The 48,565-nt window shown below is 52.7% G+C and carries 42 protein-coding genes; 25 read left to right on the plus strand and 17 right to left on the minus strand.

Annotated features, from left to right (window positions below):
- Positions 1 to 415 precede the first annotated feature (415 nt).
- On the plus strand, positions 416 to 622 hold the full coding sequence (locus ACNRUY_RS12255; RefSeq protein WP_488111924.1) for a type II toxin-antitoxin system VapB family antitoxin: 207 nt from the start codon (positions 416 to 418) through the stop codon (positions 620 to 622).
- A complete protein-coding gene (gene vapC, locus ACNRUY_RS12260; RefSeq protein ID WP_488111925.1) occupies positions 619 to 1,026 on the plus strand; it encodes a type II toxin-antitoxin system VapC family toxin in 408 nt (135 codons plus the stop codon). The genes ACNRUY_RS12255 and vapC overlap by 4 nt, the downstream gene beginning before the upstream one ends.
- Positions 1,027 to 1,189: 163 nt before the next feature.
- On the opposite strand, the gene ACNRUY_RS12265 is transcribed toward vapC, so the two are convergent.
- The 3 genes from ACNRUY_RS12265 to ACNRUY_RS12275 all read right to left on the minus strand — a co-directional run bounded on the left by ACNRUY_RS12265 (position 1,190) and on the right by ACNRUY_RS12275 (position 2,347).
- Complete coding sequence (locus ACNRUY_RS12265) at positions 1,190 to 1,606, minus strand: type II toxin-antitoxin system VapC family toxin (protein ID WP_488111926.1); 417 nt, start codon at positions 1,604 to 1,606, stop codon at positions 1,190 to 1,192.
- Positions 1,603 to 1,827 (minus strand): FitA-like ribbon-helix-helix domain-containing protein, encoded by a 225-nt coding sequence (locus ACNRUY_RS12270; protein WP_488111927.1) that lies wholly within the window; start codon positions 1,825 to 1,827, stop codon positions 1,603 to 1,605. Before ACNRUY_RS12270 ends, ACNRUY_RS12265 begins: the two co-directional genes overlap by 4 nt.
- 283 nt (positions 1,828 to 2,110) lie before the next feature.
- Positions 2,111 to 2,347 (minus strand): type II toxin-antitoxin system Phd/YefM family antitoxin, encoded by a 237-nt coding sequence (locus ACNRUY_RS12275; RefSeq protein WP_488111928.1) that lies wholly within the window; start codon positions 2,345 to 2,347, stop codon positions 2,111 to 2,113.
- A gap of 71 nt (positions 2,348 to 2,418) precedes the next feature.
- Here ACNRUY_RS12275 and ACNRUY_RS12280 point away from each other — a divergent pair, with 71 nt between their 5' ends.
- The 5 genes from ACNRUY_RS12280 (at position 2,419) to ACNRUY_RS12300 (ending at position 10,031) form a co-directional block, all read left to right on the plus strand.
- Entirely contained in the window at positions 2,419 to 3,600 is a 1,182-nt protein-coding gene (locus tag ACNRUY_RS12280) for a glycosyltransferase (protein WP_488111929.1), read from the plus strand.
- Positions 3,601 to 3,965: 365 nt separating this feature from the next.
- A complete protein-coding gene (locus ACNRUY_RS12285; protein WP_488111930.1) occupies positions 3,966 to 6,113 on the plus strand; it encodes a capsule polysaccharide biogenesis protein in 2,148 nt (715 codons plus the stop codon).
- Positions 6,110 to 7,426, plus strand: coding sequence for a capsule polysaccharide biogenesis protein (locus ACNRUY_RS12290; protein WP_488111931.1), 1,317 nt, complete (start codon positions 6,110 to 6,112; stop codon positions 7,424 to 7,426). The genes ACNRUY_RS12285 and ACNRUY_RS12290 overlap by 4 nt, the downstream gene beginning before the upstream one ends.
- A gap of 170 nt (positions 7,427 to 7,596) precedes the next feature.
- Positions 7,597 to 8,193 carry an acyloxyacyl hydrolase gene (locus ACNRUY_RS12295; protein WP_488111932.1) on the plus strand — a complete coding sequence of 199 codons (597 nt, stop codon included), beginning with the start codon at positions 7,597 to 7,599 and terminating at the stop codon, positions 8,191 to 8,193.
- A gap of 254 nt (positions 8,194 to 8,447) precedes the next feature.
- A complete protein-coding gene (locus tag ACNRUY_RS12300) occupies positions 8,448 to 10,031 on the plus strand; it encodes a peptide chain release factor 3 (protein ID WP_488111933.1) in 1,584 nt (527 codons plus the stop codon).
- A gap of 20 nt (positions 10,032 to 10,051) precedes the next feature.
- On the opposite strand, the gene ACNRUY_RS12305 is transcribed toward ACNRUY_RS12300, so the two are convergent.
- Complete coding sequence (locus tag ACNRUY_RS12305) at positions 10,052 to 11,008, minus strand: hypothetical protein (RefSeq protein ID WP_488111934.1); 957 nt, start codon at positions 11,006 to 11,008, stop codon at positions 10,052 to 10,054.
- Positions 11,009 to 11,330: 322 nt separating this feature from the next.
- Here ACNRUY_RS12305 and ACNRUY_RS12310 point away from each other — a divergent pair, with 322 nt between their 5' ends.
- A complete protein-coding gene (locus ACNRUY_RS12310) occupies positions 11,331 to 12,518 on the plus strand; it encodes a CD0519/CD1768 family membrane protein (RefSeq protein WP_488111935.1) in 1,188 nt (395 codons plus the stop codon).
- A 264-nt stretch (positions 12,519 to 12,782) separates the two neighbouring features.
- Here the strand turns inward: ACNRUY_RS12310 and ACNRUY_RS12315 are convergent, their stop codons facing one another.
- The 4 genes from ACNRUY_RS12315 to ACNRUY_RS12330 all read right to left on the minus strand — a co-directional run bounded on the left by ACNRUY_RS12315 (position 12,783) and on the right by ACNRUY_RS12330 (position 19,010).
- Positions 12,783 to 13,415 carry a TetR family transcriptional regulator gene (locus tag ACNRUY_RS12315; RefSeq protein ID WP_488111936.1) on the minus strand — a complete coding sequence of 211 codons (633 nt, stop codon included), beginning with the start codon at positions 13,413 to 13,415 and terminating at the stop codon, positions 12,783 to 12,785.
- Positions 13,416 to 13,610: 195 nt separating this feature from the next.
- Entirely contained in the window at positions 13,611 to 16,859 is a 3,249-nt protein-coding gene (locus ACNRUY_RS12320) for an efflux RND transporter permease subunit (protein ID WP_488111937.1), read from the minus strand.
- Positions 16,856 to 18,187 (minus strand): efflux RND transporter periplasmic adaptor subunit, encoded by a 1,332-nt coding sequence (locus tag ACNRUY_RS12325; protein WP_488111938.1) that lies wholly within the window; start codon positions 18,185 to 18,187, stop codon positions 16,856 to 16,858. Before ACNRUY_RS12325 ends, ACNRUY_RS12320 begins: the two co-directional genes overlap by 4 nt.
- 337 nt (positions 18,188 to 18,524) lie before the next feature.
- Positions 18,525 to 19,010 (minus strand): FKBP-type peptidyl-prolyl cis-trans isomerase, encoded by a 486-nt coding sequence (locus tag ACNRUY_RS12330; RefSeq protein WP_488111939.1) that lies wholly within the window; start codon positions 19,008 to 19,010, stop codon positions 18,525 to 18,527.
- 202 nt (positions 19,011 to 19,212) lie between these two features.
- On the opposite strand from ACNRUY_RS12330, the gene ACNRUY_RS12335 reads away from it, so the two are divergent.
- A complete protein-coding gene (locus tag ACNRUY_RS12335; protein ID WP_488111940.1) occupies positions 19,213 to 19,800 on the plus strand; it encodes a DNA-3-methyladenine glycosylase I in 588 nt (195 codons plus the stop codon).
- On the opposite strand, the gene ybaK is transcribed toward ACNRUY_RS12335, so the two are convergent.
- The 3 genes from ybaK to ACNRUY_RS12350 all read right to left on the minus strand — a co-directional run bounded on the left by ybaK (position 19,790) and on the right by ACNRUY_RS12350 (position 21,086).
- Positions 19,790 to 20,257, minus strand: coding sequence for a Cys-tRNA(Pro) deacylase (gene ybaK, locus ACNRUY_RS12340; RefSeq protein ID WP_488111941.1), 468 nt, complete (start codon positions 20,255 to 20,257; stop codon positions 19,790 to 19,792). The genes ACNRUY_RS12335 and ybaK overlap by 11 nt on opposite strands.
- Positions 20,258 to 20,323: 66 nt before the next feature.
- Positions 20,324 to 20,755, minus strand: coding sequence for an alternative ribosome rescue aminoacyl-tRNA hydrolase ArfB (gene arfB, locus ACNRUY_RS12345; protein ID WP_488111942.1), 432 nt, complete (start codon positions 20,753 to 20,755; stop codon positions 20,324 to 20,326).
- A complete protein-coding gene (locus tag ACNRUY_RS12350) occupies positions 20,739 to 21,086 on the minus strand; it encodes a DUF2288 domain-containing protein (RefSeq protein WP_488111943.1) in 348 nt (115 codons plus the stop codon). Before ACNRUY_RS12350 ends, arfB begins: the two co-directional genes overlap by 17 nt.
- A gap of 209 nt (positions 21,087 to 21,295) precedes the next feature.
- On the opposite strand from ACNRUY_RS12350, the gene ACNRUY_RS12355 reads away from it, so the two are divergent.
- Entirely contained in the window at positions 21,296 to 21,712 is a 417-nt protein-coding gene (locus ACNRUY_RS12355) for a nitrous oxide-stimulated promoter family protein (RefSeq protein WP_488111944.1), read from the plus strand.
- A 9-nt stretch (positions 21,713 to 21,721) separates the two neighbouring features.
- On the opposite strand, the gene ACNRUY_RS12360 is transcribed toward ACNRUY_RS12355, so the two are convergent.
- Positions 21,722 to 22,444, minus strand: a complete 723-nt coding sequence (locus ACNRUY_RS12360) for an SDR family oxidoreductase (RefSeq protein WP_488111945.1) — start codon at positions 22,442 to 22,444, stop codon at positions 21,722 to 21,724.
- A gap of 150 nt (positions 22,445 to 22,594) precedes the next feature.
- Here ACNRUY_RS12360 and ACNRUY_RS12365 point away from each other — a divergent pair, with 150 nt between their 5' ends.
- From ACNRUY_RS12365 to ACNRUY_RS12410, 10 genes are all read left to right on the plus strand, one after another.
- The gene (locus tag ACNRUY_RS12365; protein ID WP_488111946.1) at positions 22,595 to 23,437 is read left to right on the plus strand and encodes a LysR family transcriptional regulator; all 843 of its coding nucleotides are present in this window, start codon (positions 22,595 to 22,597) and stop codon (positions 23,435 to 23,437) included.
- A gap of 315 nt (positions 23,438 to 23,752) precedes the next feature.
- Complete coding sequence (gene rsxA / locus ACNRUY_RS12370) at positions 23,753 to 24,337, plus strand: electron transport complex subunit RsxA (protein WP_488111947.1); 585 nt, start codon at positions 23,753 to 23,755, stop codon at positions 24,335 to 24,337.
- Between the two features lie 21 nt (positions 24,338 to 24,358).
- A complete protein-coding gene (gene rsxB / locus ACNRUY_RS12375; protein ID WP_488111948.1) occupies positions 24,359 to 24,940 on the plus strand; it encodes an electron transport complex subunit RsxB in 582 nt (193 codons plus the stop codon).
- Positions 24,937 to 27,342, plus strand: coding sequence for an electron transport complex subunit RsxC (gene rsxC / locus ACNRUY_RS12380; RefSeq protein WP_488111949.1), 2,406 nt, complete (start codon positions 24,937 to 24,939; stop codon positions 27,340 to 27,342). The genes rsxB and rsxC overlap by 4 nt, the downstream gene beginning before the upstream one ends.
- 42 nt (positions 27,343 to 27,384) lie before the next feature.
- Positions 27,385 to 28,449, plus strand: a complete 1,065-nt coding sequence (gene rsxD / locus ACNRUY_RS12385; protein WP_488111965.1) for an electron transport complex subunit RsxD — start codon at positions 27,385 to 27,387, stop codon at positions 28,447 to 28,449.
- 3 nt (positions 28,450 to 28,452) lie between these two features.
- On the plus strand, positions 28,453 to 29,232 hold the full coding sequence (rsxG, locus tag ACNRUY_RS12390) for an electron transport complex subunit RsxG (RefSeq protein WP_488111950.1): 780 nt from the start codon (positions 28,453 to 28,455) through the stop codon (positions 29,230 to 29,232).
- Entirely contained in the window at positions 29,232 to 29,978 is a 747-nt protein-coding gene (locus tag ACNRUY_RS12395) for an electron transport complex subunit E (protein WP_488111951.1), read from the plus strand. Before rsxG ends, ACNRUY_RS12395 begins: the two co-directional genes overlap by 1 nt.
- 9 nt (positions 29,979 to 29,987) lie before the next feature.
- Entirely contained in the window at positions 29,988 to 30,605 is a 618-nt protein-coding gene (locus ACNRUY_RS12400) for a TetR family transcriptional regulator (RefSeq protein WP_488111952.1), read from the plus strand.
- 136 nt (positions 30,606 to 30,741) lie between these two features.
- Positions 30,742 to 32,940, plus strand: coding sequence for a molybdopterin-dependent oxidoreductase (locus ACNRUY_RS12405; protein WP_488111953.1), 2,199 nt, complete (start codon positions 30,742 to 30,744; stop codon positions 32,938 to 32,940).
- 40 nt (positions 32,941 to 32,980) lie between these two features.
- Positions 32,981 to 34,450, plus strand: coding sequence for a PQQ-binding-like beta-propeller repeat protein (locus ACNRUY_RS12410; protein ID WP_488111954.1), 1,470 nt, complete (start codon positions 32,981 to 32,983; stop codon positions 34,448 to 34,450).
- Positions 34,451 to 34,500: 50 nt separating this feature from the next.
- Here the strand turns inward: ACNRUY_RS12410 and trpB are convergent, their stop codons facing one another.
- The gene (gene trpB, locus ACNRUY_RS12415) at positions 34,501 to 35,706 is read right to left on the minus strand and encodes a tryptophan synthase subunit beta (protein ID WP_488111955.1); all 1,206 of its coding nucleotides are present in this window, start codon (positions 35,704 to 35,706) and stop codon (positions 34,501 to 34,503) included.
- Positions 35,707 to 36,041: 335 nt separating this feature from the next.
- Between trpB and ACNRUY_RS12420 the strand changes: the two genes are divergently transcribed.
- Positions 36,042 to 36,860, plus strand: coding sequence for a DUF3943 domain-containing protein (locus ACNRUY_RS12420; RefSeq protein WP_488111956.1), 819 nt, complete (start codon positions 36,042 to 36,044; stop codon positions 36,858 to 36,860).
- Between the two features lie 249 nt (positions 36,861 to 37,109).
- Complete coding sequence (locus ACNRUY_RS12425) at positions 37,110 to 38,852, plus strand: sensor domain-containing diguanylate cyclase (RefSeq protein WP_488111957.1); 1,743 nt, start codon at positions 37,110 to 37,112, stop codon at positions 38,850 to 38,852.
- A gap of 59 nt (positions 38,853 to 38,911) precedes the next feature.
- Here ACNRUY_RS12425 and ACNRUY_RS12430 read toward each other — a convergent pair whose 3' ends face one another.
- From ACNRUY_RS12430 to ACNRUY_RS12445, 4 genes are all read right to left on the minus strand, one after another.
- Positions 38,912 to 40,060 carry a M20 metallopeptidase family protein gene (locus ACNRUY_RS12430; RefSeq protein WP_488111958.1) on the minus strand — a complete coding sequence of 383 codons (1,149 nt, stop codon included), beginning with the start codon at positions 40,058 to 40,060 and terminating at the stop codon, positions 38,912 to 38,914.
- Positions 40,061 to 40,072: 12 nt separating this feature from the next.
- Entirely contained in the window at positions 40,073 to 40,531 is a 459-nt protein-coding gene (locus tag ACNRUY_RS12435; RefSeq protein WP_488111959.1) for a hypothetical protein, read from the minus strand.
- An 11-nt stretch (positions 40,532 to 40,542) separates the two neighbouring features.
- Positions 40,543 to 41,412: a DUF3100 domain-containing protein gene (locus tag ACNRUY_RS12440; RefSeq protein ID WP_488111960.1), complete on the minus strand. Its 870-nt coding sequence runs from the start codon at positions 41,410 to 41,412 to the stop codon at positions 40,543 to 40,545.
- Between the two features lie 294 nt (positions 41,413 to 41,706).
- Positions 41,707 to 42,606, minus strand: coding sequence for a LysR family transcriptional regulator (locus ACNRUY_RS12445; RefSeq protein ID WP_488111961.1), 900 nt, complete (start codon positions 42,604 to 42,606; stop codon positions 41,707 to 41,709).
- A gap of 259 nt (positions 42,607 to 42,865) precedes the next feature.
- Between ACNRUY_RS12445 and ACNRUY_RS12450 the strand changes: the two genes are divergently transcribed.
- The 3 genes from ACNRUY_RS12450 to ACNRUY_RS12460 all read left to right on the plus strand — a co-directional run bounded on the left by ACNRUY_RS12450 (position 42,866) and on the right by ACNRUY_RS12460 (position 48,446).
- A complete protein-coding gene (locus tag ACNRUY_RS12450) occupies positions 42,866 to 44,884 on the plus strand; it encodes a hypothetical protein (RefSeq protein ID WP_488111962.1) in 2,019 nt (672 codons plus the stop codon).
- A gap of 250 nt (positions 44,885 to 45,134) precedes the next feature.
- Positions 45,135 to 45,767 (plus strand): endonuclease III, encoded by a 633-nt coding sequence (gene nth / locus ACNRUY_RS12455; protein WP_488111963.1) that lies wholly within the window; start codon positions 45,135 to 45,137, stop codon positions 45,765 to 45,767.
- Positions 45,768 to 46,265: 498 nt separating this feature from the next.
- On the plus strand, positions 46,266 to 48,446 hold the full coding sequence (locus tag ACNRUY_RS12460) for a collagen-like triple helix repeat-containing protein (protein WP_488111964.1): 2,181 nt from the start codon (positions 46,266 to 46,268) through the stop codon (positions 48,444 to 48,446).
- The last annotated feature ends 119 nt before the right edge of the window (positions 48,447 to 48,565 follow it).

A 48,565-nucleotide genomic window follows, 5' to 3' on the forward strand; every position in this document is an offset into this window, starting at 1 on the left:
GATTAGTATGAATCATAAGGGTTACCTTTTTACGATTTAGATTTCAGTGATTTCACCCTCTATCTAAATCGGTAACCCTTCCCTTTTTTGAAGAGGGAATTGTCAGATCAGATCTGAACTAATGCAGTTGATTATTTCCCCATGGGTATTTTGAAAACCCGCACTACTTCATGCTCCTTCACAACCCCGGCTACTTTTTAGAACTCCGGGGTCATATATGGTCCGCCCTACTGACCCCGTCCTATGGGTTGCGGCATCCGCAGTTGAATGGCGGGTTTCGGGAGTACTTGGTGGGGTTGGATCTGGCAGCTGGAATTTGAAGCCGCACGGTCAGGCCACGCCTGGTGTTCACTTTGCTTTATTGTTACCACACGCTATTATTGATACACCATATAAATAAATAAAGGTGTATATAATGGCTTCACTGGTTCGCACAAACGTGGTTATCGATCAGGATCTGGTTAGCGAAGCTCTTGAATTATCCGGGTTAGGCACTCGTAAGGCGCTGATCCAACATGCTCTGGAGGAGTTGGTTCGCCGAAAAAAACAGCAGCAACTTCTCGAGCTTGAGGGTAAGGTTGCCTGGGAAGGTGATCTTGATCAAAGCCGTACTCTGCGATGACAGACTGCCTTGTGGATTCCAGTGTCTGGATTGATTTTCTTAACGGTCAGACCAACGCTCAAGTAGAGCAGCTTCGTGAGCTCTTGTTACTGGGGAGTGTCGCTACAACACCTGTGATTGTTATGGAAGTGTTGCAAGGCATCAAAAGTGATAAGGTTTGCCAGGATGTCCGTAAGAAAATGGATTGTCTGGCTAACTATTGCATTGAAGAGGAGCATTACATTTCAGCTGCTATGCTGTATCGAACATTACGAAAGAAAGGCGTTACGATTAGAAAAAGCGTTGACTGCCTGATCGCGGCAGTTTGCATTCACTATCACCTTCCCGTTCTTCATAATGACCGTGATTTCAGCCAAATAGCCGTACACTCCGGTTTGCTTGTCTTCCCACCCGATGTGAATTAGGAACCCAGGTGGTAACACCAGGGTCAGTTCTTGCACTTGCATTGTGCAAACTACAAATAATTAGAAGGAAATATTTGGGTCGTTTTCACCGATTGGTTAAAGGGGGTTAACAGCTTGGACGATTTTACTGCAGGGTTTAAACGCTTTAACTTTTCTGAACCCTTCAACGTTTTAACAGCCTTCCAGGCTCAATCGCAATATCTGGAAATTTGCTCAACAGTTTTTTATCCCAAGTGATCAGTGGGCAGTTTAAGGTTTCTGCCAATACCACAAACAGCGCATCATAGGCCGGATGTTTTGCATACGTGGCGACTTCCAGGGCTTTGAACCATAATCGCTCACTGCTGGTTACCGACGTTATGAGAGCTTCAGCTCTTTCGGTTGCCTGTAATGCCTGGTGCAGACTTAACTGTTGATGGGTTACCCATTGCCAGGCCACATTACAGAACTCAGCCCGGAACAGGTCAGGGACATGGATGTGTTCTGTTTTTTCCAATACAGCCAGGGCTTGCTGTCGGTGTACCGGCTCATTAAACAGTGCATAGGCAAAGACCATGGTATCAATAACGGCGTTTGTCATGGTCTACCTTCCTGTCTCCATGTGTCCATGTCTTTGGCTGAGGTTTCTGGCAGCTCTTTCCAGCTCTCTTTTATGGCTTTGATCAAGCCAGACTTTTGCTGATAGCGCGCTTCAAGCAATTCCCGTACTTCCTGCTCCATGGAGCGGTTACCTGCTTTGGCACTGGCCTTCAGCCGCTCGATCAACTCTTCTGGCAAGTTGCGGATAGTCAGTGTTGCCATGGTTACTATCTCCTTAAAATTAGGTGACCTATTATCGATGCTAGCACATTGCTAGCAAATAGGGTATTTATACGTTGAGGTTTAACCGCCGCTACGGGCGGGTTGGTCATCTTTTACAGGGTCGGTACAATCAGTGAATAAGGTTGAGCGTTTACACAGAATTATTTACAGGGTCTTCTAAACAGCCGCTTCTGCAACAATGTATTGAAGTTCCTTCGTCCATCGACACAGAGCAATACAGCGACAGTAATGGATTTATCACCCACTTCCAGCTCCTCATGGATCAGATAAATGATACGGAAAGGTTTTCTGACCAACTACCGGTATTCAGTGCCAGTAGCTTCAAGAGAGCGATGTTTTCCTGTAAGGTTTCGCAGCTATGGATATCCTGGATAACGGCTTTGGCTTCACCATTCAGGGTGATAATCAGGAGCTCCCGGTTCTTTTGAAGCGGGCTAGGCATTTCGGCGGAGTTTGCCTTAAGGTAACGGATGGGCTTGACTTGTTCTGAAAGTTTCATGGCCACCCCTTTCACAAAGGACTTAATTAAGGCTGAAAAGAGTCTAGCTTTTTTATCGCTTAACCCACCCAATGCATCAGGTCAAAACCTTCAATCCTTTCAATCCCGTTATGAGCATAGGCCTTTCCGTTATCATACCTTTCCGGGCACGGCCCGGTGATTCCGGCTGCCTTACTCGCCTGGATGCGGCCATTGGCTGCTTTACTGGTCAGCCTCATATTGAGGTCATCGTTTTCGATACAGGCCGGAAATCTGCCCGTCCGAAGCTAGCCAGCAGTCAGCAGAAAAACCTCCGCTATTGTCATGAGCCACAACCAGGCGTGTTTGCCCCCGGCCGGGTTCGAAATGCTGCGGTGATACAGGCAAGAGGGAAATATATCTTCCTGTTTGACGCGGATTTATTGATCAGTGCAGAGGTCATCCATCAGCTGCCCCACCTCATAAGCAAGCTGGAAACCGAGGGGCTTCAAGCGTTTCTAATGCTCCCTTGTCTCTATCTGTCACAACGATATTCATCCATTTTCGCAAGGGACTTTTCAGAGCCACACAGGCAACCAATGCTCTATCAGCAGGTGCTGGATTCCTATCTGCGAGGGAGAATATCGGAAGTGGATGGAATAGCCCTGGCATCGAGCTGCCTGATCATTCGTCGAGACTGGTTTATCGCTCTTGGCGGATTCAGGGATGCTTTTTCAGGCCATGGCTGTGAGGATTTTGACCTGATTCATCGACTGGCTGCTTTCTACCCTGTTGGCAAGAAGCCGGATGATTATCACCTGGATATCAAACACCAGTTTCCTGCCCAATATCAGGGCTTTCGCCGTTATTACAGTTATTACGCCCTGCCCCATCTACTGGAGGGCCATTTTCTTCTGCATCAGTGGCACCCAAGACCCTTGAACCGCGCTTACCACCGTAAACGTCAGGACAATGAAGCCCTGTTTGCCAGGGTGCTGTCGAGCCCTTCTATTGACCTCCCTCCCTCCCTGGACAGAGCTACTCCTGAAGAAGCTGTAGCTCCATATTTGCAGGCCTTTTCTTTCAACTCAAACAATGCCCTCCCCCCCTTTGATGATTTCATTCACCAACTTATGGCAGAACATGGTTATGATAAAAATGAGTATCCGGGGCTGTTCCACTGGGCAGAAGGAGTAGTAAGACCTTCAAGGGGGCTGCGGCGCAAGCTGCGAAAACTTATTCTGAATCCGGTTCAGTTTTTTCGGGATATGAGACGTAACAACAGATATTTATGAGAGTGAAATAACACGCTCAAAATTAGTTGGCATATCGACCTCTTTGCACATCGTGTTACACAGCTTCAGTTTGGAGCAATGACTCTCTGTTCGCCAATGATTATTCGAAGAAGCAGCCGGTTACAGAAAGCTCTTCTGGTCTTTTTAATCCCTCCCGTTCAGCAACAACTCGACAGGGTTTCAGCCTTCTATCAAAACGGATAACCAGTTCCCATTCGTGGATTTCCCTGATCGATTTTCTCATTATCCCCCTGTATAAAATGGAATACTCTCATGCGCAAGGTAAGCACCTCCTTACCTGTCAGTATTGACGGGGTCAACATCCCCACTCATTTACTAGAAAACCACAGAAGGGTGTTGATGGTTTGTCCGGATTGTTAACGGTTTCCAGGGGTATTGCCCAGTCTCCTGAACTCACTCAACTGCTGCAAGGCAGTCCGGTCAAATACCATGGACTCACGGCCGGATTTTCTCAGCAGAAAAACATCAAGGCAGTGCTCGGTTGGGGCAAAAAAACCAACACCCAAAAAGCAGAGCGCCTTGCAACCCGTCTGCAGCGCCCACTCTGGCGCCTGGAAGACGGCTTTATCAGTTATCTGGGGCACCCGGCATTAGGGGATCGTCGTTTTTCCCTAATCGTCGATAAAACCGGCATTTATTACGACGCAACCACCCCATCAGACCTTGAAAATCTACTGAATCAACCGGACTGGTTGACGCCTGAGCTGGAAAAGCGCGCCGGGGCATTAATTGCCAGAATCCGCGAGCACCGCATCAGTAAATACAACCATGAGCCCCTGGGTTCCTCCCCCCAGCTGATGGAAAGCAAGAACCTTAACAAAGTGCTCGTGGTTGACCAGACCTTTGGGGACTGTTCCGTCACCTTTGGCATGGCTGACAAGAACCGTTTTGGCCAGATGCTCCGGGCAGCTCTGGAAGAAAATCCGGAGTCTGAAATCTGGATTAAAGTACACCCTGATGTGGTTCTGGGCCGGAAAAAGGGCTATTTCGACCACCTTGTATGTAGTCTGAGCCACAACCAGAACCCACTAACTGCTGGGCAAGAGTTCTCTGAAAAAGACAGAAGCCGTATACGAATACTGTCGGACCCGATCAATGCCCAGTCCCTGTTTCACTGCTTCCAGTCCGTGTATGTGGTCACCTCCCAGCTGGGGTTTGAAGCGCTGCTCCATCAATGTCCGGTGGTCTGCTTTGGTGTCCCCTTCTACAGCGGCTGGGGGCTGACCGATGACCGAGCCTCCTGCCAACGCCGCCAGCAGCAACACACTATTGAGCGCCTTTTCGCCGCTGCCTGTCTGAAATACACCCGCTACATTGATCCGGAAACCGGTGCTCCCTGCCAGTTGGAAGCCCTTGTTGAACTTATTGCACTTCAGCGCCAGTACCAGCACCCGGAAGTGAATACCCTCTACGCAGTGGGGTTCAGCCTCTGGAAGCGGGCCTTTATCCGGCAATTTGTTGGGGGAATGGCACGGCAACTGGTGTTTGTTCGTCACCCAAAAAGCCTGAAGAAACGGTTGCCCAGAACGGCTGGCTCAAAAGGCCTGCTGATCTGGGGACGCAAACGGATGCCAGAAGGCATCGACAACCAGACAACACCGGTATGGCGGATGGAGGACGGTTTTATCCGCTCCTGTGGACTGGGAGCCGATCTACGCCGCCCCGCTTCTCTGGTGCTGGATAATCGGGGCATCTATTACGATTCCACCTGCACCAGTGGACTGGAGCATGCTCTGGAACACCTCCCCGTTAACGAAACGCAGACCCAACGTGGAGCCGGGCTGATCCAGGCTTTGCTTCGACAGCGCATCAGTAAATACAATTTAGGCGGTCAGTCCGACCCGGTGTTTGCCGGTGCGACCAGAAACCAGCGCCGCATACTGGTTCCTGGACAGGTGGATTCAGACGCCTCTCTTCGTTACGGAAGCCCGGTCATACAGAGCAATCTTGAGCTTCTCCGCCAAGTTCGACATTACATTAACGAGCATGATATTGATGCTTATGTCGTCTACAAACCCCATCCGGATGTCGTACAAGCCGGTCGTCAGGGGCATATCCCAGAAGCCGAGGTGCTTCAATACGCCGATCGCCAGGTCACCAGCGCGGACATTTTTGACTGCATCGCCCAGAGTGATGACGTCCATGTGATGAGCTCCCAGGCAGGCTTTGAAGCCCTTCTGCAACAGAAACAGGTTCATTGCTGGGGCCTGCCCTTTTATGCAGGCTGGGGCCTCACCCATGATCATTGCAACAGCTCACGCCGCACCCGGAAGCGCTCTCTGGAGGCACTGGTATTTATCGCCCTTTGCCATTACCCGCGCTACGTTCACTGGCAGACCAGACGTTTCACCACACCGGAACGGGTTATTAACGAGTTGGCCAGACAACGGACCCATCCCAAAACCTCTCCCATAAAAAGAGGCCGGGTCAACAGCTGGTTCGGCAGAAAAGTCCGAAAAGCCCGCTTTCTGCTGGAGGTACTCACTCAATGATGACCCATGCGCCCTCGAATACCACTGCAGATGCCGGAGATGCTGCAAAAACGGTGCTCTTTTTGCAGGGTCCCCTAGGGCCTTTTTTCCGGGAGCTGGCCAGGGAGTTCAGTGACTCAGGCTACACCACCCATAAGATCAACTTTAACGGGGGGGACCAGTGGTACGCAGGGGCTGATCACTGTGTTGACTTTCGGGGGGCTTTGACCGACTGGCCCGGCTATCTGGAACATTACCTGATCCGGCACAGAATCCATACGGTCTTTCTGATGGGGGACTGTCGGCACTATCACCGCATTGCCCGACCCGTCTGCGAAAAGCTCGGGGTGGCATTTATGGTGTTTGAAGAGGGGTACCTGAGGCCCAACACCATCACCCTGGAAGTCGGCGGTGTGAATGCACTGACCTCTCTGGATCTATCCAGCGCAGCACTGGCAGCAGCGCCTGCTGAACGGCTTTATTCCCCAGAAATCATGCCGCCCACCATGAAGCAACGGATCCTCTTCGCCTCCCTGTATTACTGGGCGGCCTTTTTCCAGCGCAAACGGTTTTCCCAATATCTTCATCACCGAAACTTCTCCCCGATCATAGAAGGTGCCCAGTGGCTTCGGGGAGCGGCCAGAAAGCAATTGTGCAAGTATCAGGACCGCCGGGTTCAGCAACGGCTGACAACCCAGCTCAGTGGACAGTTTTTCCTGGTACCCCTGCAAGTGCATGACGACTCCCAGATGCTCTACCACAGTGATTACGATTCCGTGGAAGCGGTGATCAAAGAGTACATCCGCTCATTTGCCAACCACTCAAAACCCGGGGATGCACTGGTGTTCAAGCACCACCCCATGGATCGGGGGTATACCCACTACCGGGATTTTATCAACCAGATCGCTGCCCAGTCCGGGCTGGAAGGGCGGGTGCTTTACTGCCATGACGTCCCCCTTCCTGAGCTTTACAAGCACGCTAAAGGGGTGGCTACGGTCAACAGCACGGTGGGGTTATCGGCACTGCTGCATTCACTCCCGGTCAAAGTCACCGGACGGGCCTTTTACGATATTCCCCGGCTCACTTCCCAGTGCTCTCTTGACCAGTTCTGGCAACACCCGGAATCGGTTCACTCCGGGCTCTTTGATCGCCTTCACAACCTGCTGTTCCGGGAGAGCCAGATTAATGGCAGTTTTTTTGCAAAACTGCCCCTGAGCTGCCGGAATGCACGGCTTTTTTATGAAGCATTGCTTGTAAATTCCCAGAGGTCAGGAACACCAGTATCTGCGAGTCAATCACCTCATTCAGGGAACCCGGATAAACAGGCAGCCTGAAGGGCTGCTTTGTCTGTTTGAGGCAAGAGACCAGGCTGAATGTCCACAACCCTCCACAAAAAATGTCTTTTTTCCTCCCATTGCCAGAAAACTCCTCAATACTGAAAAGGTATCGCATGAGCCAAGCCGTACCGCGATTTCCTTGAATCAATCAGTAAGGAGCTTGAACAATGGAGAAGGGATTTCTCCGCGGTATGGCTTTCGCGTTTGCGCTGTCCCCCGCCTCTTCCTTTGCCCTGGACCTGAAACCCGATGGGGCCTCTTTTGGCTATGGCCAATACCTTCACAGTAAAGCCAGACTGGACGATTACCGGGCCAGCCTGCGCTGGAGCTGGAATCACAACTGGCTGAAGCCCAACAACACCTGGGCATTAACCGGTTATTCAGACCTTGCGGTGAATTACTGGACCAGCCGCCTGGGCGCTGAAGACAACCCGAGCCCTGATGGCGCCGGGCACATTACAGCCGTGAGTTTCGCCCCGGTGTTCAGGCTGGAGCATCTAACCAACAACACCCTGGGAGTGTTTCTGGATGCCGGCATTGGCCTGAGTTATCAGTCGAAAAAAGACATTGAGAAGAAAAACAAATCCCCCATCAATATGGGGGGCAATACCCAGTTTGAAGTTCGAACCCTGATGGGCACCCGGTTTGGCCTCAGAAAGCAGTATGAAGTCTCTGCGGGCTGGTTTCATTACTCCAACGCCAACCTCCACTCCCAGAATGAGGCCCTGGATTTTATTGTGATCCAGATGGGCTACTGGTGGTAATGCACCGTTTTTAATAGCCTTTCTCCCGTGTTGCCAGAGTGACTGGTAACACGGGTTATCAACCCGCCATCCGTGACATTCCCCGAAGAGCCTGAAGAAACACCGGACAAAACCCCAGATCAACTTGCAGTTGAGCCGGTGATTTGGATAATTCACTGCACTCAAACGTCAAATCATTTTGTACACATCCTTTTTGTGTATTCATTGCATGAAACTGGTGGCCAAAATAGACGCGTAACCATTCGGAAACCAACATGTCCACCTCAATAACAACAGAAGTCGGGAAAAGGCGCACTTTCGCCATCATCTCGCACCCTGATGCCGGTAAGACCACCATTACCGAAAAGCTCCTGCTACTCGGGGGTGCCATTCAGCTGGCCGGTACCGTCAAAGGCCGTAAAAGCGGCCGTATGGCCACATCCGACTGGATGAAAATGGAGCAGGAGCGGGGTATTTCCATTACCACCTCGGTCATGCAGTTCCCCTACCGGGAACGTACCGTCAATCTGCTGGACACCCCCGGGCACGAAGACTTCTCGGAAGACACCTACCGCACCCTGACCGCGGTGGACAGCTGCCTCATGGTCATCGACGGAGCAAAAGGGGTCGAGGACCGCACCATCAAACTGATGGAAGTGTGCCGACTCCGGGATACGCCCATCTTCACCTTTGTCAACAAAATGGACCGTGAGGTCCGGGATCAGATTGAGGTGCTGGATGAAATTGAAGACATCCTGAAAATCCAGTGCGCTCCGATCACCTGGCCCATTGGCATGGGCAAGAACTTCAAGGGTGTCTACAACCTCTACACCGACACCATCCATGTCTTCACTCCCGGGCAGGCCAGCGTTATCCCGGACGATATCCAGATCAAGGGCCTGGACTCGGATGAAGCACGGGAACTGCTGGGCGACCTCCACGAAGACCTGTCGGAAGAAATAGAGCTGGTTCGCGGCGCCAGCCATGAGTTTGACCTGGAAGCCTACCAGGCAGGCCGAATGACCCCGGTCTTCTTTGGCACCGCCCTGGCCAACTTCGGGGTTCGGGAAATGCTGGATGACTTTGTCCAGTGGGCACCCTCCCCTCTCCCCCGAAAGACCGATGAAAGAAGCGTCGCTGCGGATGAAGACAAATTTTCAGGTTTTGTGTTCAAGATCCAGGCCAATATGGATCCCAAGCACCGCGACCGGATCGCCTTCCTTCGTATCTGCTCCGGAAAATACACCCGCAATATGAAGATGAAGCATGTCCGTATCGGCAAGGATGTAAAGATTGCCGACGCAGTGACCTTCCTGGCCGGTGACCGGTCCCATGTGGATGAAGCCATCTCCGGAGACATTATCGGCCTCCATAACCACGGTACTATTCAGATCGGCGATACCTTCACCCAGGGCGAAATCGTCAAGTTTATGGGCATTCCCCACTTTGCCCCGGAACTGTTCCGCCGGGTCCGCTTGAAAGACCCACTCAAGCTGAAGCAGCTGCAGAAGGGCCTGCAACAGCTGTCAGAAGAAGGGGCCACCCAGCTGTTCATGCCATTGAACAACAACGACCTGATTCTCGGTGCGGTGGGTGTCCTTCAGTTTGATGTGGTTATGCGACGGCTGAAAGATGAATACAAGGTTGAGGCCATGTACGAACCCGTCAACGTCAATACCGCCCGCTGGGTTGACTGCGATGATGATCGTAAGCTGGATGAGTTTCGACGCAAATGTGCCGACAACCTGGCAATAGACGGCGGTGGTTATCTGACCTACCTGGCACCTACCCGGGTAAACCTCTCCCTGGCAGAAGAGCGCCACCCGGATATTGAATTCCGTACCACCCGGGAGCATTAAGCTCCCCTCAGCAGAGAGTTTCAATCCATGGAAAGCTTTTCCAGATTGATACTCTCTGAAAAACCACTATCAAAACGATCCTCATCACTCTCTGAAGTTTCGATTTTGACATCAGGCTGAACCAACTCCCTTTCAATTCTAAGAACCACAGTCGGTAACGCCTCCAAGGTTTTATCCCCCTGTTTATGACGTATGGCCCAACGGCCCATGGAGTCCCCGGGAATAGAAGCAATGTCCAGGCGGGTCATTGGAACTTTAAAGAAGGGCTTAACACTTGCTCCATACAGAGACATAACCAGTCTTTCCTGGTCTCCAAGCCCAGTTTTTTGATGATTCATTCTTCCTGCAAACAGGCTCCATTGTCCATTGTAAGGACGAATTAAAATTTCAATATTGTAATCTTCCAGCTGAAACCAATAATAAAATCGACCACCCAAAGGTGCTCTTGCTGTTGGCCAGTAAAATGTGGCTCCATCCAGCTTCAGAGGATAGGAAGTGCCTCTCTGATGCATCACAATATTACCAACAACACGGGTATTTATAGACGTATGCCGCTCCTGCAACAGTTGACTTTTTTCCATATCAGTCATCTGAAGTGTTCGTTGCCCGAATAACCTTCCCTCAAACCACTGGGGTTCATCATCAACCAGAATAAAGGCATCCTCAGGCGCTTCCCGATCATAACTGACAGGCCGCTCGGGTGGGTCGGAATCACCGTCCCCCCCCTCTTCTACAATCATCCAGCCACGCACTTCTCCAGCCCCATCCCTAAAGTGAGCCGTTGCCTCACTACTTGCTTCCCCGCCTTTTACTGACTCATTCTGATCACCATTTCCATCCGGCTCGTTACCTCCACCCCACTGTATTAACAAGGCCTTATGAAAAGGCAACAGAAAACTGCCTACAGCTGAGTCGTCTCGTAGAAAGATAAGCAATGGAACCACAGGAATGAGAATTCCCGCCTTGTAAAGCCCCATAGCCCCCTCTTCTGTCCCATGAATTAAATGTAAATTTGGAAAGACGGGCCCTGGAAAAGAAAACAGAAAAGCCATTAATGGGATCAATAGCGCTTTACATCGAATGTATTCCATGAACGAAAGTCCTAAAAAAAGCCTCTAATTTGAATTTTATACTCGGCAGTTATTCAAAATAATTCTGAGTATAGACATTCGGCTTTGAGCTGTATTTCAAGGTTTATTCCCCTCCGGCTGTTCCGGTTTTTTTCACTGATTTATACCAATACCGCATAACCGGAAAATATTGTCTAATCTATAGATTCTGCCCCCGCCCGGAGTTTCCATGAGTGAAGTTGTCTCTACCAAGGCCACCAGTACTGCTAATGTTCGCCAGGTAATCGAACCCCTGGTGCTGCTGTCCGTCAGCGGCCTCCTGTTTGGTTATATTGGCCATACCATGGGAGTAACCAACCTGTTCAACACTCTCTTTAACACGGCTCATCAGCTTCTTCTGAACACAGTGCTGTTTCTGATGGGTATTACGGTGCTGGCGGGAGCGGTCGGTCGTCTGTTGATGGAGTTCCATGTCATCTCCCTGCTGGAGAAGCTGCTGGTGCCAATGATGCGCCCCATCTTCAACCTTCCCGGGCGCGCCGCCATGGCAGCCATGATGACGTTTTTCTCCGATAACCCGGCCATCATTGGACTGGCCAGAGACCATCGCTACAACCGGTCATTCAAACCCTACGAGATCATTTCCCTGACCAATTTTGGCACGGCCTTTGGCATGGGGCTTATCGTCATTACCTTTATGGCTACCCTGGAGACCGGTAAAAGCGGCCAGACGTTTTTTGCACCTGCCATGATCGGTTTTCTCGGAGCCGCCATTGGAGGGATTATCTCTACCCGTTTGATGCAACGCCTGATTCGTAATGACCCACGAATTCATAAACTGGATCTTGAGGAAAATCACAGCGACCTGCTGGACGAACACTTTACTTCCGACCCGGTCTGGCTGAGATTTCTGAACGCCCTGCTGGATGGCGGTAAAAGCGGGGTAAAAATGGGCGTGGCGATTATCCCCGGCGTTCTGATCATCAGTACCTTTGTCATGCTCCTGACCTTTGGCGCCCCTCAGGGGGGGTACACCGGAGCAGCCTTTGAAGGGGTTGCCCTCCTTCCCTGGCTGGCTGCTCACCTGTCCTGGCTTTTTGAGTTCCTGTTCGGGTTCAAGCATCCTGAACTGGTGGCATTTCCCATCACTTCACTGGGGGCTGTGGGTGCGGCTATGTCGCTGGTGCCTAACTTTATCAGCCAGGGCATTATCAGTGGCAGTGATATTGCCGTATTCACGGCCATGGGCATGTGTTGGAGTGGCTATCTGAGTACCCATACTGCTATGCTGGACTCCCTTGGTTACCGACAACTCACGTCCAAAGCCATTCTGGCCCATACCGTGGGTGGTATCTGTGCCGGCGTCGCCGCCCGTTATCTCTATCTTCTTCTGGCCCCCATGGTAGGGCTGGGATAAATGTCCTTGTTGCGCTTCGCAGCAGCAACCTGCGTAAGCTGGTAGCCTGAATGCTTCCGAAAAATCCCCCGACGCCTATCAGGTTACGCCTTCAAAAGGCTTTTTCCCTACCCCACAGGGAGAAGGCTTTAAAAGCTTGCTCCGCCTAACCCCCTCTCCCTCTGGGAGAGGGCCGGGGTGAGGGAAAACGATCAAGATCAGCGACCGAAGTCTTCTGTATAACCATGGAAATATCTCTCCCATAGCCGATTACCTAAAGATTAATTAACACAGGCCTGAACCAATCTGGTGCGGTTTCGCCCGAAGGCCATCAAAAATCACTTCTGCAATTCTGTCCCCCTCCAGCTCAAGGTCAACGGTTTCTCCTACACAAAGCCATCGTTCTATCACCCCCTGATAATAACCACTGGCGACCAGTGAAGCGGCTTCTGCAGAGATGTCCTCTCTTAACAGCCCCCGTTTTTTTGCCCTTTTCATCAGGAGCGTCACCTGCCGTCGGCTTTGCAGACAAAACTCATTCCAACGCTCAATCATCTGCAGGTCAAAGGCCGCCTGCTGACTGATGCGGCAGATCTGTTGAAACTGAAGGTTGGTGGCCACTTCCTTCAATACCCGCTTTCCCAGCTCACTGAGCACCCTCAGAGGATCTTGTTCATCCGCTTCAAGCTGGGCAGCAAAATACTGGTCCAGTGGGTCAAACACTTTTTCCCAGAGGGCTTCCAGCATCTGGGCCTTATCTTTGAAATGCCAGTAGATCGCCCCCCGGGTCACTCCCGCAGCAGATGCCACCTGGGCCAGGGTCACATTGGCTATTCCCTTTTCACTGAACAGAGCCAACGCTGTTTCCAATAGCTGGATCCGGGTTTTTTCAGCGTCTTCTTTCGTTCTTCGAACCATAATTTCCCTCACCCCGGCCCTCTCCCAGAGGGAGAGGGGGTTAGGCAGTGCATACTTTTAAAGCCCTTTCCCTCTGAGAGAGGGGGTTAGGCGGTGCAAACTTTTAAAGCTCTCTCCCTCTGAGAGAGGGGGTTAGGCGGTGCAAACTTTTAAAGCTCTCTCCCTCTGAGAGAGGGGGTTAGGCGGTGCAAACTTTTAAAGCCCTCCCCCTCTGGAAGAGGGAGTTTGGCAGTGCAAACTTTTAAAGCCCTCTCTCTCTGGGAGAGGGTCTGGGTGAGGGCTAAGCTCGGCAGTACAGTCATTCTCTGAAAAACGTGTTTCAGGCGTCAGAAGTAAATAAAGGGCAGGCACCACCACCATGGCAAACAGAGTAGAAGCAACCAGCCCAAAGATGATGGCCATACACAGGGGATACCATTGGGGGTCACTGCTAGCCAGGGGAATCAACCCCAAAACTGTGGTCAGGCTGGTACTGATCACCGGACGAAGGCGGTCAGCCGCTCCCCTGGCCGCTGCTTCAGCAACCGACATCCCACTGTGTCGATGCTGGTTCATGGTTTCAATCAGAACAATCCCGTTATTCACAGCTATGCCAGCCAGGGAAACCACACCCATCAGCCCAATAAACGACATGGGTATATTCACGAGAAAATAGCCGATAAAGGTACCGGTCAATGCCAGGGGTACCACCAGAAGAATAATCAGGGGCTGACGCATGGAGTTGAACACCAGCGTCAGCAGAACAAAGATCATGCCCATGGCCAGCATCAGAGCGCCCCCCATGCTGCCATAACTCTCATCCGTGGACTCCATCTCACCCGCCAGCCGGTAGTCATAGCCAGCAGGCCAGGACTGTTTCATTTTTTCCAGGTGGGGAATCATGGCCTTCATGATAGTTGTTGCCGTCTCGCCTTCAGAACGGGCCTGCACCGTCACCGCTCTCTGCCCATTGGTATGCACAAACACCTGGGGAGCAGCCATCAGCTGGTAATCAGCCAAATCCAGAAAAGGCACTCCCCGGCCATCCTCTGTAATCACCCGCATTAGCTGCATTTCTGCCAGGTGCCTTGGACTGCCAAGATCTCCGGCGCGGCTTGGCCACTCCATACTGATGCGAATGTCCGGGTCATCCTGAATGCCCGCCACCTTGAAACGCCCGAAGTCGTCTTCTTCCATGGCCATACGCACCTGCTGAGCGACACTTTGCTCGGATAATCCATGAAAACTCAGCCGCTCCGGAAGAAAATGAAAACGGATCTCCCGGTGGGCCGCCCCCAGGTTATCCCGGACGCCCTGAACACCGGGTATCTGCGACAACTGTCTTCGGACATCCGCTGAAATATCCCTCAGCACATCATAGTCTGCCCCCACCAATTCAATCTGAACCGGCGCGGCATTATAGGGGTTGCCTCCCACATGGGTGAGAAACATTTCAAGGCCCGCCTCGTTTTTCAGCGCCTGATCAAGCCCGGCACGAATGTCGTCCAGGTAATCAAAAGAGAAGCGGTCCCGGTCTTTCCGGGGAACCAGTATCAGGGTAAACCCCACCTGATTGGTGGCCTTTGCCGGTAACAGGGACTCATTCAGAGAACTGGTGGTCACCGGGCTCTTTTCCCCCACATAGGCGATGGTTTTCTCAACCCAGGGCTGCTTTCGCAAATATTCCCCGGCCAGGTCCGCCACCCTCTGGGATTGGTCCAGGGTGGCATCTGGCCCCAACTGTATTGCCACCCCGATTTTGCGGTCATCACTTTCTGAAAACATCATGACTGGCAGTTTTCCTGCCGCCACCAGGCTCAGTGCAAACAGGCCGAAGGCTCCTGCTACCCAGCAGCCCGCAACGAGGCGACTCTTCAGGACAGCACCTGACAGCCAGTTACTGAGCCGTACACGATACTTCCTGCTCAGTCGATCAATCATCAGTTCCCTGGTACGACCGGAGTCCTTCTCAAGAAGATATCTTGAAAGGGGGATACAAATGACAAAAGCGACAACAATACTGACCAGCAGGCTGATGGTAATAGTCAGTGGCAATATACGAATAAATTTACCCGGAATACCTCCCACCATCATCAAAGGTACCATGGCCAGGATAGTGGTCAGTTGTCCGGCAGTGGCCGGCAGAATAAACGTCTTCACGGTATCAAGGGCTGCTTCTGAGAAAGACTTTTTTCGTACGTACAGTCCTTCATGCATGCCCTCCATTACCAGAATAAAGACATCCACCAGCAAACCCAGAGCCAGCACCATGCCCACCATAATGGTTGAATTGAGGGTATAACCAAGAATGGCCATTCCGGCCAGGGTTGCCAGCAGGGTCACGGGCAGGGCGATCCCGGCAATCAGGGCCTCCCGCCAGGTCAGCAGAAACATCAAAACCGCAAAAACGATGATCACGGCCTGAATCATTGAGCCGGAAATCTCTTCAAAGGCCAGCTCAATCAGTTCACCGTCGTCGGTTACCCGGGTCAGGGTCAGTCCCTGAGGCCAGATGCTGTCTCCGGTCACTTCCGCCACTAACTGTTCCGTCGCAGCAATAACAGCAAAGCTGTCTTCACCGGGTCGTTTAGTCACATCCAGAGTGATACCCCGGGTAAACGGGGCGTTATCCAGACTGAAATAATTCCGGCTTTTTTCCCGGTCCAGCCTCAGGCTGACATCGGCGATTTCCTGCAGTCGAACAGGCCGGTTATCCCCCAGCCGGGTAATGGGCAATTGCCTGACCTTTTGCACACTGTCAAACCGCCCCGCAAGATACAGGGTAAAGGTGCTTTCACTGCTCTCAAACTCCCCCCAGGCCATATCTTCGTTGGCGGCCTGCACCCGATCCCGGACCTGTAACGGAGAAATGCCAAGCTCCCTTAATTTATGGGATTTAAGTCGTATATGCAGGCTCTTTTCCCGGAGCCCCCCAAGGTTTACTTTCTTGACCGTGGAAATGGCTTCAAAACGGGACTCCAGTCGTTTGGCCACATCCGTCAGCACCAGATCATCCACATCGCCGTGCAAAACCCAGCTGATTACCGGCATATCGGCAACCGACATCTCTTCGATTTCCGGTTTTTCAATCCCGCTGCCCACCGGAAACTCACTTTCCGCTTTATCCACTTTCGCCCTGAGCCGCTGAAGAGCGTCCGCAACCGGCATATCGGCATCAAACTCAACCGCCACCACTGAATAAGAATGGTAAGAACCACTACTGAACGTCTTCAGCCCTTTGACACTGCGGATTTCATCCTCAAGGGGTTTGGTGACCTCTTTTTCCACCTGCTCCGGAGCCGCCCCGGGCCAGGAGACCGTCACCAGCGCCTTGGGAATTTCCAGATCCGGATAGTTTTCCCGAACCATCGAGTTATAGGACAGAACCCCGGACAGCAGAAATAGCCCCAGTAACAACCGGGCAAACAGGGTTTCCAAAAACAATTTGCGGTTTAACCACTTCATTGCCCGCCCCCTGCCTGACTGCTTTCATTTTGAACCGCGAGTTTCTGGCCCACTAACTCAACCTGGCTGCCCCCGGTCAGCAGGTGCTGGCCTTTAACCACGACCCGATCGCCCTCAGAAAGCCCCTGGATAACTTCAATATTCAGTAACCCCTGCAAACCCAGCGTCAGCCACCGCTGCTGGACACGGTCATCACTGCCCACCACAAAAACAAAGGGCCTGCCATCTCTGAACGACAAAGCCTGCCAGGGCAGAGTCAATGCCTGCTCCCTGCGCTCTGTTGCTATCCAGGCCCGAACAAACATTCCATCCTGAATAGCGCGGGCATCCCCGGAAGTTCTAACCTTCACCAGCCTTGAACGACGCTGGAGACTTAATGCCGGGCTGACAGACCATACCTGCCCTTTAACAATACCGGGATGATCAAAATCAGAACCCACTGCGTCATAAAGCACCCGGTCATCCTGGGCCAGAAAAACCCACTGCCCCTCCCGGATCGAACCCGCTTCGGCTTCGGAGACTTCCAGCTTTATTTCGTAACGGCTGTCGTCAACCACCACAATGGCACTGGTGGCCTCACGTTCTTTACTGGAGCTGATACCGGCAGGAGGGTAGTAATAGTTATCCTGCAGGACATTCATGGCGGTGATCACTCCGTCAAAAGGCGCAAACAGGCTGGTTTTCTCCAGATTGACCGTGGCCCGGTTCAAATCCGCAGCAACGCCTTTTTCTTCCGAAATGGCCGCCTGCAGGCTGCTTTGGGCCGCCTCAACCCCCACCCGGGCATTGAGCATGGCGGTGCGATAGCGGTCAAACTCATCTCGTGATACCACGCCCTTGCTATAAATCGCCTCAATTCGGGCAAAATCCTGCTCTGCCTGTTTCTGGTCATTCAGGGCCATGTTGACCCCGGCTTCCGCTTCTTTTTTTCTCTCCCTGGCCGACTGCAGCCGGGCTTCCAGGGCCAGAACCTCTGCGGTATTTTCCCGGTTATCCATTCTGGCCAGCATCTGTCCGAGACGCACATCATCGTTGGGTCCAAACACCCGGGCCCCTTCCCGTAACATTGAGCCATCCGCAAGACTGCCAATGTGAACCACTTTTCCCGGCTGCTCAAAATTCAGATAGGCTTTTTGCAGCGCCTCAACCGTTCCTTCAGCAAAGGCCCAGGCTGACAACGATCCAGGCTGAACCTGGAGGGTTTCCACTCGAACGGGGGATATTTCATGAACAACAGGGGCGCCCTCTCCCGGGCCATTAAGCCGGTAACCGGCCAGTGCCAGAATGGCCAGCACCCCGAAAGCTACAACTATTTTTCTGGTTTTCATGGGCTTCTACTTATTGGAATGGCAAATCATTTTGACTGCAGTTTACATACATACATGAATGCTTGTAAATATCCTGTATTCGTAAACTCGTTCATTTCGTTTAAACCGCGCCAACTTAGAAAGTGCATATTTGTCACGTTGGAGCTTTGCGCGGTCTATATCCAGAAACAGCAAGCTGTTTCTGGCCGCATCCCTGCGATTGTTTCGAACAAGTTCGAAACGAGAAGCAAAAGGTGCATTTTCAAATGAGTTCAGGCTGAGCCATGCTCTTCTCAAACAGTAAAAACCAAAAAAGCCGACGGGCGTCGGCTTTTTTAATCAGAAAGGAGGCTGCAACTCAGTGCACATGTCCACCCGGTCCATGAACATGACCGTGATCCAGCTCTTCCTTGGTGGCTTCCCGGACTTCAACCACTTCAACATTAAAATGAAGTGTTTCACCGGCCAGGGCATGGTTGGCATCAATTACCACCTGGTCCTGCTCATCATCAATGGCAACCACCGTTACCACCCTTGGGCCAATGGCAGTATCCGCATGAAACTGGTTGCCCACTTCCACTGGGTGGTCACCAAACTGTTCACGGGGTACCGGCTGGACCAGGTTCTCATCGTATTCGCCATAGGCTTCTGCGGGCTCAACAGTCACATCCAGCTTGTCACCGGCTGCTTTGCCTTCCAGCGCTTTTTCGAGCCCCTCGACAATGTTGTGCTCACCGTGAAGATAAGCCATGGGAGACTCGCCCTCCGAGCTGTCGAGAATTTCGCCCCCCTCGTTTTTCAGGGTGTAATGAAACAGCGCCACTCTCTCTTTGGCTATCTTCATTCGCGTTACGCCTTTAATGGATTGAAAGTGTATCTTAACCGGCAATGGCAGTAGTGGCCAGAATTCAAAGCTCTCAATTGAAGATCAGCAGCGGCATCAGGAAACATCGCTTTTCAGCAGGCAAGCCTGGTATATTCATTCCATCAGACAGCCATTCTGAAACACCTGACCACCCATTAAAGGATGACGGAGTACCCCTGTTTTGACCGACCCACGATGCCACTGGTGCCATGGCGATGACCTCTATATCCAGTACCATGACGAAGAGTGGGGGGTTCCCTGCCATGATGACCGGAAGCTTTTCGAGTTTCTGATCCTGGAAGGCGCCCAGGCCGGGCTCAGCTGGATCACCATCCTCCGGCGAAGGGAAGGGTATCGACAGGCATTTCACCAGTTTGATGTCCATACAGTGGCCCAGATGAATGAGCAGGATGTTGAGCGCCTGTTGCAGGACTCATCCATCATTCGCAACCGCCTCAAAATCCAGAGTGCCATAAAAAACGCCCAGGCCTTTATCCGGGTTCAGGAGGCATTTGGCAGCTTCAGTGATTATCTCTGGTCATTTGTCGAGGGCAGCCCCATCATCAATCATCATCAGAACATGGCCGATGTCCCGGCCACCACTGAAGTGTCAGACCGGATGAGCCGGGATATGAAAAAGCGGGGATTCAGCTTTGTGGGCAGCACCATCTGTTATGCCTATATGCAGGCAATGGGGCTGGTCAATGATCACCTGGTCACTTGCCCTTCTTATGCCGCCCACACATCAGGCAGTTCGTTCAACGGGTAATTCCAGCAAAGACACCGGACGTCAGCCTCAACAACTGGTCAGGTGCCAGCTCTATTTCCAGCCCTCTGCGCCCGGCACTGACAAAAACAGAGTCAAAAGATTCCGCAGAGCGGTCCACAACCGTTAGCAGCCGCTTTTTCTGACCAAGAGGGCTGACCCCACCCAGCACATAGCCGGTGCTTCGCTCCACTTCAGCGGGTTCTGCCATGGCGGCTTTTTTGGCTTTGCAGGCACTGGCAATGGCTTTCAGATCCAGTTTTGCGGCAACGGGAACCACCGCTACCGCCAGCTGTTTGCAATCAAGTGTGACCACCAGGGTTTTAAACACCTGATGAGGATTCTGCCCCATTTTCTCAACCGCCTCCTCACCATAGGAGGTACTGTTTGGATCATGCTGATACTGGTGCACCTGGTGGATAATTTTCGCTTTTTTGAGGGCATTAATGGCGGGGGTCATCTCATCACTCTCTGCTTTATTCCTGCGTTAAGACCTTTTTTTCGCTATGGGCATTTCAACCCAGATTCAGTCACTGACCCGGCCACGCAGGTTCTTAACCTGCCCCCGCTGCTTTTTCCGGTCAACACGCTTCTTCTGAGAGGAGCGTGTTGGGCGGGTGGGACGGCGCTTTTTCTGTACCGCACCAGCCAGACGAATCACATCCACCAGACGCTGCAGGGCATCCTCCCGGTTTTTTTCCTGGGTGCGAAACTGCTGGGCCTTGATCACAATCACGCCATCGCGGGTAATGCGTGAATCACTCAGTCGTAACAGCCGCTCTTTGTAAAACAGAGGCAATGACGAGGCCTGAATATCAAAACGAAGGTGCACTGCAGACGACACTTTATTGACATTCTGCCCTCCGGCCCCCTGGGCACGGATAAAACTCAGCTCAACTTCATCCAGAGAAAGCCTAACATTATTCGATATTTGAACAGAGTTACGGTGTTCTTCCACTCACTTCATCCCTGGCAGCCTGTACCAACACCCAGGGCTGCACCACCGTCGCCCACAAAACGGCACTGGTTTCATACCAGTGGCCAGCCTGCCGGTCGGTCACCTTCCCCAGCAGCTCCTGGTCAAGCCACTTCCCGACTTGTTCACGGTTATCTACAGACATCTGATAACCCACTTCTATCAAGTCCAGGGAAGGATCAACCCGGTAAACCACACCCCGGGCAAAATGTTTCTGAAGATCAGCCCAGGCTATTCTGGCGGTCTCCTGGTTCAACTTCTCTTTTTCAATCACTGCTGTTTCTGCAGTTTTCTGAAGGGTTGTCTGGCTCATGGTTGAGTCACTGCGTTTGTTACCGGAGTCCATCATAAAATCGGCGAACGCCCATCATACAGCATTTCTCTGGCAGTCTGTTGGGCTTATGTTTTCGATCACCCGGTGAGCACCTGAAAGATTCAGAAGACCATTTGGCGTTCCCGACAGATTATGTGAACATAAGTACCTCTGAAAGCGGTGAGAATTCAGACAATGGGATTGCAGTTATGCCCTTGACCCTTAAAGGCCACCCTAGGCTTGAGCGGGAATACCGGACAGTGTCCGCAATGATCCTGCTTTATTGCCAGCACCACCACAAGCACCCCACGCTCTGCAATGAGTGCCTGTCGCTTCAGGCTTTCTGCAAAAGACGACTGGAAAGGTGTATCTACGGAGCGGAAAAACCGACTTGCGCTCAGTGTCCTGTACACTGCTACAAGCCGGAACCGAGGGAGAAAATTCGCACTATTATGCGTTGGGCAGGCCCCAGACTCCTTCTGAAGCACCCGGTGCTGACGATACGGCACTTGCTGGATGACCGTCGTCCAGCGCCGGAATTACCTAAAGCCAGAAAAACATCAGCTCACCCTAAGTCACATAAGCCACGCCCTGATCCGTCAAACCAGAAAGTAAGCACAAACTGACCTTTACGATCAGGCAGGCTGCCTGGTTGCGGTGACAACCAGCTCACGAATGCAGACATTCTGGGGCTGCTGATACACAAACGAAATACAGTTGGCTATATCCTGGGGCACAATGACACCGCCCATGGAGTCCTTCCAACTTTCATAGCCTTCAACAATATCTTTTGAGGTAGTGTGCCCCAGCAATTCCGTTTCAACGGCACCGGGAGCAATCGTAATAACCCTGACACTGTCGTCAGCCAGCTCTTCCCGAAGGGTTTCTGACAGACCGTGCACCGCATACTTGGTTCCACAATAAGCCACATGACTGGGAAAGCCTTTCTTGCCCGCTACAGAACTGATGTTAATGATGGTGCCCCCCTTTCGGGCTTTCATCTGGGCTGCAACGGCATGAACACCGTTTAAAACGCCCTTGATGTTCACATCAATCATGTTGTCCCATTCCTTTGGATCCTGCTCGTGGGCAAAGCCAAGTTGCATTAAACCGGCATTATTCACCAGGCAGTCTACTGGTCCGTATTGTTCTTCGGCTTCGTGAATGGCGGCTTTCAGGGCTTCCCTGTCCGTAACGTCCACTTTCCGGCAAAGAGCATTGGGCAGAGCCATCGCTTCCAGTCGCTCAATGCGCCTGGCCAGCAGCAGTAATGCATGGCCCTGCTCACTCAGAGTACGGGCAATGGCTTCACCAATTCCGGAACTGGCACCGGTAATCACGACGAGAGGTTTGGTCATTATCAGAGTCTCCTGTAAACTTCGGCACCGTTATTCATCAATTTCTCAGTGGCGCCCCCAACCAGGCCGCTATGTTCCTTCAGGAACACTCTCCCATAAAATACCTTTTATTTTGATGATCCATAAGTACAGGTTATTACAGGGCATTCAGTGGATATCCGGCTACTAAAGCAATTTGTCGCGGTGTACGAAGAGCAGAATATTTCCCACGCCGCTGAGCGGAGCTTTGTCTCCCAGCCCGCCCTCTCCAATGCCATACGCCAGCTGGAGGAAGAGCTTGGGTGTCTGCTGTTCAACCGGAGCAAACGGGGGGTAATCCCAACCACCGAGGCAGAACAGCTCTACCCTGTTGCCCTGCAGATGGTGGAAAAGCTGGACAGTATCCCAAAACTGTTTATGGAGAAAAAACGCAGGGAGTCTGTGTCCATCGCCGTCATGCCTGAACTTCCCTACAGAGCCATGGGCCGGGTACTCTCTCAGATTCAGGAGGTGATTGGGGAAAACACACTGCAGCTGAGCAAACTGGAAGAACCTTGCGATGCCAGGCTGGTTCTTGATTTCATGAAAAGCGACGATGAGCTTTTCCTCCCCCTGTTCCGGGAGAATTATGTTTTCTGCCTGCATCAGGATCACCGACTGGCTCAGAAGCCAGAAGTGAAACTGGAAGACCTTAATCATCAGCCTTTTATCATCTGCCCTCCCTGCGAGGCTCACCACAGAACCCTCGGCATGCTGGCCCGGAAAAACCTTTCGGTGAACATTGTCGCCCGGGCGGAATCCAAGCAACAGGTCGCCATGCTATTGCTGGCCAACTGCGGGGTCTCTTTTCTACCGGAAGAAATGGCCAGAGAGTGGCCGGAACTGGTGATCCGTCCTTTTTCAGAAGGGGTGGTGGATCACCGGACGGTGGGCCTGGCCTGGTCCAGCAAGCGCCCTCCGGCACCTCTGTTAAATCGGGTAATTGAACACTTTCAAAGGCTGGTGACGCCTTAGTTTTTCAGTGTATTGGACTCCTCAGTTCTGATAACACTCACGGTATTGCCCATAACACTGAATGCATCCTTCTTCCAGTAGCGCTATAATCCTCTGCCTTCTGACAGCGGCCCCCTCACGAAGGCCTCATGGCTGACACCTCAGGGCATGGGTTTATATATATTCGATTTGAATCTTTGGAAAAGATTTAACTGCTTTCCACAGGAATATATACTTGACGCCCTCTGTCAGGTATCCGGGATTTCAGGCCGTTTCACTTTCAGATGACCCATGTGCCCCCGGCCGGGCAGCAAGTCGCATGCAGCAGGAAAACCAATGAGCGAACTGATACTGATTCTGGTCAGCGCCATACTGGTCAACAACTTTGTTCTGGTCCAGTTTCTTGGGCTCTGTCCTTTTATGGGAGTCTCCAACAAGCTGGAATCCGCCATGGGTATGTCCCTGGCCACCACCTTTGTGCTGACCCTGGCCTCGATCTGCAGCTACCTAACCTACCAATACATTCTGCTGCCTTTAAACCTGGAGTTTCTGAAAACCCTTTCGTTCATCCTGGTGATCGCCGTGGTGGTGCAATTCACCGAGATGGTGGTCCGTAAAGTCAGCCCCCTGCTTCATAAGGTGCTGGGGGTTTTTCTGCCATTAATCACCAGTAACTGCGCGGTGCTGGGGGTTGCCCTGCTCAACACCAACCGGATGGACAGCTCCCTGGTGGACTCAGCCACCTATGGCTTTGGTGCCGCTGCGGGCTTTTCCCTGGTACTGGTGCTGTTTTCTGCCATGCGCGAGCGGATTGCTGCTGCCGATGTGCCCACCCCTTTTCGTGGCGCAGCCATCGGCATGATCAGTGCGGGCCTGATGTCCCTGGCCTTCATGGGCTTCACCGGCCTGATCAAGTTGTAAAGGAGACCCTGTTTTCAAACTATGGACATCGTTCTTTACGCCATTGGTGCCCTGCTGGCCCTGGCCCTGATTTTCGGCGCTATTCTCGGGTTTGCCGCCATCCGCTTTAAAGTGGAAGGCAACCCCATTGTCGACCAGATTAATGACATCCTGCCCCAGACCCAGTGTGGTCAGTGTGGACACCCTGGCTGTCGCCCTTACGCGGAAGCCATAGCCAACGGAGAAGCCATCAATAAGTGCCCCCCCGGGGGTCAGGCCACCATTAACAGCCTGGCGGCTCTGCTGGACGTTGAACCGGAACCTCTGGACGCTGAGCACGGGGAAGAATCCATTACCAAAGTGGCCTTCATCCGTGAGGCCGAATGCATTGGCTGCACCAAATGCATTCAGGCCTGCCCCGTGGACGCGATTCTTGGGGCCGCCAAGCAGATGCACACGGTTATTGCCGATGAGTGCACCGGCTGCGACCTCTGCGTTGAACCCTGCCCGGTGGACTGCATTGAGATGCGCCCCGTAGAAACCACCCTCCGAACCTGGAGCTGGGAGTTGCCAGCACCGGCCACGGGCATTATTGCCACTGACCGTAGAGGGCAGGCCGCATGAGCCAAATGAACAGCCTGTCACCTGTCAGCAATAGCCAGCGGCTTACCCCGTCAGACGCTTCATCCCATGGAGCTACCTCCCCAAACACTCTCCAGCAAAGAGAGCAGAAAAGAGAACAGCAAAGCGTGCCGGGAAGAATGATTGCCAGTTCTGAACGCCGGATATGGCCCCTGACCGGCGGCGTTCACCCCGAAGAAAATAAACATCAGTCCACGGGCCGGCCCATCGCCACAGGGCCACTGCCAGAGCAGCTGATCCTGCCTTTATCACAGCATGCAGGGAGTCCGGCGGACCCCGTTGTATCAGTGGGTGACAAAGTTCTAAAAGGGCAGTTGATTGCCCGCCCCACGGGCTTTGTCAGCGCCCCGGTACACGCCCCCAGTTCAGGCCGCATTATCGCCATTGAAAAAAGGCCGATCCCCCATGCTTCCGGATTTCACGACATCTGTATTGTGCTGGAAACCGATGGGGAAGATCGCTGGTGCGAGCTCTTCCCTACCCCGGATTTCCGTCAGGAAACACCGGAAACACTGGTTCAGAAAATCCGCGACGCCGGTATCAGTGGCATGGGCGGTGCCGGATTCCCCACCGCCATCAAAATAGCGCCGGCAACCCCCATCACCACCCTGGTGCTCAATGGCACCGAGTGCGAACCCTACATCACCGCCGACGACATGCTGATGCGGGAAAGGGCAGAAGACATTCTCAAGGGCGCCGAAATCCTTCAACACCTTCTTCAGGCCGAAGCGTGCCTGATCGGCATTGAGGACAACAAACCCGAGGCGATACAGGCCATGCGCCTTGCTGCCGGGAAGTTCAGCACCCTGAAAAACCTGGATATTGTCGTTTTCCCAACCGTTTATCCCTCCGGTGGAGAAAAACAGCTGATCCAGATTCTCACCGGCCAGGAAGTCCCCTCCGGCAAACTGCCGGCAGACCTGGGCATGGTCGTACAAAATGTGGGCACCGCCGTCGCCGTTAAAGAAGCGATTGTGGATGGCAGGCCACTGATATCCAGGATCACCACCCTGACCGGAAACGCCCTGGCCCAACCGCAGAATATGGAAGTCCTCCTGGGCACCCGGTCTGAAGACCTGCTGGCTGCTGCCGGTCTGCAACAGGACCAGCTGGCCACGCTGGTGGTAGGAGGCCCCATGATGGGCTTCACTCTTGACCACATAGATGACCGCCTGGATACCCCGGTCATAAAAACCACCAACTGTCTGATTGCCGGCAGCCACGATGAATTTCCACCCTCTCCCCCGGCCCAGGCCTGTATCCGCTGTGGGATGTGTGCAGGAGCCTGCCCTTCTTCGCTACTGCCCCAGCAATTGTACTGGCATGCCAAGGCGGAAAATCACGATCAGCTGATGCACCACAACCTGTTTGACTGCATTGAGTGTGGGGCCTGCTCTTATGTCTGCCCTTCTTCCATCCCGCTGGTGCAATACTACCGGGCCTCCAAGGGTGCCATTCGAACCCAGGAAGCCAAACATGCCAAATCGGAACGCTCAAGGGTGCGTTATGAAAATCGGCTGGCCCGCCTTGAGCAGGAAAAAGCCGAAAAAGAAGCCAAGAGAAAAGCCAACGCAGAGCGGGCGGCAAAACTGAAAGCCGCCAAAGCCCAGACAAACAGTGAACCTTCTTCAACCCCGGAAGCTAAAACCGAAGAGGATCCTGTGCAAGCCGCCATTGCCCGGGCAAAGGCCCGAAAAGCAGCGGCTGCCAGACCGATATTGTCACCAGAGCAGAAAGAACTGAAGATTCAGCTGTCCATGGCCAAAGCCCAGCTGAAGAAAACCGAGCGTGCTCTGGTCGCAGAAGAAGGTCGTGACAACCCCGGTGAAGAGAGCATTAAGGCCCTGAAAGCCAACCTTCAGCTGCTCAATGAACAGGTCAGCACCCTTCAGAAGGCATTTGATCAATCTTCAGAGAGCAGTGCCACTCAACCTCCTCAGGACAAGCCGGCGAAAAAAGCACGGCCTGCGGTATCCGACGAGGAGAAGAAGCGCAAAGTTGAAATGGCCATGGCCAGAGCCGCCCTGAAAAAGGCTGAACGGGCACTGGCTCAGGCCGTTGAACAAAACAGCGAAACCACTGAGGCCCTGCAGCAGCAAGTGAAAGAGTGCCAGGCCAAACTGGCTGCTTTTGAATCCCCCCAGAGCCCGACTACGGAGCCCGAGGCAGCCCCCCCTGCCGGGAAAAAAAGCAGACCCACCCTCAGTGATACCGCAAAAAAACTCAAAATTGAGAGCGCCATGGCCAATGCTGCCGTGAAAAAGCTGCTCCGGGCCATTGACAAAGCAGACGGTTCAGAACTCGACCACCTGAAGCAACAGCTGACCGAGGCAGAACGGAAAGCGGCGGACGCCAAAGCGGCGCTTGATGCTGAACTGAAATGATCGAAAATGCCCGTTCCGGGAACGGGCCAAGTGGAAGAAACAATGACTCTGATTCGCCAGAGGGCACAACAAACCTCACCTCACAAACTGGGCGCCAACAGCACCCAGAAGGTGATGAAGCTGGTTCTGATGGCCGCCCTTCCAGGGCTGGCCGCCCAGACCGTTTTTTTCGGCTGGGGCACCCTGATTAACGTCATCTGGTGCTCCCTGGTGGCACTGACCTGTGAAGCTCTGGTGATCCGGTTGCGCCAACGGCCGCTGGCCTTTTATCTCAGTGATGGCAGTGCACTGGTCACCGGACTTCTCCTTGGCCTGGCGCTGCCACCCTTTGCCCCCTGGTGGCTGTCGCTGGTGGCGGTTTCCTTTGCCATGATCATCGGCAAGCACCTCTATGGTGGACTTGGACAGAACCCGTTCAACCCGGCCATGCTGGGCTATGTTCTGGTATTGATATCATTCCCCCAGGAAATGACCACCTGGCTCCCCCCTCTTGGCCTCGAGGGTCACACGGGGCAGTTCAGCGACGCCCTGTTTTCCATCTTTCCCTTTAGCCAGGAAGTGAATGTGGATGCCATCAGCATGGCCACCCCCCTGGATGTGCTGAGAGAAAACAAAAGCCTCACGATCAATGAACTCTGGGCGTCCAATCCGGTCTTTCAGAGTATTGCGGGCCGCGGCTGGCTCTGGGTGAACCTCGCCTACCTCATTGGCGGGATCATTCTCCTTTATAAAAAAGTATTTACCTGGCACGCCCCGGTGGGCATGCTGGCGGCCATGGCCGTTCTGGCCACTCTGTTCTGGGGCGGTACCGGCTCTGAAAGCCACGGCTCGCCCCTGTTCCACCTGTTCAGCGGCGCTACCATGCTGGGGGCTTTTTTCATTATTACCGACCCGGTCAGTGGCGCCACCAGCAACCGCGGACGCCTTATTTTTGGCGCTGGCGTCGGAATCCTGGTGTACATCATCCGGGCCTGGGGTGGATACCCTGACGGTGTCGCCTTTGCCACATTGCTGATGAATATGGCAGCCCCCACCATCGATTACTACACCCAGCCACGCACCTATGGCCACCGCAAGCCCAACAAGGGCCTGCCCAGGAAGGACTGAACCATGAGCGGCCAGAAAGACAATCAAAAAGAGCACGGGGCTAGCCCGCTGGAATCCCCGGATCAACCCGTTGACCTTAAAAAAGAACAGAACCCTCTGCTCAGGAGTATTCTGCAAAACAGCCTGGGTCTGGGTCTGTTTGCCATCTTCACCGTTGGCCTGATTTCCCTGACCTGGGTCTACACCCGGGATAAAATTGCCGCCGAAGTCCGGGCCTATGAGGCCAGGGCTCTGATGGAAATATTGCCCGCGGGAACCCACGACAATGTTCTGGTGGATTCAAAACTCACCCTTGAGCCGTCAAAACAACTGTCCATCCAGAAACCCCGGGATGCCTATATTGCCCGGCAAAACGGTGAAATTTCCGCCATCATTCTCCCGGTGATCGCACCGGACGGTTATAATGGCCGGATTGAACTGCTGGTGGGCATTAACCGGAACGGTACTCTGGCCGGAGTACGGGCCATCACCCACAAGGAGACACCGGGGCTGGGGGATAAAATCAACACTACGGTTTCTGACTGGGTTTATGGCTTTACCGGAAAATCCCTGAACAACCCCGGCGCTGAAGGCTGGGGGGTAAAAAAAGACGGGGGAGCGTTCGACCAGTTTACCGGAGCCACCATTACGCCACGGGCCGTGGTCGCTGCGGTCCATCGAGCCCTGGAATATTTCAGGGACAACCGGAATCAACTGCTCGGAGATCCATCCGCTGATCCATCAAGAGCGCAAACACGTGTTCAGAAAAAGCACACACCAGAGACCAGCGAGGAGACTGAATAATGTCTGATTCACTCTCATCGGCATTTTCTGCCAACGCTTCTGTACAAAAGGCGGCCAAAATTGCCAGGGACGGACTCTGGAGCAATAACCCTGCCCTGGTCCAATTACTGGGACTCTGCCCTCTATTAGGCGTTTCCAGCAGCGTCGTTAATGCCCTGGGGCTCGGTGTGGCAACCATGCTGGTGGTGATGGGTTCCAATATCGCCGTTTCCCTGATCCGCCACCAGGTCACCGATGCCATCCGCCTGCCGGTGTTTGTGATGATTATCGCGTCATTTACCACCTGCATTGAGCTGCTGATGCAGGCCTATACCTATGAACTCTATCGAATTCTGGGAATATTCATTCCCCTGATCGTCACCAACTGCATCATCCTGGGCCGGGCCGATGCGTTTGCTTCCAGAAACCCTGTGCTTCCCGCCGCCTTTGATGGCCTGATGATGGGCATGGGCTTCGGGTTGATACTGGTATTGCTGGGCGGTTTACGGGAACTGTTTGGACAGGGTACCCTGTTTGCAGGCATGGATCTGCTGCTGGGCCCGGTAGCGGCGGATTGGACGATTACCGTGATTCCCGATTACAAGCAGTTCCTGTTTGCCATTCTGCCACCGGGGGCCTTTGTGTTTATGGGCTTTCTGATCGCCATCAAAAACATCATTGACCGCCGCCTGGAGGAATCCCGCAAAGCCCGTGAGCCCCTGGCCTCCTCAGGCAGCAAGCGCGTTCGTGTGACCGGTAATGTTTAGGAGTAGAACTTGCGCAGAGATACCCAGATCACCCGTCAACTTCTGATTGATACCGCGGAAAAACTGTTTGCGGAAAAAGGGCTGGAAAGCACCAGCCTCTTTGATGTGCTCAAGGCATCCGGCCTGAAAAATCGCAGCGCCCTGCAATACCATTTTCGAAACAAGGAAGGGCTGATCAATGCGGTCCTGAACAAACACTCGCTGGGCGTCGCGGAACGCCGGGCCGAGATGATCCAGGAGCTGGAACAACAAAACGACTACTCACTTCAACAGGTCGTAGAAGTCATCGTGGCTCCAATGGCGGAAAAGCTCAATCCCCGCAAAGGTGGCAGGGAGTTTCTGAAAATCCACAGCCAGCTGATGGTATCGGAACCGTTCAATGCCCTGCGCATGGCCCGCCCTGAACGTAAGGCCGAAGGCCAGAAAATCCGGGAGTTGTTAACCCCTTTTATTCAGGGACTTTCCCAGGACAGTCTGTCTTCCAGGATGGCGCTGGTGGATTGCCTGGTGATTCATGGACTGGCCCGGTACTTCACCCTGGAAAAGGGCGTCAGCCGACGTATTTTTCATCAGACCCTGGTTCAGACCATCGTCGACCTGATCTCCCAGCCGGAACCGGAAGAGTAATACTTTCCTGCCCTACTTCTTCATTCTGAGCAATTAAATTTGCCTCAGGGAACTTCTGACACTATCATCCAAACTTAATCATAAATTATTAAATTATCACTCCCGCCAGAATAATAGCCATAAGAGAGCGCAAGTCATGAGCAGCACCCACTATCGGACCTGTCACCTGTGCGAAACCATGTGCGGCATTGCCGTTGAGTACGAGGGTGACAAGATTCTGTCCATTAAAGGGGATCCCAATGATGTCCTGAGCGAAGGCAATATCTGTGCAAAAGCAACAGGGCTCCAGGATGTTCACACCGATCCGGACCGCCTTCGTCGCCCCCTGCGGAAAATCAATGGCCAATGGCAGGAGATAAGCTGGGATGAGGCCTTTGAGTTCGCCGCAGAGCAGGTCGTCAACACTCAGGCCAGTTACGGCAGGGACTCGGTGGGCTCATACTGTGGCCGGAGCAGTGCCCATAACCTGGGGGCACTGCTGGGCATCGCCCCCCTGAGAAAAATCCTGGGTTCAAAAAACATCTACACCGGTTCCACCGTAGACCAGATGCCCCATAACTTTGTCTGGCATTTCATGCTGGGCCACCAGTTTTTGATCACGGTTCCCGACATCAACCGCACCCATTACTACCTGATGCTGGGCACTAACCCGAGAGTATCCAACGGTGCCATGATGTCCACCGGAGCCAACCCCCAGAGAAAGTTTGTGGACATTCACAAGCGGGGCGGCAAAACCGTACTGATTGATCCCAGGCGCAACGAATCCGCGAAACATGTCAGTGAGCACTACTTTATCCGGCCCAACACCGATGCCCTTTTCCTGATTGGCCTGATCAAAACCATCTTCGCCAGGGGCCTGGCAACCCCGGGGCGGTTAAAAAACCATATTCATGGCTGGGACACCCTGGAAACCCTGTTTGATGATTTCCCTATGAACGACATTGAACGGGTAACCGGGATTCCGGTGGAAGTGATTGAAAGGCTGGCCGTGGAGTTTGCCACCGCTGAATCAGCTATCTGTTATGGTCGAACCGGGGTCTCCATGGTGGAGTTCGGGGGGCTCTGCCAGTGGCTGATGCAGGTGGTCAATATCATTACCGGCAACATGGATGAACCCGGTGGCATGATGTTCCCCAGAACCGCCATCGACTCAAGATCCCTGGCAGAAACCAGCTGGGACCGTTACCGGAGCCGGGTCAGCGGCCGCCCGGAGTTCAGCAGCGAACTACCACTGTGTGTACTGGCAGAAGAGATCACCACCCCTGGCGAAGGCCAGCTGCGCGGACTCATGGCCATCGGCGGCAACCCGGCCCTGTCCATGGCCAACGGCAAAGGCCTTGAAGAGGCCCTGGATCAACTGGATTTCATGGTGGCCATTGACCCCTACCTGAACGAAACCACCCGTCATGCCAGTGTGATTCTACCCCCCATTGGCCCCTTTGAAAAAAGCCATTACGACCTGTACTACCACTTGTACGACACCATTAACTGGGCGAAATACTCTCCCCGGCTGTTCAAGCCCGAAGGGGAGGGCTATACCGACTTTGAAATCCTCCGGGAACTGTTCTCCCGGATACTGCAAAAGCGGTCAGGCAACCCCCTGTCCCGCGCCATGGTAAAGGCAGGCTCCTGGCTCACCCAAAAACTGGTAACACCCGACAGAATTGTTGCCCTTGGGTTGAGGTTCGGTCCCTATGGGCCCGGGCTGAACCCATTTAACAAAAAGGCGCTGACCCTGCAGAAACTGAAGGACAATCCCGGAGGCGTCTTTCTTGGGAACCTGGAGCGCAGCCTGCCTGAAGGGCTGAAAACCAAAGATAAAAAGATACAGCTGGCCCCGGATATTCTGGTCAGCGACCTGCCCCGGTTGAAGGCCCGCTTTTTGGAACAGGTCGATCAGAAGAACGAACAGGGCCTGCCAGCCGATTCAGAATTCGACCTTCAAATCATCAGTCGTCTGACTAGCCGTACCCTTGGCTGGATGCACAACAGTCATCGTCTGGTAAAAGGAAAATCGGTCTGCCATCTGTTGATTCATCCGGACGATGCCCACAAACGGGGCATCAACCAGGAAAGCACCGTTGCAGTCTCGTCTGCCGTAGGTCGCATTGAACTGCCGGTGGAAATCACGCCGGACATTATGCCCGGAGTGGTCTGTATGCCCCATGCCTGGGGCCACAACCGACCGGGTACCCGTGTCCAGGTGGCCGAGGCCCATGCCGGTGTCAGTCTGAATGACATCACCAATGAGAGAGTCATTGATGAGCTGACGGGCAATGCAGTGGTTCATGGCGTACCGGTTAAGGTGGAAGTAATTAACCTGGCAGTGGCCTGAAGGTTTTCTCCCCAAAAAAACGACAATAAGAAAAACGACGATGAAAAATAAAAAAACCAAGACCGTTCTGGCGGTGACCGCGATTGCTGCTGCCTCTGTCTGGGGCTACCTGGCCTCAACTCAGAACCATGTCCCCTTGACCATGGGTGAAGCCATAGAAGCCACGCCACTGCCAGATGGCCAGCAGACTCATCACCCATTTCTGGCAGAGTCCGAGCGCAGCAGTATGCACGGTGGTTCCTATAACCGTAATCTCAGCAGTTACCCTGGGCCACTGGGGCAGAACACCCGGGCCATTCACCGCAATTTCAGCTCCATCGTTGGCGTTGCCCCTAATATTGCCTTTGACTCAAAAGGGCGCTTGATCACAGTCAGCATCAAACTGACCGGCGTGGAACTCCATCTGCTGGACCCGGACACTCTGGAAACCCTGGCAAAATACGATATGCCCAGGAAAACATCCTCCGATAACAGTGGCGGAGGCTACTTTCACCTGGACCACAGGGACCGCCCGATCCTGGCTCCAGCGGATAACACCATCAAAATACTTGAACTGAATGAATCCGGTGATCAGCCGCAATGGCAGGTAGCCGAGGAATACGACATCAGCGGAGTGATGCCGGAAGGCAGTAATATCCATGATGTAATGCCGGACTGGGAGGGCAACCTCTGGTTTGTCACCAGCAACGGTTACACCGGTTACCGGGACAAAGCCAGTGGCGAGTTTTATACCTACAAGATGGAAGGACCGGATGAGTTGATTCAAAACTCATTTGCCGTGGACCAGGAAGGCGTATACATCGTTTCCACCCATGCTCTCTATCAGTTCAACATTGACCGGAATACCGGTGCCCCCTACTGGAGCTGGCGCATTCCCTATGACCGGGGAGAAGCCCAGAAACCGGGAACGCTCTCTTTTGGCTCAGGCACTTCCCCGACACTGATCGGAGACGACCTTGTCACTATTGCCGATGATGGCTCCCCCTCAACCCACTTGATGGTGTACAAGCGCAAAACCCGTGTAAGCGGTTCAAGAGAAGTGTGCAAAGTGCCGCTGTTCAAGCCCGGAGAAAGTGCGACAGAGAACTCAATACTGGTCTACGACAATGCCATGGTGGTACAAAACGACTACGGTCATGTTTATTCCGGCAATGCCCTGGAAACCTCACCTGGAGTGATGCGCGTGGATGTCAGGCTGGACCACAGCGGATGCGACGTCAAATGGAGCACGGATCTGTTGTCCCAGTCTCTGCCCCGGCTGTCCACGGCGACCGGACTGCTCTACTTCTACACCTTTAAAAAGCAGAAGGAAGAAGACCGGCTGGGGGGCTGGTATCTAACCGCAGTGGATTTCAATACCGGTGAGGAAAAGTTTGACCGCCTGATTGGCGAAGGCTCCGGAGGAATACTGGACACCCTCTCCAGCGTCACTGCACCAGTGGTACTGGGTCCTAACGGAGCGGCCTATGTTGGCATTCGTACGGGTGTGGTCGCCGCATTTGATCAGTAATCACAGAACCGCCTCAGCAGGCGGTCTGCTGAGGCTGCAAGGTATGAGGCTCAGAGCCCCAGACGTTCCACCACAAAATCCAGATCCTTGTCCCCCCGGCCACTGAGATTCACCAGAATACTCTGCTCAGGGGACATATCCCTGGCCAGGTTGATAGCACCTGCCACCGCATGGGCGCTTTCCAGGGCCGGAATAATGCCTTCACTTCGCGACAACACCATAAAGGCATTGAGGCACTCCTCATCCGTAACGCTGTGGTATTGCACACGACCAATGTCTTTCAGGTAACTGTGTTGTGGGCCAACACCGGGGTAATCAAGACCGGAAGCAATGGAATGCACCGGCAAAGGCTCTCCCTCTTCATCCTGAAGGACATAGCATTTAAAGCCATGAACGGCCCCCGGTTTCCCCAGCGTCAGGGTGGCGGCATGCTCACCGCTCTCCAGCCCTTTTCCAGCGGGTTCAACCCCAATGATACTGACGGCCTCATCGTTCAAAAACGCGGTAAACAGGCCCATGGCATTACTGCCGCCCCCTACGCAGGCCATGATGCAGTCGGGCAGGCGCCCTTCCGCCTCCTGAAACTGATCCCGGGCCTCTTCTCCGATGATCTGCTGAAAATCCCTGACCATCATGGGAAACGGGTGAGGCCCCACCACGGAACCGATGGCATAGAGCTGACTGTCAGGATCCGCCAGATAGGCCTGAAAGGCACTGTCAACCGCATCTTTCAAGGTTCGTGTACCAAACGTTACCGGCACCACCTTACAGCCAAGCACCTTCATACGGGCAACATTGGGGGCTTCTTTTTCAATATCCACCTGCCCCATGTGAATCTCACATTCCAGTCCCACCAGAGCGCAGGCAGTGGCCATGGCCACACCGTGCTGGCCAGCTCCGGTTTCAGCCACGACCTTCTTTTTCCCCATGTACTTGGCCAGCAGCGCTTCACCCAGAGCATGATTGATTTTATGGGCGCCGGTATGATTAAGATCCTCTCTTTTGAGATAAATCTTTGCCCCGCCTACCTGTTCAGAAAGGCGCCTGGCAAAAAAGAGCGGGCTGGGCCGCCCCACATAATGTTTATAAAGCTCATGAAGCTCTTTACGGAAAGCGGGGTCGTTGCGGATTTCAAGATAGGCCTTTTCCACATCGGCAATGGCCTTTTCCAGAGGGGGAGGCACCATAGCCCCGCCGTAATCACCAAAGTGGCCGGTTTCGTCGGGCATGGGGGCAAATTCAAACGTCTGACTCATGTCGCTTACCTGCTGTTTTTCTGTTTGTTATATCCGGAGAATCCGGCAATGGCAGACCGCAGCATGCCATTTTTTGAAACAGTTGTCCTTAATTCGAAACACCCTGACGGAAGCTGAGGACTGTTAACAAAATCCCCGGTATAAATACTGGCTGCTCACGGCCTGGGCAAGGCTATAAAATGGCCCCGCTTAACCTGGTTTACGTGGCTAGGAGCCTGTCGCCAAGTTCTCAGCACAATAATGCAACCCCTCTGTATCCAGGCACCGATTGCTGAGCCTGGGTTCGAAAAGCAGAGACCCGATGACTCAAGACAGGGATTACTCCCCACACGCCTATGCTGCGCCGACTCCTGACCGCCTTTGCTCTCACGTTATTGCTGGTAAACCAACTGGCTAATGCCACCCAGACGTTGCCAGGAGGGCCCTCTGACACAGCACTTGAGAATCCTGACCTGGATCTCACTGTCTATCAGGAGCACTCTCCCTGGGCCATAACGTTGTTTGATGAGAACCCAAGGGAAGACCAGGCTCACCTCTGGGCCCGCACCAAATTGATGTTTGGCCTGGGCGTCGGGGTGCTCGGAACCCTGGCGCTGATGCCCGAATCGGTCACTAACTGGGATAAATCGGAACTCAAACCCGGCCGGCAATGGTGGGACAATGTCAAGGCTGGCCCGGTCTGGGATGAAGATGAATGGTACCTGAACTATGTGGGTCACCCCTACTTTGGCGGCGTGTATTACATCACCGCCAGGACTGCAGGCTATAACCAGTGGAATTCCTTTTTCTATTCATTCCTGATGTCCACCTTTTACTGGGAGTACGGAGTCGAAGCCTTTGCTGAAGTCCCTTCCATTCAGGACCTGATCGTCACCCCTGTGGGGGGGTGGCTCTACGGTGAGTGGGCCTACCAGAAAAAACTGGAAATACTGGATAATGACAGCAAGGTCTGGGGCTCGGAGCAGTGGGGCTCCACGGCGCTGTTTTTCCTGGATCCGGTGGACAGCATCTACCAGTGGATCAACGGTGATAAAGAACAACCGGTGATTGAGGACCTCTCGGTTAAGCTGGCATTGTCCCCCACCTTTTATGAAGTCAACGAAACCCTGGATGAAAGGAAGTTTCTCGGCGTCGTCATCAGCTTCCGTATTTAAGCCCATTGGGGCCTGCCTGCTGAGGCGGGCCCTTACTCCACTGCTCCCCCCTACCTGATAACCCCGTATTTCCTCACTTTGTCGGAAAGGCTGATCACCTCTCCCTCTACCCCGCGGCTCCCTGATTCACCGCCGGAAAATTGTCAGCCCCCTGATGATAAGACCTGCAATACTGAAAAGTAGATTTTTACTACCGGTCCTGCCGCCCGGAACCTGGCAGCCCAGAAATCGAAAGCACAAGGATGTCCCATGTTTCGTAAATCCGGCCTGATGGCCATTCCGGCAATATTGATGACCGTTGTTTTAACTGCCAGCCTGTCCCTGCTCACCCTTCATTTCAAAGATATTCTCCTGGACAGCTACCAGACCAAACTGAGGCAGGTAGCGGATATCACTGCCCGCATCCTGAGGGATGATATTGAGCTCCACGGAGATAACCACTTCGACTTTGATGTTCTAGCCACCGACATTGGCAGCAGTTCCGGCCTCCGGGTAACCATCGTTGACCAGACCGGCGTGGTGCTTGGCGACTCTAAAGTGGCCCATCATGAGCTGGACCAGGTGGAAAACCACGGCTCCCGCCCTGAAATCATGGCCGCAATGGAACACGGCCGAGGATTATCAAAACGCTATAGCAGCACCCTTGGCTATGAGCTGATGTACTACAGCATCAAAATATCAGCCAGGGATGTTCATGATCATTCTGCCCCTGATCAGGGAAGCCATAAAGAGCATCTTAAACCCGGTTCTGCCAGCCAGGATGAGAACCTTCAGACATTTGTCGTTCGAACCGCACTGCCACTGAATGTATTTGATCAGAAAGTGCTCTGGATCTGGGTATGGGTGGCCGGCATCGGTATCCTGGGCGTTCTGGTGGTGATCATGATCAGCCGTTTCTTCAGCAATATGCTGGACAGACAAGCTGCCGGAGAAAGGAAAGCGCTGGAAAGTGAAGTCAGGGAAAGAACCCACGAGCTGAGCCTGATGCAGCGGCTGGGCAGTCTGATGTCCGCCTGCACTACTGTGGACAGTGCTGCCAATGTCGTACACCCCATTGCCGGACGACTGTTACCAGGCTGCAGTGGTGGCGCCATTACCCTGATCAAGTCCTCCAGAAATCGTCTGGATCTGCTGACCCAGTGGGGGGAAAAGTGGCAGGGGAGTGAACGCTTTGAACCCAGTGACTGCTGGTCGCTGTTAAAAGGGCATACCCATTTCAGCTTTGAAGACGGCCTGGAAATCCGCTGCAATCACAGCATTAATGACAAAGACACCTGTCAGGTCTGTATTCCCCTGGTGGCCCAGGGAGAAACCCTGGGTGTTCTGCATTTGAACTATCGCGACCAGGCATCACTGGAAGCCGGTACATCCAAAGCGGAATCCATGGCTGAACAGATCGGCCTCGCCCTGGCCAACATGCGCCTCCGGGAAGACCTGAGACAGCAGGCCATCAGAGACCCTCTCACCGGTCTCTACAACAGGCGTCATATGATGGAGTTTCTGGAGCAGAGGATATACAGCTCCGATACCCAGCACGCGCCCCTGTCCGTCATGATGATCGACCTGGATCACTTCAAGCGGTTTAACGATACCTTTGGCCATGACGCCGGAGACTATGTTCTCAAACAGGTTGCCATGGAGCTGAAGCAGGCCACCCGGGAAACCGATCTGGTTTGCCGCTATGGAGGGGAAGAACTCTGCATTGTATGCCCTGATACCGAACTGCAGGCAACAGCCGAGTTAGGGCGTAACCTGGTGGCCAGAATCGCCGGCCAGGGCATGCAGTTTAACGGCCAGTCACTGGGCAACATCACCATTTCCATGGGAGTTGCTACCCGGGACAATCCCGAGACCGGCCTGGATATTCTTCTGAAAGAGGCCGACAACGCCCTTTACGAAGCCAAAGAGCAGGGACGTAATAGAGTGGTCGTTCATGAAGCAGAGGCTGAGTCACCCAGCCAGCCCCAAACGGACAATGACCAGCAGGAATAACCCATAAGGGCTCAGACAGTTGTTGTATAAACCAGCAAGCCAGAGCCCATCGGCATCACTTACATCGCCAACGCTACAAACACCGCCGCTCCCCAGGCAATGCACTGTTCATCCACTACAAACGGGTTTGAGTGAATCGGTGCAGTAATTCCCTGACTGCGATTCCCGCTGCCCAGAAAGAAAAACGCCCCTTCCCGCTCACGGGTGAAATAAGAGAAGTCCTCTGAACCGGCCATAGGCTTGCAGTCCGTGATCACACGCTCTTCCCCCATTACCTGGCAGGCAGCGGCCACAGCCCTGTCAAACCCTGCTGTTTCATTGACGATGGCGGGATAGCCCCGTACGTCCATGGACACTTCAAACCCACGACGGCGGGACTCTTCCAGGGTTTCTTCCATACGCCGCAACATGACTGCCTGAGTGGCGTAGTCGAAGGAACGAACAGACCCCTCCATTACGGCATTGGTCGCAATAATATTGGAGGCTTCCCCTGCCTGCAGAGTACCCACCGCAATCAGTGCCGGCTGCATGGGGCTGCAGTTATTGGCCACTATGCTGTTGAATTCCGTGATCAGCCTGGCGGCTTCCCGGATAGCATCCCGCCCCTTGTCAGGTGTGGAAGCATGGGCGCTGACCCCTTTGAGGGTAATTTCAAAGTTATCCCCATTGGATGAAATAGGCCCACGGCAGAGGTGTACTTCACCGGTTTCCCGAGTTGGATCATTGTGAAGCCCATAGACTTCATCCACCCCCTCCAGGCACCCGGCTTCGATCATCCCTCTGGCGCCTCCCACAAACATCTCTTCAGAGGGCTGGAACAGAAAGCGGACGTTGTATTTCAACGACTCTTTGTGCTCCACAAAAAACCGGGCTGCCGTCAGTGCCACTGCCATATGCACATCGTGCCCACACAAATGGGCCACCCCATCATGGCTGGACACATAGTCCTCTTCCAGCAACTCTCTGGCAGGCAGCGCATCCATATCCGCCCGGAAAGCAATGGTTTTCAACTCAGGATTGATCGTCAGATCCGCGGTAAACCCGGTGCTGAAAGAAGGCTGAATCTGATAACCCAGCTCTTGAAGCACTGCCTGACAATAAGCACTGGTCTTGTGTTCCTGACGGCCCAGTTCCGGAATACGGTGCAAGTGGCGGCGCTGTTCGATACCCCAGTCCAGGTATTCCCGCAGATGATTAATGAGATTCATAGCAAATTCCCTTTAGATGACGCCGGTAAGTTTCAAAACAATGTGCGCTACCGCTGACGCACCAAAGAAGGCTGCGGTAAAGACCACCAGGGCAATGACCACAATTTTCCAGCTGAGGGCTTTCAGTTTATCCAGCTGATTTCCCACACTCAGTCCGGCAAAAGCCAGCAAAGGTGTCGTGGTGGCCAGGAAGCCGATTTTATCGGTGTACTCCATGAACCAGCCTGCGGTGGGTGAAGAGGGCAGGCTCAGCACCAGGGCGATCAGCGTAGCCCAGGCAAAAGCGGGCAGGGGTACCTTAGGCAGAAGCTCCTTGATTTTGAGGGAGGCGATAATAATGGCCACCATCAACAAGGCCCCGGGAATGGCCTCAATGACGGAAGCGCCACTTCCCACCCACTGTCCGGCCAGAACCAGCAGGACACAAAGCACCGCCAGCTTCAGCTCTTCAAGCGTTTTTGTCAGAGTCATTATCCTGCTCCTTAATGCGCAGCGGCTTCAGAGGGTTTCTTATTCCCGCCGGTTGCCGCTCTTCCAAGAATGGGCTCAAGACGGTTGTACATGAAATTGGTCAGGGGCATGGCCAGGAAGATCAGGGCATACATTCCCGTCAGACCCGTCAGCATATTGCTGGTGGCGGCATAGGCCAGAATCTCATTGGCCAGTTCAGGCACCGCTGCCGACAGCGAAGCGGAAGCAGCCGCCATCATGGAACCAGAACCAATACCGGAGCCCATGGCCAAAGCGAAAGGGTGCAGACCGCTCTGAGGGGCAAATGAACCCAGTACAGAGAAGTAGATGGTGCCCAGAACGGACCCCGCAAGGTAGATTCCCAAAACCCCTGTGCCTTCGGCACTGTTCATGCCATAGCGCTCACCAATCACCCCAAGGGAAGGCTCACGGCAAATGGATGAGCAGGCACCAATGGCCTCTCGCTTCATTCCCAGCAACAGCGCCAGTGGCATGGCAATCACCACGGTAGCCAGGTTGCCAAGTTCCTGGAGAACCAGCGCGGGCCCCGCTGCCGCAATGGCTTCAATATTTGGACCCACCAGGGTTCCATACTTCACCCCGAGAGGGAGAAGCGCCATCATGACCATGGATCCAGCCACTTCCACTTCTTTGCGGGAAACCAGGGATCTCAAAGGCTTCAGCAACCGACCCAACAGGTCCGGTGTGACCAGCAGCCCCATCAATACCGCATAAAGCATTGGCAGCAGAGTCAGCTTGCCGCCGGCAATGTTAAACTGGGCAGTTCCAATCCATTCAGAAACTGTCGTTATGCACAGCACCACAACCAGTGTTTTTATCAATGACCACTGGCCTGGAGCATCCGTTCGATGAGTCGACACAGAACCCCCTTCATTAAGCAAAAAGAACATTAAAGAATGGGCGCTATAAAAACACAGCCGTGTGTTGTGGGAATATAAAAACGAAAGAAACGCTCTGTTCTCAAAAAGGCAACACCTGCATCGGCACAAAACAGAGACAGTCAGATTCCAGTCTTTTTCAGCTAAAAAAAGACAACTCCCTACTAAAAATGACTTTTATCAACCATTCGAGGTAAAAAAACCGTACGATTTACGAAGCAAAGATACGGACAATACAAACAACAACATCGTTTTACTTGAGCTGGATCAATTCATTCAATGACATGCCGCCATCTCCCGAATCAAAAACCGGGAAAATACCGTTACCGCTTTTGGCAGCGATCGCCCCCGACGGACAATCACATGTGAACTCATGCTGTTAAGCATTTCATGGGATAAGGGGATGGCTTTCAACCCACCCCGCCGAATTTCGCCCCGAACACAGAATTTCGGCAGCAGTGATAACCCGAGCCCCTGCTGAGCATACAGTTTGACGATCTCAAAAGAGTCACACTCCAGGTGCACTTTCAGATCAATCCCCAACTCCGCCTGGCAGCGCATGATCAACTGCCGGACCCCAAAATTTTTATGGAGGAAAACAAACCGCTCTTCCTTGAGGTCGCTCAGACTGACAGGAAAGTCCGGGGAAAAGCGCTCATCGTCCCCACGGGTGATCAGGTACAGGGGCTGACAACAGATATTCAGAGATTCAATGTGAGAGTCATAGGAAGGATCAAACACCAGACCAATATCCGCCTCATCATTATGAACCTTCTGGATAATTTTACTGGTACCACTCAGAGACAGGTCAAAGGTAATTCCCGGATAAAGCTGGCAAAACGACTCCAGAGCAGAGCTGATCAAATCCGCTGAATACCCCCCTCCCATGGCAATGCGGATTTCACCGGACTCGAGTTTTTTCAACGCATCAATTCTGGAGCGCAGGCATTCATCCTCACGCCTGAGGTTCCGGATATGTTGAAGCAACATTTGGCCCGCCTGGGTGGGTATAGCGCCACGAATGTTACGCTCCAGCAGGTCCACCCCCAGCTCCTGCTCAAGGCGCTGAATCTGTCGACTGACCGCAGAAGGAGCAACAAACAGCATTTCCGCCGCGGGCCTGACTCCTCCCGCCCTGGCCACTGCCTCGTAATATCGAAATGCCCGAAAATCCATACCTTACCCAGAATAAAACCGTGTTGATTGAAAAGGAAAAATACGGGGTTCGCACCAGGGCTTGCAAGTCGTAGTTCCGACAGTAAAAAACCTTTTTTCGAACTTCATGAGAGGCTGTAAGCCACGCCCTCACCGATGGGAACCCCTTCAAAATGCTAAGATTTTATTCATACTCCCTGTTCTGCATTGCTGACCCCAAAAAACAATCAGCCATTAATGACCAGGGAATGTTGACTATTCATCCAGGGAAGGTTTCATCATGTCCATTGAAGGTGCCCCCCAGCCGGGCTCAACCGTGAGTCTGTCACCATCGGCTTCTGAACAGGGAGCTGAAACCACACCCACAGGAAAACATGGACACAGAGATGTTACCCCTCTGGCAGGAAAACAGGTCATCAGCCAAAGCCAATCTTCTGACTCACCACCCGGAAATAAACCATTGGGACAAATGACTGTCGCTCCTGTGGCGGTCAAAAACCAGCTCCCGGCGCCTGAAAACAGAAAACGAGCAGCCCCCGCATCAGACAATGAAAACAAAGAAAATGCCCCTCCCCTGGCCAAAAGAGCAAAAACGGCCCGAAAACGCCGTCTCAAAACGGCTAAAAGAAGCCGCCGCCCTGAAACAGCCCAGACGCCTCATCACCAAAAGGCCAGAGCCAAAAAACGCAGTAGCAACCACCGGTCTATGGATGACAAGACGGTGTCTTCTTCCAAACAGCTGAAAACCGACCATAGCACCCTGACAATTTCCAATGACACACCTGCGGGAATTGAGCAGCCCGCCTTTCCAAAGGAGCAATTCGCCGTTTGGAACCAGGCTTTGAAATCAATGAAACAGCAGCCCCAAAAAGCGGTTGACTACCTTTTTGGTGGGCCATACCTTGCAAAAACAGCGGAAACACAATTTCAGGAACTCCTGGAAGACAAAAACTCCAACCTTTCCCTCCTCATGGATCGCATGGAGTCCGCCTGGGAGCAAACCGCGACACCAGAACACAAAGACACCTTGAGATCCAATATGGAGGCCAAGCTGAAGTTTGCCTGGCAAAGAATGAGCAAGGGCGATACCTATAAGCTGCAAATGCTGGCAGAGGCTCTCTGCCTGCAGCCCGGGGGCGGTCATCATCAGTCCCCGGAACTGAAACAGTTTGTTCAGCATATGGACAAAACCATCACCGATTTTCGTGATGGCCAGATTTATGATGGCACCAATGCCATTGACTCTAACAACCCCCAGGGGGAAGTCACTCGCAGCCAGAAAAAGGTGGTGGCAGTGGAGTCTACCTATAAAGGAGCCAGTGGCAACGAAACCGAAGCGGAACTGGAAAACATTGATAAAGAACCGGGTACCATCCGAAATACCACCAATATTCCCGACATTTCATTATCCAACCTGGGTAAAGACTCCAAAGTTCATGTGGAGTTAGACATTCAGAGTGCCAACGGGGGAAGCTTGAAAGATTCAGTGGCCTTCTCTGACGGAACCTACTCCTTTCATGGCGCCTCCGTGGAAATGGAGGCCAGGGATGAGAAAATTGCCTCACAACTGGAAAGTGGGGAGTTTGCCCGCCGTATTGAAGCCTATGTCACCCATAACCGGGATAAAGGAAGACCTTATGAAGACCTTGCCATTACCGGTGATGCTAATCTCTGCCTGTTTGATGATCCCCCCCCGCCGGGTACACGCACCCTGAAACCCGGGGTTCAGGAAATTCTGGATAAGCACCACCTTGCCCTGGTAGTGCCCAGTGGTCATGTAACCTGGGGCCGTCCAATTTCCGACCAGCTTCATAAAAATGCCACATCCACTGAGCTTGATGGTTATCGTGATACCATGCTTCTGATGGTTCCTGTGACCGAGGGAAATATCGAAACCATCAAGGAGCTGGGTGCAGACCCGGCACTGCAACAGGACACCTTTTTCCCCACCACCATGGTGGGAGGAGAAGCAACAGAAATCCCTCCTATTATTCATCGCATCGAATCGGACCGAAAACAGTTCAGTCTGGACTTTAAGGATCGGGTGATAACCGATCACGCGATTCTAACCGGCCCCAACCATATTGTTGGTAATACTGCAGACTGCAAGGGTGTCGGAACCCCGGGCAAAAGCCTGACATACGATGGCGCTAAAACCGTGTGGGGCAACGATGTGCCTACCCTTGAGCAATACCATCAGATGATGCTGGATACGGCTGAAGAGCTGGCTGATATCTTCAGCTTAATTGAACAGGGTACCCCTCTCTCCCAGGCGAACAGAGCAGCATCCGAAGAGTAACCCCACACTGAAACACCCGAAGACTGCAGCACCCAGCCGTGCTAGCAGCCTGTCGGGCTTATGCTTTCGAGCATAAAATTCAGTAGGACGAGTCAAATTTTCCGATGGATTCGTGCGAATAGCCTGTCTATTTAATCGAATTCATCGGAAAATTAGGCCGTTCTTTCTGGATTTTAGGCCGAAATTGTCGTAAGCCCGACAGGCTGCTAGTATTGCCGCCAGGTTTGATATAGCCAGGAATGCCCAGGGCATGAACAAGGAAAAACGCACACAGATTTTCACCCGCCTCCGGGATCAGAACCCCAACCCAACCACCGAGCTTAATTACAGCAGCCCTTTTGAACTACTGGTGGCAGTAATCCTCTCTGCCCAGGCCACCGATGTGGGGGTCAACAAGGCCACCGACAAACTTTACCCCGTTGCCAATACCCCGGAAGCTATTCTTGCCCTGGGCGTTGACGGCCTCAAAGAGTACATCAAAACCATCGGGCTGTTTAACGCCAAGGCGGAAAATGTCATCAAAACCTGTCAGATGCTGATTGAGCAGCACAACAGTGAGGTTCCGGATAACCGCAAAGACCTGGAAGCACTGCCCGGCGTCGGCAGAAAAACGGCCAATGTTGTATTAAATACCGCCTTTAACCAACCCACTATGGCAGTGGATACTCATATTTTCCGGGTATCCAACCGAACCGGTATTGCTCCGGGAAAAGATGTCGTCGAAGTGGAAAAACGACTGTTACGGCTGGTCCCCAAAGAGTTCCTTATGGATGCCCACCACTGGCTGATACTCCATGGACGTTACGTCTGCAAGGCCCGCAAGCCACAATGTGGTAGCTGCCTGATCGAAGACCTTTGCGAATTCAAGGAAAAAAACTCCTGAACAACACACCGGGCGACAGGGAATTCCACAATGCCTGAACCAACGGCCATGCTATGGCCTTTGAGTTTTTTTTGGGGGGGGGCAGATTAAAAAACACCTCCCCCTACCGCAAGCCGTTTATCTGGAACAACGATCCAGTAAACGGCACCAAACTGTCGGAATCGGGTAATGCCATAACCACAGGACCTAACCGGCTCCTTGACCAGGATGCAACTATGAAATAAGCATCCTGTATCAAACCGCAGCCTATAGGCATGTGTCGCATAAAAAAAACAGAAAGTCATACCCCTCTTCCCTGATAAATTTCAACAAAACAGTTCATTCTCCCAAGTTAAAGAAATCTACAAAAACAAAAAGAAAACAAAGCAAGAAAAATACATCTTGATTTTTTCTCGTCTCAGTCTATTTATATCCCATGCTTTCCTTTGTCACCCATTACACAATTACATTCCTGTAACTGTGTCATCTGTACCATTAACCAATACGGTTTAATTTACCATGTACGATTTATATAAACGACTATTTGTATCTGCTGTAATAATCACCCACATGCCTTTCGCCCTGGCCTTAAACCAGTTGTCAGAACGACCTGTTTTACTTGATTGCCCGGAAGGAGAGGAGGATCCGACAACCCAACAAGTGTGCATTAAGATAAACACCGGCTCACAGGTGTACAAATCATTAGGGGTAGATTTTTACGAATCAACAGAAAAAATGGAAAAAACGGCAGATGTTAGAAAAGATGAAGTTAAAAAAGCAAGTGACTATCAAAGCCGCATTACATTTCTCGATAGACCAACGAAATCCACAGCCGATCAAGAAGAACCCCCCCGAACAAAAGTTGTTGTCGAGGGGGGTAGGCTGGGCTCTTTCTCTTATGAATTTTATAGGCCTAGTACCACTGGCCTGAAACACTCCAAAAAGCTTGAAGATGCTTTAGCTGATAAGAATTACAAAATTCATTTGATTTATGACAAAGATGGACAGAAAGTGGAGCTCCCCCCTGCTTTCGACTTGATTAATTATTTGGAAAACAGAACACAAAAAGGGTCGCTGCAAAGGGAGCTTAGAGTTCTTGATGGGCAGCTAGTGGCCATTACTCTTCTTCCCATGAAAGCATACCCTGTCGATAAAACGTTTGAAGTAATGTCCTCTCATGAAATCCCTCCCGTCTTTAAAGTAGAGTTTTGCGGGTTGACTGATATTGAGGAAAATCTCTATCTATACTGTCGGGCAATCCCTCACTTGGCAGAGCATGAGAGTCAAACATGGGAAAAAGTATCCATCTTCATTGCAGCAAATAGCAAGAGGGCCTATATCGGATCCTCCGTGAGTGAGGAAGAAGGTGAACCAACAAGAGATGATCTATACGACTGGAGTAAATTGAAAAACTTTTACGTGGCTGAAGTAACCGATCTCCCCCTTGAACAGCAGACAATCAACGTTGCAACTGCTTTCATTTACGTGAACCTTATTGAAGAAGTTACCCATCTGGGTCCCGGTTATAATTTAGGCTATACCAATACAGGCTTGGATTTTACCATTCATGTTGACAGCTCGGGTAAAGTCTCAGTTAAGAGCAACATCCCATACCCGTATAAAGCTGGTCCTGTTGAGCTAGACTCTGCCGTCAACAAAGGTGTATCAACTTCTGGTGATCAGGACGACACCAGCAGCAAAGGGAAATCTGCTGCCGATGCCAGAGGCCAGAAAGCCTCTAAAGACGAAGCTGACACCAAAGACCGACAAGACCTTAAAGGCGAAGCGGGCACCAAAGGCCAACAAGATCTTAAAGGCGAAGCCGGCACCAAAGGTCAACAAGATCTTAAAGGCGAAGCGGGCACCAAAGGTCAACAAGACCTTAAAGGCGAAGCCGGCACCAAAGGCCAACAAGATCTTAAAGGCGAAGCCGGCACCAAAGGTCAACAAGATCTTAAAGGCGAAGCGGGCACCAAAGGTCAACAAGACCTTAAAGGCGAAGCGGGCACCAAAGGTCAACAAGACCTTAAAGGCGAAGCGGGCACCAAAGGCCAACAAGATCTTAAAGGCGAAGCGGGCACCAAAGGCCAACAAGATCTTAAAGGCGAAGCCGGCACCAAAGGCCAACAAGATCTTAAAGCCGAAGCGGGCACCAAAGGTCAACAAGATCTTAAAGGCGAAGCCGGCACCAAAGGTCAACAAGATCTTAAAGGCGCAGCGGGCACCAAAGGTCAACAAGATCTTAAAGGCGCAGCGGGCACCAAAGGTCAACAAGATCTTAAAGGCGAAGCCGGCACCAAAGGCCAACAAGATCTGAAAGGCGAAGCGGGCACCAAAGGCCAACAAGATCTTAAAGGCGCAGCGGGCACCAAAGGCCAACAAGATCTTAAAGGCGCAGCGGGCACCAAAGGCCAACAAGATCTTAAAGGCGAAGCCGGCACCAAAGGCCGACAAGATCTTAAAGGCGAAGCCGGCACCAAAGGCCAAAAAGATCTTAAAGGCGAAGCCGGCACCAAAGGCCAACAAGATCTTAAAGGCGAAGCGGGCACCAAAGGCCAACAAGATCTTAAAGGCGAAGCGGGCACCAAAGGCCAAAAAGGCCAAGCGGACCCGAAAGGAGTTAAGGACAGTAAAGAGGAATTAAACGAAAGAGAGGGCGAGGATGAAGGTGAGGTTGAAGTTGATGATTATGTGCATTAGTTCAGATCTGATCTGACAATTCCCTCTTCAAAAAAGGGAAGGGTTACCGATTTAGATAGAGGGTGAAATCACTGAAATCTAAATCGTAAAAAGGTAACCCTTATGATTCATACTAATCA

The organism is Endozoicomonas sp. Z74 (genome assembly GCF_057680865.1).

Excerpts from the sequence above, each read along its gene's own strand:
- ACNRUY_RS12290 (WP_488111931.1), top strand. The coding sequence starts at position 6,110 with ATGATGACCCATGCGCCCTCGAATACCACTGCAGATGCCGGAGATGCT.
- ACNRUY_RS12310 (WP_488111935.1), top strand. The coding sequence starts at position 11,331 with ATGAGTGAAGTTGTCTCTACCAAGGCCACCAGTACTGCTAATGTTCGC.
- vapC (WP_488111925.1), top strand. The coding sequence starts at position 619 with ATGACAGACTGCCTTGTGGATTCCAGTGTCTGGATTGATTTTCTTAAC.
- ACNRUY_RS12460 (WP_488111964.1), top strand. The coding sequence starts at position 46,266 with ATGTACGATTTATATAAACGACTATTTGTATCTGCTGTAATAATCACC.
- ACNRUY_RS12315 (WP_488111936.1), bottom strand. The coding sequence starts at position 13,415 with ATGGTTCGAAGAACGAAAGAAGACGCTGAAAAAACCCGGATCCAGCTA.
- ACNRUY_RS12410 (WP_488111954.1), top strand. The coding sequence starts at position 32,981 with ATGAAAAATAAAAAAACCAAGACCGTTCTGGCGGTGACCGCGATTGCT.
- ACNRUY_RS12395 (WP_488111951.1), top strand. The coding sequence starts at position 29,232 with ATGTCTGATTCACTCTCATCGGCATTTTCTGCCAACGCTTCTGTACAA.
- ACNRUY_RS12435 (WP_488111959.1), bottom strand. The coding sequence starts at position 40,531 with ATGACTCTGACAAAAACGCTTGAAGAGCTGAAGCTGGCGGTGCTTTGT.
- ACNRUY_RS12450 (WP_488111962.1), top strand. The coding sequence starts at position 42,866 with ATGTCCATTGAAGGTGCCCCCCAGCCGGGCTCAACCGTGAGTCTGTCA.
- rsxB (WP_488111948.1), top strand. The coding sequence starts at position 24,359 with ATGGACATCGTTCTTTACGCCATTGGTGCCCTGCTGGCCCTGGCCCTG.
- nth (WP_488111963.1), top strand. The coding sequence starts at position 45,135 with ATGAACAAGGAAAAACGCACACAGATTTTCACCCGCCTCCGGGATCAG.
- ACNRUY_RS12295 (WP_488111932.1), top strand. The coding sequence starts at position 7,597 with ATGGAGAAGGGATTTCTCCGCGGTATGGCTTTCGCGTTTGCGCTGTCC.
- ACNRUY_RS12255 (WP_488111924.1), top strand. The coding sequence starts at position 416 with ATGGCTTCACTGGTTCGCACAAACGTGGTTATCGATCAGGATCTGGTT.
- rsxD (WP_488111965.1), top strand. The coding sequence starts at position 27,385 with ATGACTCTGATTCGCCAGAGGGCACAACAAACCTCACCTCACAAACTG.
- rsxA (WP_488111947.1), top strand. The coding sequence starts at position 23,753 with ATGAGCGAACTGATACTGATTCTGGTCAGCGCCATACTGGTCAACAAC.
- ybaK (WP_488111941.1), bottom strand. The coding sequence starts at position 20,257 with ATGACCCCCGCCATTAATGCCCTCAAAAAAGCGAAAATTATCCACCAG.
- ACNRUY_RS12355 (WP_488111944.1), top strand. The coding sequence starts at position 21,296 with ATGCCCTTGACCCTTAAAGGCCACCCTAGGCTTGAGCGGGAATACCGG.
- ACNRUY_RS12270 (WP_488111927.1), bottom strand. The coding sequence starts at position 1,827 with ATGGCAACACTGACTATCCGCAACTTGCCAGAAGAGTTGATCGAGCGG.
- ACNRUY_RS12430 (WP_488111958.1), bottom strand. The coding sequence starts at position 40,060 with ATGAATCTCATTAATCATCTGCGGGAATACCTGGACTGGGGTATCGAA.
- ACNRUY_RS12350 (WP_488111943.1), bottom strand. The coding sequence starts at position 21,086 with ATGAGCCAGACAACCCTTCAGAAAACTGCAGAAACAGCAGTGATTGAA.
- rsxC (WP_488111949.1), top strand. The coding sequence starts at position 24,937 with ATGAGCCAAATGAACAGCCTGTCACCTGTCAGCAATAGCCAGCGGCTT.
- ACNRUY_RS12325 (WP_488111938.1), bottom strand. The coding sequence starts at position 18,187 with ATGAAAACCAGAAAAATAGTTGTAGCTTTCGGGGTGCTGGCCATTCTG.
- ACNRUY_RS12420 (WP_488111956.1), top strand. The coding sequence starts at position 36,042 with ATGCTGCGCCGACTCCTGACCGCCTTTGCTCTCACGTTATTGCTGGTA.
- ACNRUY_RS12275 (WP_488111928.1), bottom strand. The coding sequence starts at position 2,347 with ATGAAACTTTCAGAACAAGTCAAGCCCATCCGTTACCTTAAGGCAAAC.
- trpB (WP_488111955.1), bottom strand. The coding sequence starts at position 35,706 with ATGAGTCAGACGTTTGAATTTGCCCCCATGCCCGACGAAACCGGCCAC.
- ACNRUY_RS12405 (WP_488111953.1), top strand. The coding sequence starts at position 30,742 with ATGAGCAGCACCCACTATCGGACCTGTCACCTGTGCGAAACCATGTGC.
- ACNRUY_RS12265 (WP_488111926.1), bottom strand. The coding sequence starts at position 1,606 with ATGACAAACGCCGTTATTGATACCATGGTCTTTGCCTATGCACTGTTT.
- ACNRUY_RS12300 (WP_488111933.1), top strand. The coding sequence starts at position 8,448 with ATGTCCACCTCAATAACAACAGAAGTCGGGAAAAGGCGCACTTTCGCC.
- ACNRUY_RS12425 (WP_488111957.1), top strand. The coding sequence starts at position 37,110 with ATGTTTCGTAAATCCGGCCTGATGGCCATTCCGGCAATATTGATGACC.
- ACNRUY_RS12305 (WP_488111934.1), bottom strand. The coding sequence starts at position 11,008 with ATGGGGCTTTACAAGGCGGGAATTCTCATTCCTGTGGTTCCATTGCTT.
- rsxG (WP_488111950.1), top strand. The coding sequence starts at position 28,453 with ATGAGCGGCCAGAAAGACAATCAAAAAGAGCACGGGGCTAGCCCGCTG.
- ACNRUY_RS12360 (WP_488111945.1), bottom strand. The coding sequence starts at position 22,444 with ATGACCAAACCTCTCGTCGTGATTACCGGTGCCAGTTCCGGAATTGGT.
- ACNRUY_RS12330 (WP_488111939.1), bottom strand. The coding sequence starts at position 19,010 with ATGAAGATAGCCAAAGAGAGAGTGGCGCTGTTTCATTACACCCTGAAA.
- ACNRUY_RS12445 (WP_488111961.1), bottom strand. The coding sequence starts at position 42,606 with ATGGATTTTCGGGCATTTCGATATTACGAGGCAGTGGCCAGGGCGGGA.
- ACNRUY_RS12280 (WP_488111929.1), top strand. The coding sequence starts at position 2,419 with ATGCATCAGGTCAAAACCTTCAATCCTTTCAATCCCGTTATGAGCATA.
- ACNRUY_RS12320 (WP_488111937.1), bottom strand. The coding sequence starts at position 16,859 with ATGAAGTGGTTAAACCGCAAATTGTTTTTGGAAACCCTGTTTGCCCGG.